The following is a 57,190-nucleotide window of genomic DNA, read 5'->3' as shown; positions in this document are numbered from 1 at the left end:
ATGGGACGATGACCGACACTCCCCTCACCATCCCCAGCGGATTCCAGGTCAAACGGGCGTATGAAGCGCCGGAACCGGCGGACGGTTACCGAGTGCTGGTCGACCGGCTGTGGCCCCGCGGCGTGACCAAATCCGCGGCCCGCATCGACGAATGGGCCAAGGACATCACACCGTCCAGCGAGTTGCGCCACTGGTTCCACGAGGACCCGCCGGGCCGGCGCGACGAATTCGCCGACCGGCTCCGGGAAGAACTGTTCGCTCCGGCCGCCCACGAAATCCTGGTGCGGCTGCGCGGGCTTGCCCGGACCAACCCACCGGTCACTCTGGTCACGGCGGTCAAAGACCCGGGCAGCAGCCACGTTCCCGTCATTCTGGACATTCTGGGCGAATAGCCCGCGCCGAACCCCGGCGCGCAGGACCGGGCGAGGCGAACACGCAGCGAACACCACCGCCGGAAGCCCCGTTCCGGCGGTTCGCGCCGATACTCGACCGATATCGATCGAGACCCGGTAATACCCATGTTGACCTGCGGAAACATCCCGAAACCGGGGCACGTTCACAGTGAATTCATCAAACCCTCCCGCATTTCTGCGAGCGCACAGGGCCTGGTACGGGGTAGCTTCGGAGTGGCGGGTCGCGCGTTGCGGCTCGTTCGGGAGGTCCTGACCGTGACTGAGAAACTCAGTACGAGGGGGCCGGCACCCGGCCCTCGTGGCCGCTGACATACCCCGTCAGCCGCCATCCGGACCGACCGGCCCAGCGAGACTGTCTGTGTGGGTGCCGCGCAGACCTAGGAGCCTACCGTGACTGATAATCGCTCCGTATCCGCCCCCTCGGCGAATTCTCGCTTCATCAAGAAAGGTTTGAAGACCTTCGTCATCGACACCTCGGTACTGCTGTCCGATCCCTGGGCAGTGACCCGGTTCGGCGAGCATCAGGTGGTGTTACCGCTGGTCGTGATCAGCGAACTCGAAGGTAAACGACACCATCACGAACTCGGCTGGTTCGCTCGTGAAGGCCTGCGCATGCTCGACGATCTGCGCCTGACCCACGGCCGGCTGGACGAACCACTGCCGATCGGTACCGAAGGCGGCACGTTGCAGGTGGAACTGAACCACACCGATCCCACGGTGCTACCGGTCGGTTTCCGCACCGAGAGCAACGATTCCCGCATTCTGGCCTGCGCGCTGAACCTCGCCGCGGACGGCCGCCAGGTGGTGCTGGTATCCAAGGACATCCCGATGCGGGTCAAGGCCAGCGCGGTAGGTCTCCACGCAGAGGGGTATCACGCACAGGACGTGGTGACCTCCGGCTGGTCGGGCATGGTCGAAATCGACACGGCCTCCGAAATCGTCGATCAGCTCTACGCCGAACAGATCGTCGACCTCGACGAGGCCCGGGAACTGCCCTGCCACACCGGGATCCGGCTGCTGGGCAGCAGCTCCAGCGCCCTCGGCCGGGTCACCGCGGACAAACGCGTGCAGCTGGTCCGCGAACGTGAGGCGTTCGGGCTGCACGGCCGCTCCGCGGAACAGCGGGTCGCCCTGGATCTGCTGCTGGACGAAAGTGTGGGCATCGTGTCGCTCGGCGGCCGTGCGGGCACCGGTAAATCGGCGCTGGCACTCACCGCCGGACTGGAAGCGGTGCTGGAGAAACGCACCCAGCGCAAGGTCGTGGTGTTCCGGCCCCTCTACGCGGTGGGCGGGCAGGAACTCGGTTACCTACCGGGCACCGAGAACGAGAAAATGGGCCCCTGGGCACAGGCCGTTTTCGACACCCTGGACGGGCTGGCCAGTCGCGAGGTGATGGAGGAGGTCCTCAGCCGCGATATGCTCGAAGTCCTTCCGCTGACCCATATTCGAGGCCGGTCGCTGCACGATTCGTTCGTGATCGTGGACGAAGCCCAATCGCTGGAACGCAATGTGCTGCTCACCGTCCTGAGCCGGCTGGGCAGCGGTTCCCGGGTGGTGCTCACCCATGATGTGGCGCAACGCGACAACCTGCGGGTCGGCCGGCACGACGGCGTCGCCGCGGTGATCGAGAAACTCAAGGGCCACCCCTTGTTCGCGCATATCACCCTCACCCGCAGCGAACGATCGCCGATCGCGGCGCTGGTCACCGAGATGCTGGAGGAATACGGGCCCAACGCCTGACAGAACAGTGTGTTGGAGCACTCTCGGACCAACCAGCGCCCGGGGGTGCTCCAACAACACATCCGATCAGAATTACCGACCGAAGATCGCCTTCACGACTCCCACCGCGGCACCCCGGACGAAGTTCTCCCAACTGAAGTGGTCGTGCCACAGAATGATCCGGCCGTCCACCAATTCGAAGGTGCCCATCACCCAGAACTCGATACTCACCGGTCCGAACCGCAGGAAATCGGTCCGGTCGGTGAGGACGATCGCACCGTCGGCCGCGATATGGTGCATCCGCGCGGAGAACCCGAACCGCTCATTGTCCAGACCACGCAGCAGCTTGCCGACTCGGCGCGCCCCGCGCACGTCCGGCAGCGAGGTGTTCTTCCAGACGATATCCGGGTGCACCAACTCCAGCGCCTCGTCGATCGCGCCGACTTCCATCGCATTGAAGAACTCGCGGACCGTGGTGACCGCGTCCTGGTTCAACTCGGTGTCCATCACCCGAGCCTAGAGCAGGGCCGTGCGCCGCGCTGTGTCGCCGACGGGATCCGAGCGACAGTAGCCGATTAGCCCGGTCGAGACCGCGCGATCACGTCAGGGCGGCCCGTTCTCCGTAATACCGCCGACCGGACACCGGCCGTCCCGCGCTACGCCGGGGACCGGTCGCGCTCCGGTCGCTTTCAGCCCAGGAGGTTCCAGTCCTCCAGGTCCTGGTACAGCGGGAAGTCCTGGGCCAGCTTCTGCACCCGGGCCCGCAGCGCGTCCAGGTCGGCGCCGCCGGCCAGCGCGGTGCCGATGATATCGGCGACCTCGGTGAACTCGGTATCGCCGAAACCGCGGGTGGCGAGGGCGGCGGTGCCGATCCGCAGGCCGGAGGTCACCATCGGGGGGCGCGGGTCGAACGGGACGGCGTTGCGGTTAACAGTGATGCCGACTTCGTGCAGCAGGTCCTCGCCCTGCTGGCCGTCGATATCGGAGTTGCGCAGGTCGACCAGGACCAGATGCACATCGGTGCCGCCGGTGAGCACGCTGACCCCGTTACCCGCGACATCGGCGCCGGTGAGACGTTCGGCGAGGATCTTCGCACCCGAGATCGTGCGCTGCTGCCGCTCGGCGAACTCCGGCGTACCCGCGATCTTGAAAGCGACCGCTTTGGCCGCGATGACGTGCATGAGCGGGCCGCCCTGCTGGCCCGGGAACACCGAGCTGTTCAGCTTCTTGGCGTAATCCTGCTTGGCCAGGATCAGACCCGACCGCGGTCCGCCGAGGGTCTTGTGCACGGTGGAGGAGACGACATCGGCGTAGGGCACCGGCGAGGGGTGCAGCCCGGCCGCGACCAGCCCGGCGAAATGCGCCATATCCACCCACAGGTAGGCGCCGACCTCGTCGGCGATCTCCCGGAATGCCGCGAAATCCTGATGCCGCGGATACGCCGACCAGCCGGCCACGATCACCTTCGGCCGCGACTCCCGGGCGATGGCCCGGACGTTGTCCATATCCACCCGGTGGTCTTCTTTGGACACCCCGTAGGAGTGGACCTCGTACAGCTTGCCGGAGAAGTTCAGCCGCATCCCGTGGGTGAGATGACCGCCGTGCGCCAGATCGAGACCGAGCAGCCGGTCACCGGGATCCATCAGCGACATCAGCACCGCGGCGTTGGCCTGCGCGCCCGAATGCGGCTGCACATTCGCGAAATCGGCCCCGAACAGTGCCTTGGCCCGCTCACGGGCCAGGTTCTCCACCACATCGACATGCTCACACCCGCCGTAATAGCGGCGGCCGGGGTAACCCTCGGCGTATTTGTTGGTGAGCACGCTGCCCTGCGCCTGCAGCACCGCGCGCGGCACGAAATTCTCCGACGCGATCATCTCCAGGGTGTCGCGCTCGCGGGCGAGTTCACCCGCCATCGCGGCAGCGAGCTCCGGATCGAGCTCACCGAGAGACTGGGTATTGACAGAGGCGGTCGTCTGCGTCACCCGGCCAGTCTATGTATCGGGCCGCGCGTTCGATGCCGCGGGTGCTCTGTTTATTTGCGCCGCCTCCGGCGGCGCGGGTTCGGGGCCCCCTCGTGTCTCGATTCTTCACTCCGCCGCTCCTCCGCTTCGCTCCCCCGCTCTGTCGCTCCAGAATCGAGACGGGCCCCGAACCACCGGATGACGACCCACCGCATGCACAGAAACGGGGGGTGGAGTCGTAGGTGGACAGACCCGGCGACGGGCGCGTCCGCTGGTGCCGGGTCAGCGGAGAGCGGACGGGATGAGGGGCTCATCCAGTAGCCGGCGGAAGCGGTCGGACCGGTCATCGGCGTCCGTGGCCTGGTCCAGCCAGCCGCCGAGTAGTTTGTAGCCCTCCACATAGGTACTGACGTAGGCCCGCCACAGCGGGGACGACAGGAAACGCAGCGACTGACGGGCACGGTCGGGGGTGGTCAGCGACCAGCGTTCCAGGAAGCCGGCCACCTCGTCGGCGTCCTTGCCCTGGTCGTGCAGCATGAGCGCGGCGTCCTGACGGACACCGAGCAATTGTGCCGAGGCCTCGGACAGCCGTTCGGCGCGCTCGCCGTCGAACCGCAGGCCCAGGTCCGCGTAGATCTCCTGGGCCCATTTCCCCCAGCCGGGTCCGATGATCGACCGCAACGCCAGATCGGCCAGCCCTTCGGCCATCAGGCACTGCGGCGTGTTCACCAGGAAGATGGTCTGTTCACCGTGCCCGGCGGCGACCAGATTGGCTTCCTTCCGGCAGTGTTCGGTGTGGTGCCCGGGGTAGGACTCGTGGGCGATGAGCCGGGGCAGCATCGCCATATGCTGGCGAAGGTCCGAGTTGATCGCGACTGTCGAGCGGTAGTTGCCCAGGTAGTAGTTGAACCCGGACCACGGTTTGTCGCCCACTACCTCGTAGGTGACATGTTCGTGGTCGGGCAGCGGGTACCGCGCGCGCACCAGTTCGCGGAGCGCGCCGGAGAACGCCTCGACGCAGGCCTCCAGACGCTCCGGCGGGATCTCGTCGGCTTTGCGGTGCGCCGCCATCCGCTCGGCGAGCGGGCCCGTGCCGCCCAGCACCTCGTCGATCTTCTGGTGGGCCTCGTGGTAGTCGGCCGGGTCGCCGGGCGCGATATCCACGTCGAAGTACCGGCTGACCTCGTCCACGAAGCCGATCTCCTCGCCCGCGAATTTGCGGGCGGAACATTCCAGCGCCCGCAGGTGCGCGTCGAGGAAGGCAGTTCGCCGCGGACCCAGCCCGGCAGCCAGAAGTTCGGCCCGCAGCCGCGTGGCGGTAAGGGCCAGCTCCCGGGGTTCGGGCGGGGGCGCGTTCTCGACATCGCGCCGCAGCTGCGGATCGGCGGTGTAGGCATCGACGAAACCCTCTTCGAGCCGGTCGAATGACAGACCGAGCCGCAGGTATTCGGTCACCAGAGGATGGGCTTGCATGATTTCGACGATAGCCGCGGATGCTGTGTCACGGACCCCCCTCTGCGGACCGCGCGTACCCGAGGCGCAGAATTCAGCCATGAGGGCACAGCCAATGCGCCGGACCGGCCGGGGTCGCGCCGGCCGTGATCACGACATCGCACAGTTGCGGCACCGCGAGCACGAGTGTCCGGCAGAGTGGAGCGCTGAGTAGATGGCCAAGGCGAGCGAGCCCAGCCCTTATGTGGAATTCGACCGGAAACGGTGGCGGGAACTGCGTAAGTCCACTCCGCTGGTACTCACCGAAGAAGAACTGATCGGGCTGCGGGGCCTGGGCGAGCAGATCGACCTGGAAGAGGTCGCGGAGGTCTACCTGCCGCTCGCGCGACTCATCCACCTGCAGGTCGCGGCCAGACAGCGGTTGTTCGCGGCCACCGCCACCTTCCTCGGCGAATCGCACCCGGACAAGCAGGTGCCGTTCGTGATCGGGGTCGCCGGCAGTGTCGCGGTGGGGAAATCCACCACGGCTCGCGTGCTGCAGGCACTGCTGGCCCGCTGGGATCACCATCCGCGCGTCGACCTGGTGACGACCGACGGATTCCTGTATCCCACAGCCGAACTCACCCGCCGCGGCATCATGCACCGCAAGGGTTTCCCGGAAAGCTATGACCGGCGCAAACTGTTGCGTTTCGTGACAGAGGTGAAATCGGGCGCCGAAGAAGTATGCGCGCCGGTGTATTCACATATTTCCTACGATATCGTTCCCGGCGAATTCCACTGCGTCCGCCAGCCCGATATTCTCATTGTCGAAGGCCTGAATGTCCTGCAGACGGGCCCGCGGCTCATGGTTTCGGATCTGTTCGATTTCTCGATCTACGTGGACGCCCGGATCGAGGATATCGAGAGCTGGTACGTCCGCCGGTTCCTGAGCCTGCGGGCCACCGGCTTCGCCGACCCGAAGGCCCATTTCCACCACTACGCGAAGTTCACCGATTCGGAAGCGACCGCGGCGGCCAAGGACATCTGGAACTCCACCAACCGCCCCAACCTGGTGGACAACATCCTCCCCACCCGCCCCCGCGCAACCCTGGTCCTGCGCAAAGACTCCGACCACAGCATCAACCGCCTGCGGCTCCGCAAGCTGTAGCGCGCTCAGGTTCCGTAGCGGCGGTGCCGGGCGGCGTAGTCGCGGAGAGCGCGCAGGAAATCCACGCGGCGGAATTCCGGCCAGTACACCTCGGTGAACCAGATTTCCGAGTAGGCGCTCTGCCAGAGCAGGAAGCCCGAGAGGCGTTGTTCGCCGGAGGTGCGGATCACCAGGTCCGGGTCGGGTTGGCCCGAGGTGTAGAGGTGCGCGCCGATGGCGTTGACCGTGATCGACTGGACCAGGTCTTCGCCCGTTTCGCCGGCGGCCATCTCCTGGCGGACCAGTTGGCGGACCGCGTCCGCGATTTCCTGGCGGCCGCCGTAACCGATGGCGACGTTCACATGGGTGCCGGTGCGTTCGCGGGTGCGTTCGGTGGCGGTGCGCATCCGCTTGGCGACCAGGTCCGGTAGGCCGTCGAGCGAGCCGACTATGCGGACCCGCCAGTTCTGCTCGGGTGCGGCCAGTTCCTCGACCACATCGGTGATGACCTCGAACAGCGTTTCGAGTTCTTCCTGCCCGCGGCTCAGATTCTCGGTGGAGAGCAGGTAGACGGTGACCAGTTCGATGCCCTCGGCCTCACACCAGCTGACCAGCTCGGCGACTTTGAGAGCGCCGACCCGGTGGCCGTGCGTGATATCGGTGAACCCGTTCTCCCGGGCCCACCGGCGGTTGCCGTCACACACCACCGCAACGTGGCGTGGATGCTGTTTACCCGCAAGCTGCTTGGCCAGACGACCCTCGTAGATGCGATAGGGAAAGCCCCGCAGCCGACTCGGAAATTCCACGACGACCAACAGTACGCCTTTTCCGGCATTCATCCGCACTTGCCGCCGAACGTGTGCGCGGCCACAGCTTCCCGCATTCGCGCAGGAACCGGTACAGTGACAACCGACGCAACCTACGCTGCCGTAGGTTACCCGCCAGTCAATTGCTCCGCGGTCCCGAACCGCGAGACGATAGCCGGTGCCGATGGCAGCGTCGCTGTGCCCAGCCGACCCAGGAGGTTCCGTGTCCGACTCGGCCCCCACCGATCCGTACTCCGACGACAACGAGCCGCACGGGTCCGTGATCGAGCACTCCGTGCGGGCCGGCGCCGATAACGACGATCCGGTGCCCAACCCCGCCGAATCGCTGGTCGCACTGGTCAAACCCCGGATGCGGGGCTGGATCCACACCTGGGCGGCCGCTGTCTCGGCCGTCGCCGTGCTCGCGCTGATCGGCGCCGCCACCACCGTGTCGGCGACGGCGGTCGTCGCGACCACGGTCTACGGGCTCACCATCTGCGCCCTGTTCGGGATCAGCGCCACCTACCACCGGATCACCTGGACCACGGTCCGGGCCCGGACCCGGATGAAACGCGCCGACCATTCGATGATCTTCGTCTTCATCGCCGGCACCTACACACCGTTCGCACTGCTCGCCCTCCCCGACCCGACCGGCCCGATCCTGCTCGCGGTGGTGTGGGCAGGGGCACTGGCCGGTGTCGCACTGAAGGTGCTGTGGCCACATGCACCGCGCTGGGTGGGAGTGCCGCTCTACCTGCTGCTCGGCTGGGCGGTGGTCCCGGTGGGCGGGGAACTGTACCGATCGGCGGGCCTCCCGGCCGTACTGCTGCTGGTGGCCGGTGGGCTCGCCTACAGCGTCGGCGCGGTTCTCTACGCCACCAAATGGCCGAATCCCTGGCCCAGCACCTTCGGCCATCACGAGTTCTTCCACGCCGCCACCGTGCTCGCTGCCCTCTGCCATTACATAGCGGTGTGGCTGGTGCTGCCGGCCTGAGCCGGACTCCGCGGGGCCGATAGTCCGCTGGCGGCCGGTTGTGTCGATTAGGCTGCTGACTCGTGTCCTTCGATACCGGCCGGCGGCACCACCCCGGCCACCGCGGATAGCTCACGATGAGCGATGCGAAGGCGGCCCGGCTGCGGCCGGGGGCGATCACCCGGCTGATGCTGTGGAGTCTCCGTGCCCGGTGGGGGCTGGCCACGGTGGTGATCGCCGCGCATCTGAGTGGTCTCGCCGTCATCGTCACCGAACTCTTGCTGATCGGATTCCCGGGGCGTCTCGACGCCGACCAGCTGAACGGACTGCTCGTAGTCGCCATCTACCCCACCCTCGCGTTCCTGATCGGCATCGGGCTGGCGATCCGCGATCGCGACGGCTATTTCGCCTGGCTGGACCGGTCCGGTAAACCGACGCCCGGGGAAGCGCGCCGCCTGCTCCACCTCCCCATCGCGGTCACTTTCCGGTCGCTGGCGATGTGGGCGCCCGGCGTCCTCCTCTCGGCAATAGTGCTGGCCCGCCTCACCACCGAGGACGATTTCACCGTGCTGCTGGCCATGTTCACCATCGGCGGGCTGGAATCGGCCGGCCTGACCTATTTGATCGTGGACCGGTTGATCCGCCCCGTGGTGCCGATCGTCGCCGGGGTGCTGGGCGCGACCATGCACTGGAGTTCCTCGGTATCGGTCCGGGTCGCGCTCGCGTGGGCGGTATCGGGGGCGATGCCACTGAGCGCCTTGATCGTGGTGCTCGCCGATCCGGCCACCAGCTATGAACACCGCATCCGCACCGGCATCTACCTCGCCGCCATCAGTCTCGCGGTCGGCGTCCTGGCCACGTGGGCACTGTCGCGCGCGGTGGCGGCCCCGTTGCGGGCATTACGGATCGCGGTCGACCGGATAACCCAGGGCGATCTGGATGTCCGGGTCTCGGTCCGCAGCGCCAGTGAGATCGGGCGGCTCGAGCATTCGGTCAACGAGATGTCGGCGAACCTGCGGGAACGGCTGCGGATGCGCGATGTCTTCGGCCGGCACGTCGGCGAGGAGGTCGCCGAACGGGCACTGGCGGGCGGGATAGATCTCACCGGCGATGTCCGGGAGGTCACGGCGCTGTTCGTGGACGTCACAGGGTCGGTGGCGATCTCCACCGGACTGCCGCCGCAGGAGTTCGTCGCCAAACTCAACCGGCTGATGGCGACCGTGGTCGCGGCGACGGAGGACAACGACGGCCTGGTCAACAAGTTCGAGGGCGATGCGGCGCTGTGCATTTTCGGCGCACCGATCGCGCTGGCGGATAACGCGACTCCCGCACTACGGGCGGCGCGGCGGATCCGGGACGAGATCGCGGCGGCCGGTGAACTCGATATCGGGATCGGCGTGGCCCGGGGCCGGGTGTTCGCCGGGGATCTCGGTACCGACACCCGGCGCGAATACACCGTGATCGGCGACGCGGTGAACGCCGCCGCCCGGCTCACCACCCGCGCCAAGGAGGTACCGCGGCGCATCCTGGTCTCGCAGAGCGTTATCGAAGCCGCCGCGGACCACGAGCGGGAGAAATGGGTGAAGTACGGGGCGGTTGCGCTGCGCGGGATCACTGAGCCCACCTCGTCGTGGACAGACCGGGATCCCGGCGTGAGCACCTAGCGGCGGGGCGACGATCTCGCCACCGGAGTACCGGCCTGAGCGGAAGACTGAATATCGCATCCGGAGAGGCGGACAGCACGCCCGGCGAGAGTCCAGCTCCGCCCAGGCTGCGCTACTGCGGAACGTGTCCGGCCGAGCGCGATGACGCGGCCCGACGGAGCGTCCGTGGCGACGCTCGACTGCGCCGTCTCCGACGCAGGCCCGAGATCAGCGCGGTCGGCCCCTGCGAAGCCGGCTACGGCGCACCTGATGGCAGCGCCGGATGCCGGCTACTCGGCGGTATCCCCGGTCAACCGCGCTCGCAGTTGCTCCGGCGTGGTCACCGGCAGATCGCAGACCGTACCGCGGCACACATAGGCCGCGGCGGCGCCGTCGATCGCGGGCCGGTCGGCGAGTAATGGGACCGTGTTCTCGGTCGCTCGCAGGATGATCGTTCCGCCGGGCGCACAGTCCCGGGCGACCTCCAGCAGTTCCACATCACCCACCGGCACATAACCGGTGGTGGATATCGCGATCTGCAGCGGACCGTGCAGCGCGGCTTCGGCGACCGTGAGCCATTGCCCCGCCGAACGCGGCGCCTTGGCCAGCACCACCGCGCCCCGTGCCAGCGTGTGATCGGCCAGTTCCCGATAGCGGGCGGCATGCTCGGGTTCGACCACCGCGGACGCCGTGAGCAGCGCCTCGGCGAGCACGGAGGCACCGGCCGGGGTGGCGCCGTCGATGGGGTCGCGGGGGCGGGCGATCAGGGTTTCGGCGTCGTCTGCGGTATCGAACCAGCTACCGGGCTCGTCCGGGTCGGCGAAATGGGTGATCGCCGAATCCAGGATCCGGTGGATATCGGGCAGCCAGCCGGCCGACCCGGAGTACTGGTGCAGCGCCAGCAGCGCGGTGGCCAGCCAGGCGTAATCCTCGAGCACCCCCGGCGCGGTCCCGGCCACCCCGCCGAGCGAGGCCCGCAGCACCCGGTCGCCGACCACATGAACGCCGAGGATCACCCGGGACAGCTCGTAGGCCGCGTCGAACCAGTCCCGCCGGTCGAGTGCGCGGGCGGCCTCGCAGAGGGCGGTGATCGCCATACAGTTCCAGGCGGTAACCATTTTGTCGTCCCGCTCGGGTTGCGGACGCCGGTCGCGGGCGTCGCGCAGTGCGGTGCGGACGCGCTCGAACCGCTCGGCGTCCTCCGGGTCGCCGAGCCGGGTGAGGACGGAACTGCCCTGTTCGAAGTTCCCGCCGGCGGTGACACCGAAGACCTCCGCCGCCCAGGCCCCGTCGACCGGGCCGAGTTCCGCGACCAGTTCGGCGGGGTTCCAGACGTAGGTGGCGCCCTCCACTCCGGGCGACCCGGGTTCCACGTGGGTGTCGGCGTCGAGAGCGGAGGCGAAACCGTTCGCGGTGGCCAGATCGTCCAGCAGGAACGCGACCAGTTCCTCGGTGATCCGCCGGGGCAGCGGATCCTGCGGCGTGCGCCGGGCCAGATGGGCGTAGAAGCGCAGCAGCTGGGCGTTGTCGTACAGCATTTTCTCGAAGTGCGGGACCACCCACCCGGCGTCCACCGAATAGCGGGCGAAACCGCCGCGCAACTGGTCGTAGATACCGCCCCGGGCCATCGCCTCGGCGGTGCGGTCCACCACCGTCCGCACGCCGGGATCGCCGGTGCGCTCCCAGCTGCGCAACAACCCCTCCAGCAGCGCGGCCGGCGGGAACTTCGGGGCACCGCCGAACCCGCCGTGGGTTTCGTCGAAATCGCGGACCACCGCGGCGACGGCGTGATCCAGCAGGTCCGGGGTTATCTCGAGTTCGGTCTGCGGCAGCCCGCTCGCCTGCGCACGGAGTGCCTCCGACACCTGGTCGGCGGCGGTGTCCACATCGGCGCGCCGGTTACGCCAGGTGTCGGTGATCGCGGTGAGCAGCTGGGTGAAGGACGGCATCCCACCCCGCGGCATCTTCGGGTAATAGGTCCCGCAGTAGAACGGCTCACCCGCCGGCGTCAGGAAACAGGTCATGGGCCACCCGCCCTGACCGGTCATCGCGACGGTGGCGTTCATGTACACGGCGTCGAGGTCGGGCCGTTCCTCCCGGTCCACCTTGATGCAGACGAATTCGTCGTTCATCTGCGCCGCGGTCCGCTCATCCTCGAACGATTCATGCGCCATCACATGACACCAATGGCAACTCGCGTATCCCACCGACAGCAGAATCGGCACATCCCGCGCGGCAGCCTCGGCGAGCGCGTCAGCGTCCCATTCCCGCCAGTGCACGGGATTGTCGGCGTGCTGGCGTAGATACGGCGAGGTTGCAGTACCGAGACGGTTCACGATTCCAGCCTAGGGCAGTGCGAGCTCGCGGCACCCCCGCACACAACCAGGGTCTACGCCGGCCGCTGATCCGGTGGCACGGGCAGCGGCACATTACGATGTACATTTGCTGTCCACGGTGTGGAAGCGACCACCGGGGAGGGGAATTGATGCTTGCGGTGATCGGTACAGGCGGTGCAGCCGAGGTGGCGCAGGTATCGATTCCGCGCCGGCCGGAGCGCTGGCTGCGACTGCGAGTGTTGCTCGCCGCGCTCTGCCGGACCGATGTGCAGGCCGCAACCGGACAGCTGGCCATCGGTCGGCGGCGGATTCTCGGCCACGAGATGGTCGGGGAGGTGATCGAGTCCGATCCCGGGTGCCGGTATGGTCCCGGCGCGCGGGTCGCGGTGGCACTGCCGCTCGTGGCGTGCGCCGCGTGTACAGCCTGCGCCACCGGGGCGCGCTGCCCCGAGACGTTCATGCTCGGCGTCGATGTGGACGGAGCATTCGCCGAACAGGTCGTGGTACCGGAGACAGCGGTGTGCCCGGTACCGGAGTCGCTGCCGCTGCGCCGGGCTGCGTGTGTCGAGCCGCTGGCGGCGACCTCGGCCGTGCTCCGGGCGCCGATCCAGCCGGAGGAGCGCGGGGCCGTGCTGGGCGCGGGTCGGATCGCCGAGATGACCACGCGGGTATTGCGCGCCCACGGGTTCGCCACGGTGGACACCGGACCGGATCTCGCGGGTGGCTACGACTTCGTCGTGGAGGCCGCCGGGACCGCCACCGATCTCGATCGCGCACTGCGGCTGGTGCGCCCGGGCGGCGTGGTCGTTCTGAAAAGCCGGCCGGCGAAAACCCTGACGGTCGATGTCACCCGGGCGGTGCGCAACGACATCACCCTCGCCGCGGTGTCCTACGGCTCGTTCGACGAGGCGGTCCGCCTGGCCGGGGAGCTGCCGATCGACGATCTACTGGGACCCATCCGCCCGCTGGCGGAATTCTCCGACGCACTGGCGGCCGCCCAACGGGACCCGCAGGGGCCCAAACTCTTCCTCGAGCCGGTACCGGCGGGCTGAATGTGCGGGATCGTGGCGGTCCTGTGCACTGCCGAAACAGCCGGGGACATCGATGAGTCGACGCTCGCGCCGGCATTGCGGGCGCTCGCGCACCGCGGCCCCGACGACACCGGTCGCTGGATCGCCCCCGATCGGCGGATCGGGCTGGGACACAACAGACTCGCGGTGCGCGACGTCGCGGGTGGTGCGCAGCCGGTCAGCAGCGCCGACGGGCGAATCGTCGCCGTGGTGAACGGCGAACTGTACGACACCGCGGCCTTGGAGAAGGACCTGCGCGGATACGGGCATCGATTCCGGACCCGCTGCGACAGCGAGCTCGTCGTGCACGCGTGGGCACAGTGGGGTCCGGCGATGCTCGAGCGGCTACACGGCGAATTCGCCTTCGTACTCCGGGACGAGCGCACGCAGGTGCTCTTCGCCGCACGCGACCGATTCGGGGTCAAACCACTGGTCTGGGCGCGGCATGCGGGCCGGCTGCTGCTGGCCTCGCGGGTGCGCGGGCTGCTCGCGCTGGGGCTGTCCCCTGCCTGGGACCACGCAACGCTGCTCCGGAGTGCCGCGCTGCAGTATCCGTCACCTGCCGCGACCCTGTTCGCCGGTGCGCACGCATTACCCGCCGGGCACTGGATGATGGTTCGGGACAACCGGATTCGCATCGAAGAATACTGGGATCTCGACTATCCCCGCACGCCCCGGCCGTACACCGACCCGGCGGAGGCGGTCGAGGAGTTCACCCACCGGTTCGATGCGGCCGTCACCGCGCGACTGGCCGCGGATGTGCCGGTGGCCTATCAGCTGTCGGGCGGATTGGATTCGAGTGCGGTCCTGGCCACCGCGGCCCGGAGCAGCGCACAGGTGGAGGCGTTCACACTGTCGTTCGCCGACGGTGACGCCTATGACGAGGGTCCGCTCGCCGCCGCCACGGCCGCGTATGTGGGCGCGCGGCTGCACACCGTATCGGTCACCGACCGCGACCTGGCAGCCGCGTTCCCCGACGCGGTGGTACACGCGGAGTCGGCCTGCATCAACACCCATGCGGCCGCGAAACTACGGCTCCATGCCGCGGTCCGGGCAGCCGGATACCGGGTGGCGCTCACCGGCGAAGGCGCGGACGAAATACTGTTCGGCTATCCGCACCTGCGTGCCGATCTGCGCGGCACGGTCGGACAGCTGGCGGAATCCAACGGCGCCTCGGCGGGGTTGATGCTGCCCGACGGTTCCGGGATCCCGCTCACCCAGGTGCGGCGCACCCTCGGTTTCGTACCGACCTGGCTGGCCGCCAAAGCGTCCTTCGGATATCGGGTACGCCGGCTGCTGTCTCCGGAGTGGCGGCACGATTTCGATCACCGCGACCCTGGAGCGACCCTGCTGACGGATTTCGATCCGGCCCGCTTCGAGGGCCTCGGCCGGGTCGAACAATCCGCCTATCTGTGGACCAAGCTCGCGCTCGAAGGCTACATTCTGCGGGCACTGGGCGACGGGCTGGAGATGGCGAACGGCGTGGAGGGCCGGCTGCCGTTCCTGGACGGCGCGCTCGTCGACCATGCGCGGCGCCTGCCGACCGCGGCGAAAATCCACGACGGTGTCGAGAAATGGATATTGCGCGAGGCAATGCGCGATCGATTGCCCACCGCCGTGATCGAACGCGAGAAGCATCCCTTCCTCGGGCCGCCGATGGGGCCGCAGATGGTGGCGCTGGTCCGGGACATACTCGGCGACCCCTCTCTGCGCGGTCTCGGCGTTTTCGATTCCGCCCGGCTGGCCGTGCTGGTGGACCGGCTGGCGACCATGGACCCGGCGGAACGCAAAGCATTCGATCCGGTGCTGCTGTTCGTGGCATCGATAGGGATCCTGCACACGAGGATGGGAATGGCTATATGAGCTGGTGGGCCGAATTGTACGACGAGCTGCTCGCCGACCAGCTGCTCGTCCGGGACGAAGGCCAGGTCGAACCGGCACTGCGGTTCCTGATCGACCGGCTGGAACTCACCGGCCGGGCCCGCGTGCTCGATCAGTGCTGCGGTATCGGCAGCCTGACCGTTCCGCTCGCGCGGCAGGGGTTCCGAATGACCGCGGTCGATCAGGCGGCCGGATATATCGAACGCGCCCGCCGTGAAGCCGGCTCTGCCGGGGTCACAGTGGAATTCACTGCCGCCGACGCCTGCGTCTTCCTACCCGCACATCCGGTGGATGCGGTGTTCAACTGGTGGACCAGCTTCGGCTACGGCGACGACGACGAGAACCGCAGGATGCTCGAACGTGCCTTCGACGCGCTGCGCCCCGGCGGGCGATTCGCCCTGGACACCATGAACGTGCCCGGCGTACTGCGTGGATTCCGGCCCGATTCGATCCTGCACCGCACCACCGGGCGCGGACAGGTGACCTTGCTCCGCGAAACCTCGATCGACTTCGCCGCCGGCCGAATGCTGAAGGAGTGGACGTATTTCGTCGACGGCCAATTCGCGACCCGTCACCACAGCTCGGTGCGGTTGTATCTACCCGACGCCATCGTCACGATGCTGCGCGCGGTCGGGTTCGCCGATATCGAACTGGTCGGCGACCTCACCGGCGCACCGCTGACCCTGGACAGTCCCCGTTTGATCGTGCTGGCGAGGAGGCCGCGATGACCAGCCCGGATGATGCCGGATTCCCGGACCGCACCCGTTCCGGCGACGACGCCGAGTTGCGCCGGAAACTGTACGGAGGCACCGTCTTCCTCCTTCCGGCCACCACGGCGTCACGACTTCTGGTCGATTACGCGCGCGACTGTCTCGACGAGGAGGTCGGCCCCGACCCGCGGACCTGCCACGAACGGTACGGCGATGAGGAACTGTTCGAACGGGTCGGCCGGGTCCGGCGTCGGATCTACACCGAACCCACCGGCCAACGACTACTGCGCGAAACCGCGGCAAGTGCCGGTTTCCCCGCCGCGGAAACCGCATTCGATCCCGCCCGGCTGCGCGCCATCATCCACGGGGCAGCGGACAATCCGCGCGCCGCGCCCGTCTACTACCCGCACCGGGATACCTGGTACGGGCATCCCGGCGCGGTCGTGACGATCTGGACGGCCCTGGACGACCTGGATCCGGCCGAGACCTTCGTGTTCTATCCGGAGCGATTCGACCGCCCGGTGGCCAATGATTCGGAGATCTTCGACTACGACGACTGGGTGTCGCGCGGCTGGAGCCTGAAGATCGGCTGGCAGGATCGTAATGCGTCGTTGACCGCGCGCTATCCCCAGGTGGTCGGCCGCGAGGACTACGGTCCCGCAGCCGGATTCTCCTGCCGCGCGGGCGAGATCCTGCTGTTCTCCGGTAGTCATTTCCATCGGACGCTCCGTCAGGATCGCGGTCTGTCGCGGTTCAGTCTCGATGCGCGCATGGTGCATCTCGGCGATTACGCCGCGGGTGCCGGAGCCCCCGATAGCGACAATCGTTCCCGTGGCAGCGCAGTCCCGGACTATATCCAGCCGGGGACGGACATTTAGCCGTGTGCCACGGACCCGAATTCCTGAAGCTGTTCGACGACATCGTCCGGGAACACCATGACCGGGTAGCGGTCGACGCACACGATGGGATGTGGACCTTCGCCGCGCTCGCCGAGCATTCCCGGCTGTGGGCACGCGAGCTGCGCGCCGCCGGGGTCCGGCCCGGCGATGTCGTCGCGCTGCGCACCGGGCACAGCGCATGGCATATCGCGTCCGTGCTCGCCCTCTGGCGGCTGCACGCTGCCTTCCTGCCCATCGATCCGGCCGCACCGGACTCCCGGGGGCGCGACATCCTGATCGAGTCACGGGCTCGCGCCGTCATTTTCACCGATGACGCGGGTCCGCGCGCCGAACGACTACCCGGCGACCACCCGCCCTTGTCCGCCCCGGCCGACGATCTCGCCTACGTGATCTACACCTCCGGTTCCACCGGCCGGCCGAAGGGTGTCCGCATCGCTCATTCCGGCCTGGTGCCGATGCTCGCCGCGCAGATCTCGATGTTCGACCTGGGTCCGGGCGCACGGGCACTGCTCACCCTCTCCACGGCCTTCGACGGGTCGATCTCCGATATCGGCACCGCACTGCTGTCCGGGGCCACCCTGGTGATCCCGCGGCACCCCGCGAGCGCCGGCACCCTGCCGGAACTGCTCCGCACGCGGGCCATCACCCACGCGGACCTGCCGCCCTCACTACTCACCCGCATCGATCCGGCGTCGGCACCCGCCTGTCTGCGGGTCGTGGTGATCGGCGGGGAGGTCTGTGCGCCGGATACGGTGCGGGCGTGGGCCGCGCGCGTGCGCCTGGTCAATGTCTACGGCCCCACCGAGGCGACCGTCTGCACCAGCATGCAGGTATGCGATCCGCAGACGTGGGCGCGGCCGTTACTGGGCACGCCACTGCCGCATATCGAGTACGACCTGGTGGACGGTGAGCTGCTGATCTCGGGTTCCGGTCTCGCACTGGGCTACATCGATCGCCCCGACGCCGAGCGCGCGCGTTTCCTCGAACGCGCGGGCCGGCGCTGGTACCGCACCGGCGATCTCGTCCGGGCCCACGCGAGCGGGGAGTGGGAATTTCTCGGCCGCATCGATCGTCAGGTGAAGATCCACGGCCGATTGATCTGCCCGGAGGAGATCGAGGCGTGCCTGCGCGCGATCGACGGTGTTCGCGAGGCCGCCGTAGTCGCCCTGCCGGCCGTCGGCGGATACGGCGCGACCGACGCCGTCGCCACCCTGCGCGCCGATATTCCGGTGACACTCGTCGCCCATGTCGGTCTTCGCGATCCGGGACAGCTGTCGGCCGGCGAGATCCGGACGCAACTGGCGCGGTCGCTGCCTGCGTGGATGTTGCCCCGTATCGAGGTTGCCGGGGCGCTCGATCGCGGCGCTACCGGCAAGATCGATCATCGGGCGCTGGTCCGGCACACCGCTCGGCACCCGGTGGCCGAGGACGCAGCGGTCGATCACCGGACCGAGGTGATCGCCGAGTCCTTCGCGGCAGCGTTGGGGCTTGCGGAAATCGGCGCCGACGAGGACTTCGGACAGCTGGGGGGGAACTCGCTCAGTGCCCTGCGCGTGGTCGCGGAAGCCGGAGTGCGCGGGGTCGATATCGAACTCACCACGGTGCTCACCGCGCGGACACCCACCGCGATCGCCCGCGCGCCACGGCATACGCATCGCACGGTCGAGGCACTCGACCGGCTCGCCGGCCATGTCGCGGCGGAGGCCGGGGCGACGCGGCTACGTGCGGGCACCGGATCGGACTGGTTGATCACCGGAGCATCGGGTTTCCTCGGCGGCCGGCTGCCGGCGGAGTTGCTCTCCCGTACCGGGGCACGGGTGCACTGCCTGGTCCGGGGCACGGATACGGCGGATGCCGCGGCACGGTTGGGCGCTATCGCGGACCACCCACGGATTCGGGTTCATGCCGGCGATATCGCGGCACCGTTCCTGGGCCTGCCACGGGATACCTGGTCGGTGCTGTGCGAGCGGGTCGGCGTAGTGGTCCACGCGGCTGCGGCGCCGAGCCTGACCCTGCCCTTCAGCGATCTGGCGGCCGTCACGGTGCGGGGTGCCGCGGAGATCGCCCGGTTCGCCCGCTCGTCGGGCGCGAAGGTCCACCACATCTCGTCGCTGGCGGTGCTGGCTTCCAGCGATCTGGATGCGGATGTTCTCGACGAACATATCGATCCGGAGCCCGGCACCCGTGTCCACGGCGCCTACCCGCAGACGAAATGGGCCGCCGAGTCCGTATTGACCCGGCGCGTTCCGAACCTGTGTGTGATCCGGCCCGGGCTGCTGACCGCGGACTCACACAGCGGAGCAGGCGCGGCCCGGTGTCCGCTGACCGCATTCCTGCGCGCGGTGGCCGTCCTCCGCTGTCTGCCCGATACCGACGACGATCGATGGCGGGTGAATATCACCCCCGTCGACCATGCCGTCACCGCGATCGCCACGATCCTGACCGGCGACCGGCATCCGCCCCGGGTGCATGTGGCCGGTGAACACGGTGTTTCCCTACGCCGACTGCGCACGGCCTTGTCCTGCTTCGTTCCGGTGGAAACGGTGACCGCGGCCGAATTCCTCCGCCGTGCCCGCGAGCACCTCGCGCCGGACGACGCCTTGGCCCTCGTCGTGTCGTCCTATCGGCTGACCGGCACCGACGCGCACCGGGACGCGGATCTGTTCCTGCAGACCGGACGCCGGTTCCCGGCCGAGGTATTACGCGCGACGACCGGAGCCGCGCTCCCACCCATCGATCACGACCTCCTGTGCCGCTATGCCGAATTCGCGGTCCGATCCCTCGCCCGGGCACAGTGATACGTATGACGACCGGGATGGTTCTGGGCAAATTTCTGCCGCCGCACGCGGGACATGTGTATCTGTGCGAATTCGCGCGCAATTGGGTCGACAACCTCAGCATCGTGGTCGGGACCCTGGCGGCCGAACCCATTCCGGGCAGTCTGCGCCACCGGTGGATGCGCGAACTGTTCCCGTTCGACGAGGTCATCCACCTCACCGACGAACTGCCCCAGGACCCCTCGGAGCATCCGGACTTCTGGAACCTCTGGCAGGAGAGCCTGCGCCGGGTGCTGCCGTATCCGCCGGATATCGTCTTCGCCTCCGAGCCCTACGGGCAGCCGCTGGCCGAGATCCTCGGCGCGCGATTCGTCCCGGTGGATCTTCCGCGCGCCACCGTGCCGGTCAGCGGCACCGCCATCCGGGCCGATCCGATGGGCCACTGGGATTACCTGCCCCGGTGCGTCCGCCCGCATTACGTGAAGCGGGTAAGTATCTTCGGCCCCGAATCGACCGGCAAAACCACGCTGGCCCGCACCCTGGCCGATACCTTCGAAACCGTCTGGGCCCCCGAATGGGCCCGCACCGTCCTGGAGCGACGGGCAGGCTCTCTCGACGGAGTCGATTGGACCGAGTTCGTGCACGGTCAGATCGCGACAGAAGAAGCCCTGGCCCGCACTGCGAATCGCCTCATGTTCTGTGATACCGATCCACTGCTGACCACGGTGTGGGCCGACGAACTGCTCGGCGAATGCCCCCCGGAACTGTTCTCCGCCATCGGCACCCGGACCTACGACCTCACCCTGCTCACCGAGCCGGACGTGCCCTGGGTCGCGAACCCCGTCCGCTATCTCCCCGAGGGTGGCGCGCGTTTCGCAGCGCGCTGCCGCGCGGCCGTCACCGCAGCGGGTCGATCCACGGTAGTCCTGAGCGGAGACTGGGACACCCGCCTCACCACGGCTGTCGAAGCCGTGGAACAGCTACTCGAACAGTAGGGCAACCGGCACAATGGCCGGTCCAGCACTCAGGCCGCCGCGCCGAGGACTGAATGGCCCCTGACGACGCGACCGGAACCGCACATTCCCGGGTCATGGATTGCGTTGCCATGTTGCTTGATCGAGCGTTCGACGAGAACGCGGGCCGTCCCCGCCAGGGGCGCCGAGTGGCAGGCCGGTCTCCAGTCGATCGAGTCTGGTTCGGATAAGACCGATAACCTGGTCGCTGGGCCACCCGACCAGCAGATCCGGACCCAGTGCGCCTATCGCGGTGCGCAATGAGCTGCCGAGCTCGTCCAGGGCTGCAACCGCCTCCGCTTCGGGCAACCCCATAGCCCTGGCCTCGTCGATCAGAGCCGTGCGGTCAACCTTTGCCAAGGTCACCTGCGTACCGACCGGGGTCGCCATATGACCACTCAGTTCGGGATAGATCAACGTGCACAGGCAGTCGTACAGCGGTGCGAGCGTGACACTTCCGTCATTCAGCAGCAGCGAGTAGTTCTTCCCGTGACCGTCCTCGTCGCCGACGATCGCGCGGAAAGCCAGCTGACGGAACAGCCGTACGAGTTCTGCGCCGGGTGCATCGGTGAACTGCCTGAGTAGCTTGGCCATTCGTTTGCTCGGCCGGCTGATGTGGTACTTGTCCACCGGCCGCAGCCCCACCGCCTGGCACATATCCTCCTGGTGGAGCCGATCGATCGTGCCGTCGGCTCGTATTCTGCGGTCGTACCGCTCGGCCACGAGCACCCCGACGCCTCGTACGTCCTCGACCCACACCGGGCATTCGGTCAGCCCGATCTCGCGAGCCAGCGTCATGACAAGTGCCTCGTTCCGTGCGCTGTGCGGCCAGGCGCCAGTGGGCTTGAGGATATGGGTCGACGGTGCTCCGTCCACGGGTTCGCACCAGCGGTCGCCGACCCGGGCCAGCAGCAACTTGGGCTGCGCTCCGGCCAGCGACGTCCGAATGTCACGACTGAGATCAGCGCCGAGCGGATGCTCCGGCAGTGCCGTCACGAGCCCCGCCAAACCGGTCTCGTCGATCTCCTCGTACCGGCCTCGCGAGGGCTCCACCGAACCCGCGGGCATGGCCACGACAGCGCCGGCGCATTCGCGGCCGTAGGCAGCCAGCAACAACACGGTGTCACTCGCGGCGTCGGGAGCACCGTTGCGCAGTTGTACACCACGCACCTGGGCCGCCGCGGCCTCCAACGCCCGCCCTTCCGGAAGTAACCCTTCCAAGAAGGCGCGAGCCATTGCCGGAGCACTGGGGCCCGGCGTGGGCAGCGAGCAGGACAACAGCGGAACTTCACTGCCGACCTCGGCCGCGATCCGGTCCTCGTAGACAATCCGGACCTTGGCTCCACGATCGCGGCTGATCGTCCGCGCCACCAATCGGCCGCCGAGCCACAGATCCAGTTCCATGGGTCAAGCCTGCCCGCGTGGCCGGATCGCCAGCTCGAGCCCCAGCGCCGCCAGCGCATCGAAAATCAGCTCCACAGCCCGGGTCTCGTTCCCGGCTTCCAGCGTGTGGATGGCGTATCGGTTGGCTCTCGTCCGCTCGGCCAGCTCGGCTTGCGTCAGCCCGGCCTCCACGCGAGCAGCGCGAACTGCCCGCCCCAAGGCCTCCGGGGAGCGGATAGGTGTCGATCTACCATCCAACGATGTGGGCATTTTCCAACATTATGTCGCCCTGATCCCGATGTCAAAGAATTCTCACATTGGTTCGTTCGGGCCGCGATGTTGGAAAATGACCACATTCAGACGACTGGATCCAGCACCGCCGCTCCGAACCCCACAGCCCAGCTGACCCGCCCGAGCCGGATGCACCTGGTCAGCGGCATTCGTCGGGGGCGGGTTCCCCGCGCAGCCGCGCGTCGAGCCAGGCGAAGGAACCGGGGAATCCGGTGCCGAGCCCGCTCACGTGCTCGCCGGGTTCGCTGCGGAAGACCGCGCTGACACCGCGTGCGCACTGCTGCCGGTAGAGCTCCTGAGCTCCTTCGATGGGGATCCAGAGATCGTGTGCGGCGTGGTAGATGTACAGCGGCGCCCCGGAGGTGTGCTCGCTGAGGTCCGTACGCGCGAAGACCTGTTCGGCAACGTCGCTGTGGAGCGGATCGGCGATATTCGCGGCGACATCGATCGGGATACCGACCACGCCCATCGGGCCGGCGACTTCCCCGCAGGCGTTCTTGATGGGAGAGGTCGCCGCCCACTGCGCAAGGTTGTTCAGGTGCCCGAGTATTTCGGGGTGCTCACGCGCCATCGCGAGCACGACGACCAGGAGGACTCCGGAGGCGAAATTACCGTTGAACCGGTCGGCGATATCGCGGTTGTCGGTGACGAGTCCGCCGGTGCTCACACCGACAACGATGTCGGACAGGTCCGGGGCGTATTCATCGAGCAGCATGGCCGTCGCATAGGAGGCGATACCGCCACCGGAGTAGCCGCCGACGGCGAAACGGCTGTCGCCGAATTCGGCGCCGGGCAGCGACCGCGCGGCCCGGATACCGTCGAGAATGACCTGCCCGGCGACATTGGGTTCCGCATAGGCCATCCAAGGGCCCTCGTGATCAGGGATCAGGACCGCGTAACCCCGGCTCAGGGCCGAGGCGGCGGTCGGCGGGAACGCATCGGTGGCGCTGCTACCGCTGACATTGCTGCCGAGCCCATGTGCCAGCGTGTAACCAGGTGTACAACGCTTGCCCAGGGAGTTGATCGGCCGGGCGTCGACCAGTACGGGCCGGGTACCGGGCCCCGGCCATGCGGTGGGTGGGGTGACCAGTGTCGCCGTGCCGTAGGAAGGTCCGCCGTTCGCGGAGGTCGAGCGATATTTCAGCAGCCGTGCGCTGCCCACGGGCGTCGCCAGGACCTCGGCTGCTGTGGCGGTCACATCGCGTTGTTCGAGGATATCGCCGGGTTCCGAATCGCCCAGCTGCTCCGGCCAGGTATCGAAGATCGGATCCCCGGTCGGCGAGGATTGCACCGCACTCCACAGTGCCGCCAGCTCGGGGGACATATCCGCGTGTGGCGGTGCGGCTGCCGGCGGTATGGGCGGTGCGGGTATCACGTCATCGATCTGTTCCTGCAGCTCGGACGGCGCCGCCGGCTCGGCGTGTACCTCGGCCGCAAAATGCTGTCCGGTCAGCAGCAGGCAACTGATCGTGCTGGTGATCAGCAGCATGCGTAGCGACCACCCGCGAGACAGCCGCGCATGTCGATCGTTCATTCGGGTTCCTTCAGCGATCGGTGAACAGGTCCGTGGCAACAGGCTGGGTGAGGAGCCTCGTCGTTCGATGCCGTCTCATCGCCGAACGCTATGACGCACTGTACGTTTCGAGCAGCGCCGCTATTCTACTGATCTTGAACAAAGCGCACCGTGGCGAAAACCACAGTGCGCAACGACGATCCGCTGTGAGATCCCACCGATCTCGTGTTTCGACTTGCGGACCGCGGACAGTGGCTGCCGATACTCGGGGGCAAACATGGTGAATAGAGAGTGTGGATACGCGTGAAGCCGCTCGGGGCGATCATGGTTACTTTGCTTGTCGGTTGTGCGGCGGCGGTCGGGCAGCTGCCCCGCGCCTACGCGGAGCCATCGGCAGGCCCGGACGTGTCGAATCCGTCACCCCTCCAGGAGTGGATCGACAACACGATCCCGGCGCCACCACAATTCGCGGGTAGCGCACCCGACGAGGCGCTGTGGCGCGGGGTATTGCCCTCGGCGGTCGACGACCCGATCTTCGATTCGTGGCCCGCCGACCTCGCGACGTTCACCCCGGGCCAGATCGTCGAAACACGAGACATCACAGCGACCGCCGCCATGCGGATGCCCACCCCCATCGCGCGCGCGACCTTGCTGAAATTCCGGTCCACCTCCGCCACCGGTGCTCCGGCCTTCGGAACCGCGACACTGATCGTCCCGGCGGCCGAATGGACCGGCCCCGGGCCCCGGCCGGTGGAGGTGAACGCGATGCCGATCAATTCACTCGGAGCGCACTGCACCCCCGGCTTCCAGTTGTCGCACGACCTCTTGGACCGGCCCAACGGCGATTTCCCGGTTTTCCTGCCGTCGGTCTGGTTGGCACTGAGCAAGGGATACGCGGTCCTCATGCCGGACCACGAGGGTCCGCTGATGGCATACGCCGAGCCCAATATCGCCGGCCACGTCATGCTCGATTCGATTCGCGCCGTGCGCGGCTTCGCACCGGCCGAATTCGGTGACAGCCGATATGTGGCCGTCGGTTATTCCGGTGGCGCGATCGCCGCCTACGCGACGGCCATGCTGCTCGACGAGTACGCGCCGGAGCTGTCGGGTTCGCTGGTGGGCGCGGCGGCAGGTGGGCTGGTGACCGACAATGCGAACGTGGCTCACCAGTTCAACGGCAATATCTCCTCCGGGATCCTGTTGACGGTGGCGCTGGCGGTGTCGCGCGAACGTCCCGAGATCTTGCAGTACATGAATCATCTCGGGCAATGGGTGGCATCCTCGCCGCTGCGCGATATCTGCGGCGACGCCTCGGGCCCGCTCGGTGTGGTCGGTATTCCGATCGATGTCGCGGCGAATACCGCGAACGCACTCGACACCCCGTTCGCCGCGAAAACCTTCGAGCAGCTGGACCTGAACGACCGGACCTCGGCCGTGCCGCTGTTCATCTACCACGGCTTGCACGATCCGTGGATTCCGCTCGGCGACGCCGAGCGGATGTATCGGGGACAGTGCGATCGCGGCGTTCCCGGCGTCTTCCGCGTCGTGGGCGGCGAGCACTTGATCGGTTACGTCAGCGGCTATCCCGAACTCAGCGGCTGGATCGACGCGCGGCTGCGCGGCGAAGCAGCGCCGAACGAATGCTGAGCGACCGGCCGGGCAGCGGTCTCCTATCGTGGACCCGTGATCAGAACCGCTGCCCTGGCCCATATTCGTGACCGCCGGCTGATCCAGACCCGGTCGACCGGAAAGACCGTGTTCTATATGGCGGGCGGCAAGATCGATTCCGGGGAAACGGCACTGCAGGCACTGCACCGGGAGATCCGGGAGGAGCTCGGGGTCGAGGTCACCGAGGTTACCGAGCTGGGTGTTTTCCGGGCCGAGGCGTACGGGCACGCGGCCGGTACGCAGCTGCATATGACATGTTTCCGGGCCGAGTTGACCACGGAACCCGCACCGACGGGCGAAATCGCCGAGTTCCGGTATTTCACCGGCGCCGAGTACGCCGGGATGCCGGAGGTCGCCCCGGGGTCGCTACTGGTCTTCGAACACCTGCACCGGCTCGGCTTGATCGACTGGTGATCCGGCTGCGTCAGGCCGACGATCCAGCGGACCTTCTTGGATACGACGGCAGCCGCCACGCCTTGATCGTGACGGCTGCTGTACACATTCGCTAAGAGGGGCTTTCGGAATCGTCCTTCGCACTGTGCGACGGCTCTTCCGCCCTGCGGACCATCCCGGGCTCGGTCCCCTCGTCGGCTTCCTGATCCGGTTCCGGATGTTCCGGTTCGAAGGTTTCCGGCAGGTTCTTCAGATGTTTGTTCATCGATCGGACCAGCAGGAATGTCCCGGCGAGCAGGATCAGGACAACGGCCAGGCCGATCGGGGAGGCCTTACCGAACTCCGGGCCGGTCGGTGTGCCCGGGGTCTGTGCCAGGAACCCGGAGGCGAGAACGGAGAGCTGCGTCACGGTCATCAGCGGTGCTCATCGGTGATGCCGGCGAACAGGTCGGTTTCCGGGATATCGGTGCGCACCCGGGTGCGGGCCAGTTCGAACTCCTCGGTCGGCCAGAGCCGCTGCTGCATTTCCAGCGGAATGGCGAAGAAGGCACCGTTGGGGTCGACCTGAGTGGCGTGCGCCCGCAAGGCGTCGTCGCGGCGGGGGAAGTACTTACCGCATTCGACCTGGGTGGTGACCCGGGCCATGATGTCGCCGCGTTCGACGGCGTACTTGCGGGAGCGGTCGAGCCATTCCTGCAGCGGGAACGGTTCGCCCATCTTGGTGAATTCCTCGGCGAACACTTCCATCCGCCGGATCGTGAACCCGTGGTCGTAGTACAGCTTGAGCGGGGTCCACGGATCGCCGGCGTCCGGGAACTTCTCGGGGTCGCCCGCTGCCTCGAACGCCGCGACCGACACCTCATGGCACCGGATATGGTCGGGATGCGGATAGCCACCCATCTCGTCGTAGGTGGTGATCACATGCGGCTTGAATTCGCGCACCACCCGGACCAGCGCCTCGGTGGATTCCTCCAGCGGAACCAGCGCGAACGAACCCTCGGGCAGCGGCGGCAGCGGGTCACCCTCGGGTAGTCCGGAGTCGACGAAACCCAGCCAGGTCTGCCGGACACCCAGCGCGGCGGCTGCGGCCGCCATCTCCTCCCGCCGGATCTCGTCCATCCGCTCCAGCACCCCGGGGGTGTCCATGGCCGGATTGAGAATGCTGCCGCGTTCCCCGCCGGTCAGCGTGACAACCAGGACCTCATGGCCCTCGTCGGCATATCGGGCGGTGGTGGCACCGCCCTTGCTGGATTCGTCGTCAGGGTGGGCATGCACCGCCATGAGGCGAAGGCCACTCACTTCTCGTTCACCGTCGCTCTCGGTCGCGGGTGTTCGGACTTCATTACCTATAGTTCCATCTGGACCGATTCTGTTCCGACCTACCCCCCGGGAGCACCAAATCATGACCGAGCCCACGCCGGAACCCGGGCGCACCGCCGCGGCGGGCACCGCCGCCTCCTCCGGGGCGGCCGGGGCGAACTCCGGTCACGACCGTTACGCCGACCGCTACGGCCGCACCCCGGGCCCGAAGCGATGGCGTCGGCTGGGGGCGCTGCTCACCGGTGTGGTGGTACTGGCCGGTATCGGCGTCGCGTATGTGGGCTGGAAGAATTTCGGTCCGAAGGACATCGAATCCGAACAGCTCGGCTATACGGTGCTCGACGAATCCTCGGTCGAACTCCGGATCCGGCTCACCCGCTCGGATCCCACGGTCCCGGTGGTCTGCGTGGTGCGCGCCATGTCCCGTGACCTCACCGAAGTCGGCCGGCGCGAGGTGCTGGTCCAGCCGTCGGCCGGCGAGGAAACGGTCCAGGTGAGCACAGTGATCGAAACCAGCGAAAACCCGGCCTCGGCCGCAATCTACACATGCACCGACAGTGTGCCCGGGTACCTGCGGACCGAATAGTTGTGGCGCCGACGTAGCCTTTCGTCCCAGCGTCCGAATAGTGCATATCCACGGCCGGAGGCGGCGCCGAAGATAGGGCAAACCTTCTCCGACCTGCATTTTTGTGATTCATGCTAAAATGGCTTCACACACGGTTCCGGGGCACGGAGCCGTGTTTGCTGCATTGGCGGCCGACGCGGTCGATGCCGGGAAGGCGAAAGGGTCCGGCATCAGACTGTCGGGGTACTCGAACTTCCCGCAGATCGCGATAGCCGTCGGCTGAAGCATGCCTGCCTGCGGTGGGCCGTGCTGCAGTGCTCAGGGAATCCCGGCCTGCCGGGGACAACTACTAGGGAGTGATCGAGATGACTGAGACCCAAGTGACCTGGCTGACCCCGGAGTCGCACGACAGGCTCAAGAGCGAACTCGACGCGCTCATCGCCAATCGTCCGGTCATCGCCGCCGAGATCAATGAGCGCCGCGAAGAAGGCGACCTCAAGGAGAACGGCGGCTACCACGCGGCGCGGGAAGAGCAGGGCCAGCAGGAGGCCCGCATCCGGCAGCTGCAGGAACTGCTGAACAATGCCAAGGTCGGCGTGGCGCCCACCAAGTCCGGGGTCGCTCTGCCGGGGTCTGTCGTGAAGGTCTACTACGACGGTGACGAAGACGATACCGAGACCTTCCTCATCGCGACCCGCGAGGAAGGCCTGGGCAATCCCGATCTGGAAACCTACTCCCCGAGCTCTCCGCTCGGCGGGGCGTTGATCGACGCGAAGGTCGGCGAGACCCGCGAATACACCCTGCCCAACGGCAACACCATGAAGGTGACGCTGGTCAGCGCGGAGCCCTACCACAGCTGACGGCACCGTCGCGGCGGCCGCCGCGGCCGGTGCTGCGAACGAGACGAGCGGCCACATCCGAATTCCCGGATGTGGCCGCTCGTTCATGTTCTGCGCTTCTCCCCGATGCCGTCGGTGCCGGATGGGCCGGTTCAGTTCAGTGCCTGCTCCAGATCGGACAGCAGATCACTGATGTCCTCGATACCCACCGAGAGCCGCACCAGATCGGCCGGCACCTCCAGTTCCGATCCTTCCGTGGAGGCGTGGGTCATCGCCGCCGGATGTTCGATCAGCGATTCCACGCCGCCGAGCGATTCGGCGAGGGTGAACACCTTCGTCCGCGAGCACAGGTCGCGGGCCGCGTCGGGGCCGCCCGCCAGCCGGACCGAGATCATCCCGCCGAACCGCCGCATCTGCTTGTCGGCGACGGCGTGACCGGGATGTTCCGGCAGGCCGGGATAGATGACGTGACTGATGGCCGGGTTCCGGGACAAGAATTCGGCCAGGGTTTCGGCATTGTCGCAGTGGCGGTCCATCCGCAGCGACAGCGTTTTCGTGCCGCGCAGGGTGAGGAAGGCGTCGAACGGGCCCGGCACCGCACCGGCGCCGTTCTGCAGGAACGCAAAGGCGGTATCGAGTGCGGCGTCGTCGGTGATCAGCGCGCCGCCGATGACATCGGAATGGCCACCCAGGTATTTGGTGGTCGAATGCACCACCACATCGGCGCCGAGCAGCAGTGGCTGCTGCAGGTACGGGGTGGCGAAGGTGTTGTCGACGACCAGTTTGGCGCCGGAGGTGTGCGCGATATCGGCCAGGGCCGGGATATCACCGATATTGAGCAGCGGATTCGTGGGCGTCTCCACCCAGATCAGCTTGGTTTCGGGCCGGATGGCGGCCCGCATCGCGTCGATATCGGTGACCGGGGCCGGCGAATGGCTGATGCCCCATTGGGTGAAAACCTTGTCGATCAACCGGAAGGTACCGCCGTAGGCGTCGTCCGGGATGACGATATGGTCGCCGGGCCGCAGCATTGCCCGCAGCGCACAGTCGCTTGCGGCCATCCCGGAGGCGAAGGCCCGGCCGTACCGGCCGGACTCGAGGGCGGCCAGGTTGGCTTCCAGCACCGTGCGGGTGGGGTTGCCGGTGCGGGCGTACTCGTACCCGTCGCGCAGTCCGCCGACTCCGTCCTGGGCGAAGGTGGAACTGGCGTAGATGGGTACATTCACCGCGCCGGTCCGCGGTTCGGGATCGTAACCGGCGTGGACAGCCCTGGTGGTGAATCCCAGTTCGCTCATAGGCCCACCATAAACGTCGGACTCCGGGGGTCGTACGCCGGGATTACGCTGGCCCCATGCTGACCGTGGCCGAACTGTTCGCGACAGACACCCTCATCACCGCCGAGGAACGGGAGATCCGCGATACCGTCGCGGCGTTCACCGACCGCCGGATCCGGCCGTATATCGCGGAATGGTTCGAGACCGGCAGTTTCCCGGTCCGCGAGATCGCCCCCGAACTCGGGAAAATGGGTGTCCTGGGGATGCATCTGGAGGGTTACGGCTGCGCCGGTCTCCCGGCGACCGCCTATGGGCTGGCCTGCCAGGAACTGGAGGCGGCGGATTCCGGGCTGCGCTCCCTGGTGTCGGTGCAGGGGTCCCTCGCGATGACCGCCATCCACAAGTACGGCTCCGAGGAGCAGAAGAACCATTGGCTGCCGGATATGGCGGCGGGCCGGACGCTGGGCTGTTTCGGACTCACCGAACCGGATTTCGGGTCCGATCCGGGCGGTATGCGCACCCGGGCGCGGCGCGACGGTGACGACTGGGTGCTCAACGGGTCCAAAATGTGGATCACCAACGGCTCGATCGCGGATATCGCGGTGGTGTGGGCCAAGGTGGACGTGAACGGGAAGGACCTCGTCCGCGGGTTCCTGGTCCCGGCCGGAACGCCGGGATTCACCACCCGGGAGATGACCCGGAAGCTGTCATTGCGTGCCTCGATCACGGCCGAACTGACGCTGGCCGACGTCCGGCTGCCCGCGTCGGCGGTGTTACCCGGAGCCGAAGGGCTCTCCGGCCCGCTGTCCTGTCTGAGCGAAGCCCGGTTCGGCATCATTTTCGGGGCACTGGGCGCGGCCCGCGACTGTCTGCGCGCGACGATCGAATATTCGCGCACCCGGGAGGTTTTCGACAAACCCTTGGCCGCATATCAGCTGACGCAGGCGAAATTGGCGGATATGGCCTTGGAATTGGGTAAGGGACAACTGCTCGCGCTGCACCTCAGCCGATTGAAGGATCGCGGCGAACTCACTCCGGAACAGGTGAGCGCCGGGAAACTGAACAGCACCCGGGAAGCGATCGCCATCGCCCGGGAATGCCGCACGATATTGGGCGCCAACGGAATAACCCTCGACTATCCGGTACTGCGGCATGCGAACAATCTCGAATCGGTGCTCACCTACGAGGGCACGGCCGAGGTGCATCAACTGGTTCTGGGCAAGGCGCTCACCGGCGCTTCCGCATTTCGCTGAGCGAGCCGGAGCCACTTGCCATTTCACACCGGTCCACTCGCGGTTATCGACGAATACACTGCCTCACAACGTGTCCCGCGCGAGCGGAGGACATTGTTACCAACCGTCATCCTCGAGCCATCTTCGTGTCACCCATGAGCCGGGCAGAGGGCGCACTCTGATATCGCACCCAGGGGCGGGTCGGGAAACGTCCCGGGTGAAGTACACGGAGGTGCGTTATGAACTCGCAGTCGCCCGGACCCGGTAATCGACGGCCGGCCACCTCGGCCAGGGCCGTCCCCAGTTCCAGAGTCGTGCGGAATTCGCGCGACCGCCTCCCCGCCCTACGATTACCCGATCAGCGTGAGCTCGTCGCCGCGTTCACCGCGACCGAACATCCGCAGACCGGCCAGCCATTACTGACCTGGGCGAATACCCTGGCGCACCTGCATCGCCGTCGGCACGGCGATCCGCTGTCGACGGCCGGAATCGATTGCCGTCGCGCCGAGGTGGTCGAATTGATCGACCGCTGGGTCAGCGCTCGGGTCACCGAGGTGCGCACCCGCCGGTTGCGCGCCGATTCGCTGGGGATGACGATCGATCTGATGGCGGCCGCGCATGTGCACGCGAACCACTTGCTGCACCACTGTGAACGCGTTTCCGATGATCGGGTACACGCGGCGTGGTACCGGCTGGCGCTGCTGGCCGACGAATGGACCGATCTGGTGACCGGGGCCGAGCCGATGCGGCGCAAAATATGACCTCATACCCCCTACTACCTGCGGAATTGCGCTGAATATCACAATTCGATATATGGCGGCGCGTTGTTACCATTGGGTCATGTTCGCCCTGGGTCCCCGTATGTTCGAAATCTCCGCCCGCCGTTTCCTGGAGGGTATCCACCGAACTCACGGGGCTCCGGCGCTCGCCGCGGCCGCGGCGCTCCCGGGCCTGTCGGCGGTACTGGATCAGCACGCCGCCGCGGTACGCGACATCCTCGACCTCGGCATCGACTCGGCCGACCGGATCCCCGCAACCGTCCTGCTGGCCGGATATATCCGCGGGCTGCTGGACGAGCTGACCACGCCGATTACCGAGCCCGCCGATTGGGCCACCGCCGAGTGGCTGCATCTGCGCGTGGCCGGTGCCTGCCTGCTGTGTTGATTTGCGCCGCCTCCGGCGTCGCCGGTTCGGGGCCCCCTTGGTCTCGATTCTTCACTCCGCCGCTCCTCCGCTTCGCTCCCCCGCTCTGTCGCTCCAGAATCGAGACGGGCCCCGAACCACCGGGGTGAACCCCCTACATCCGGCGTTACCGCAGGTGACGCGGCTCTCCACCACCGCCGTAGGGCGGCCGGCCGCCGTACGGGTTCCCGTATTGCTGGCGGTAATCACTACCCGGCATCTGCTGCCCGAATTCACCGGGTTCGCCCCGGTAACCGCCCTGTGCGGGCTGAGGATGGTCCCACTGCTCCGGATCCCGCGGCCCGGGTCCCTGCCCCTGAACCGGTTGCTGACCTCCCGCGCGCTGCCGGGACGCATCCTCCCGGCCCCGCTGATAGGCCTCGGCATGACCACGCACCGCGGGCATCTCCTCTTCGAGCCCGTTGAGCCAGGACTCCCAGCGCTGCTGCATCGGCCGCACCAGACCACCACCGACACCGACCACCAGAATCCCGCCCAGCGTGGCCAGTACCGCGATCAGGATCGGCGTGGTGACCGCGGTGGCCACCCCGATCTGGTTCAGCGCGGCGATGATGCCGATACCCCAGATGAACACCGACGCGATCCGGCCGATCATCGGGCCGTAGCTCAGGCCACCGAGCGCGTTGGTCACCAGATCGCTGACCGCGTGCGCGATCGCGCCCGCAATACACACGATCAGGATCGCTACCGCCAGCCTGGGCAGCCAGCCGACGATGCCGTCGATCACCTCGCTCACCGGGTTCGGCCCGAAAACGCCGAAGCCGAGTTGCAGGGCGATCAGCAGAATCGCGTAGTACGCCAGTTTCGCCAGCAGATCCGAGGCATCGTATTTGCTGCGCGAGAGCATCCGCTCGATCCCGCCCCGCTCGACCAGCCGATCGAAACCAACCCGCTCCAGAACCTTGTCGACGATCGTCGCAACCACTTTGGCGATGATCCAGCCGATCAGCAGGATGACCAGGAAGCCGGCGAGCTTGGGTACGAATGTCGCGACCGAACTCCACGCGTCAGAGAATCCCTGCTGGAAATCGATTGCCAAACTCGAGGTTCGCACAAGCCTTTCCCTTCGCTCTCCGAACGAACATGGCATTTGCCACGCACGGTGTACGACTCGTTATACCTCGGATGAGCTGGATAAACCTGTGATTGCCGAATAATTGCTAATTGGCCGCCCGGCCGGTGCTGAGAAAGCCCAGCAGATCGTGGCGGGTGATCACACCGACCGGTTTGCCGTCCTCGACGACCATGAGTGCGTCGGTATCCGACAGCGCCTTGGTCGCCGCGGAAATCGGCTCCCCGGACCCGATCAGCGGGAACGACGAGCTCATATGCTGGGCCACCGAATCGGTGAGCTGCGCGCGACCGGAGAACACCGCGGACAGCAGATCCCGCTCGGAAACACTCCCGGCCACCTCACCGGCCATGACCGGCGGTTCGGCACCGACGACCGGCATCTGCGACACCCCGTACTCGCGCAGGATCTCGATAGCGTCGCGCAAGGTTTCCGAGGGATGGGTGTGCACCAGATCCGGCAGTTCCCCGGACTTACCGCGCAGCACATCGCCCACCAGGGTTTCGGCCGTGGATCCGTCGAGCGGCGTCCGCAGGAATCCGTAGGAACTCATCCACCGGTCGTTGAAGATCTTCGACAGATAACCGCGGCCACCGTCGGGCAGGAGCACCACGACCACGGCATCCGGATCCCGCCGGGCGATCTCGAGCGCCGCCACCACGGCCATCCCGCACGAACCGCCGACCAGCAGGCCCTCCTCGCGGGCCAGGCGGCGGGTCATATCGAAGGAGTCGGCGTCGGAGACGGCGATGATCTCGTCCGGGATCGCCGGATCGTAGGCCGACGGCCAGAAATCCTCGCCGACACCCTCCACCAGGTACGGCCGCCCGGTGCCGCCGGAGTACACAGAGCCCTCCGGATCGGCACCGATGACCTGGACCTTCCCGCCGGACATCTCTTTGAGATAGCGCCCGGCACCGGTGATGGTGCCGCCGGTGCCCACACCGGCGACGAAATGGGTCACCGTGCCCTCGGTATCGCGCCAGATCTCCGGGCCGGTGGTCTCGTAATGGCTGTCCGGGCCGTTCGGGTTGGAATACTGGTCGGGTTTCCAGGCGCCGTCGATCTCCTGGACCAGCCGGTCCGAAACGCTGTAGTAGCTGTCCGGGTGCTCCGGGGGCACAGCGGTCGGGCACACCACCACTTCGGCACCGTAGGCGCGGAGCACGCTGCGCTTGTCCTCGCTCACCTTGTCCGGGCAGACGAAGACGCAGTGGTAGCCGCGCTGCTGCGCCACCAGGGCCAGCCCGATACCGGTATTACCCGAGGTGGGTTCGACAATGGTCCCGCCGGGCCGCAGTTCCCCGGACTTCTCGGCCGCGTCGATCATCTTGACCGCGATCCGGTCCTTCGAGCTACCGCCCGGGTTCAGATACTCGATCTTGGCCGCCACCAGACCGGCACCCGAGGGAACCACCGAGTTCAATCGGACCAGTGGGGTGTTGCCGATGAGGTCCACGACATGATCCGCGATGCGCATACCCCCATCGTTGCAGAGACGTTGCCGGCGGCCTCGGCGTGGTCCGGCACGACGCCGCGACCACCGCCGGTAAATCCGACGGCACCGCGCCCGACCATTTAGGATCTCGGAGCTATGAGCCTGCCGAAGTTCGCGCGCACCACCGTGATCCTGGCCGGATCGGTGTTCGCGCTGATCGCCGCCCCCGGGGCAACCGCCGGCGCCGCGACCCATTCGTTCCCCGACGTCCCCTCCCTGGCCTACGGCGGGCTGTGCGGTACCAGCATCCGGACCTGGGCGGACACCAGCCCGGAATGGCCCGGCCGGGCGGTCCTGAATGTCCGCGCCGACCCGGTGGCCGGCGTCGGATCCGGCTCCCATCCGTTCGCCCCGCTCTGCGAGGTACTGACCACGGTGTCCTGGCGCAACCTCGACACCGGAGCCACCGGCAGCTACGTCAACAACGTGGTCACCGGCATATACGGCAGCATCCAGTACTCCCTGTTCCAGGACACCGGGCCCGGCCGGGTGGAGGTCACCGTAACCACCAATCACGCGAGCATCCCGGCTCACGGCAGTTTCGTCGTCCCCGCGTAAACCCGCGCGGGGCAAGGCCGGTTCTCTGAGGGGAGCAGGGCGCCTTCTACGTCACATTCTCACTTTCTTGCGTTCTTTATCGCTCCCTTGCCCAAGGGAGCGATAAAGAACGACTGGTGCCGAAATGTGCACCGCTGTGAACCAGCGGGCCTGTACCGCACGCGCCCACTCGCACGAGCCCCGGCGCCCTCGTAAAATCGCTGCACATGGGCGAGACTCGGATCGGATGGCGGACGGCCGCGGTGGCCGGCGCCGCCACGGTGGCGTTCGGTTCCGGGGCGGGAACCGCGTCATGGGCGGCCTATCGGCTGCTCATGACCCAGGCCGGTGCCGCACGCGGCATGATCGGCCGCGATACCTCCAAGCCACCGGAAGCCGACGGCATCTATTCACCGGACGGATACGAACCCTGGCGGACCGGCAAGTACGCCGATCTGCATCTGATGATCTTCGGCGACTCGACTGCGGCCGGGTTGGGCTGCCGGACCGCCGCCGAAGTTCCCGGAGTACGGATAGCGCACGGTCTCGCCGACGCCACCGGGCAGCGGATCCGGTTGAGTACCAAGGCGATATCCGGCGCCACTTCCAAAGGTCTGGCGGGACAGGTGGACGCGATGTTCGTGGCGGGCCCACCGCCGGACGCCGCGGTGATCCTGGTCGGCGCCAACGATGTCACCAAGAAACACTCCATCGGCCGCTCCGCGCAGCGGCTCGGCGCGGCGGTCAGCCGGCTGCACGGCGCGGGCAGCATCGTGGTGGTCGGCACCTGTCCGGACCTGGGCAGTGTCACCGCCATCCCGGAACCGCTGCGCACCGTGGTGCATCGGTGGAGCCTGCAGCTGGCCCGGGCGCAGGCGGCGGCCACCCGGGCGGCCGGCGGGCGTACCGTGGCAATGGGCGATCTGCTGAGCGAGGATTTCCGGGCCGCCCCCGAGCAGTTGTTCTCGGCCGACGGCTTCCATCCTTCGGCTGCAGGCTACGCACTGGCCGCAACGCACCTGCTGCCGGAACTGCTGGCCACGCTCGGTGACCGGGATATGGCCACGGCGGATATTTCCCCGCAGGCCGCCGGGACGTAGATTCGAAGTGATCGTACCCGCGAGTAGTGTTCGATCCGGCCGCGTCCGGACCGCGCACGCTCCTCGACAAAGGAGTCCTCATGCCAGAGGCCGTCATCGTTTCCGTTGCTCGCTCCCCCATCGGACGCGCCAACAAGGGGTCGCTGGTGAGCATGCGGCCCGACGACCTCGCCGCGCAGATGGTGCGCGCCGCGCTGGACAAGGTCCCCGCCCTGTCTCCCGCCGATATCGACGACCTGATCCTCGGCTGCGGCCAGCCGGCCGGTGAAGCCGGATTCAACCTGGCCAAGGTCGTCGCCACCCAGCTGGGCCACGACTACATGCCCGGCACCACGGTGAACCGCTACTGTTCCTCCTCGCTACAGACGACCCGGATGGCGTTCCACGCGATCAAGGCCGGAGAGGGTGACGCGTTCATTTCCGCCGGTGTGGAAACCGTCTCCCGGTTCCCGAAGGGCACCGCCGACGGCTGGCCCGATACCCACAACCCGCTGTACGCCACCGCCGAGGAGCGCACCGCCACCCGAGCGCAGGGCGGCACCGGCTGGCACGACCCGCGCGAGAACGGCGACATCCCCGATATCTACATCGCCATGGGCCAGACCGCGGAGAACGTCGCGTCCTTCACCGGCATCTCCCGCGAAGACCAGGATCACTGGGGCGTGCGGTCGCAGAACCGCGCCGAGGAAGCCATCAAATCCGGGTTCTTCGAGCGCGAGATCACCCCGGTGACCCTGCCCGACGGCACCGTCGTCTCCACCGACGACGGCCCCCGCCCCGGCACCACCTACGAGAAGATCTCCCAGCTCAAGCCGGTGTTCCGCCCCGACGGCACGGTCACCGCCGGGAACGCCTGCCCGCTCAACGACGGCGCCGCCGCGCTGGTGGTCATGAGCGATACCAAGGCCAAGGAACTCGGCCTGACCCCGCTGGCCCGCATCGTCTCCACCGGCGTCTCGGGCCTCTCCCCCGAGATCATGGGCCTGGGCCCCATCGAAGCGGTGCGCAAGGCGCTGAAGCTGGCCGGTAAGACCATCGGCGATATCGACCTCTACGAGATCAACGAGGCCTTCGCCGTCCAGGTTCTGGGCTCGGCCCGCGAACTGGGCATGGACCTGGACAAACTGAACGTCTCCGGCGGCGCGATCGCCCTCGGCCACCCGTTCGGTATGACCGGCGCCCGCATCACCGCCACGCTCCTCAACAACCTGCAGACCCACGACAAGCAGTTCGGCCTCGAGACGATGTGCGTCGGCGGCGGCCAGGGCATGGCGATGATCATCGAACGCCTCAGCTGATCGACCCGCGCCGGTTGGGCCGGTAGGTAGATCCACAGCCGGGCCCCTGCACGGACCCACATCCGTGCAGGGGTCTCACCTCTGCGTTCCCCGCCGATCCGGCACCGCGACCGAGAGCTCAGCGGAGGGCGGCCCGGTAGAGGTCGCGCAGTAGCGCGATCTCCGCACCGTGGTGCAGTAGCTCCCGCTGCGTATGCAGCACTATTCCCGCGGTCGACCAGTCGGCAAGCATGCTGCCGGGCGGCCCTGCAGGCCCGGCCGGCCCGGCCACCCCCAGACCGGCGACACCGTCGATCCACGCCCCGTAGGCGGCGTCGAGCTGTCGGAGCGCCGCATCGGCCGTCCCGGCATAGCGGAACGAGGCGAAATCGACGGGCGGACCACCGAATCGCTCCGAACCGGCCTCCAGCAAGACGATCACATGCCCCAGCCGCCATCCGATAGTCGTCACCGGAGCCGGGTCGGGGGCGGGTATCGCGAAGTCACAGATGAATCCACCATCGGCGGGGCGCACCGTCCACATACCCGACACCGGTTCCCAGAAGTACTCCTCGTCGGTGAGCCCGTCCAGCCGGGGGCGCAGCTGCCTCGACCAGTGAGTTTCGAGCTGGGCCCGTATTTCGGCGTTCCAGTCCAGATCCATGGCGTAGACCCTGTCCGCCTCGTACAACATCGGCAATCGTTTTTCGCCGCCGTCTCTGAGCGCTCCTGACCTCACGACGCAGGTGCGCTTCACGATCCGCACTCGAAGTCACCGCGCGCCGTCACCAGATCCGCGATCCAGGTGATCGCCTGCCACGCCCGCGTTTCCCGGACCTTCCGCGCGTTCAGATGCGAGATCCGGACCACCTCGGCAGCGAGTCGAGTTACGCCGATAGGGAGAAGCTATCCGTTCGGCGCGCCGGGAGAATCCCCCATCGGGAATGCGCACCGAGATCACCGACCTGTGCGAGCGGGCCGGGCTTCTCCCGGCGACGTAAAGTCCGCCGGATTGCGCGGCGTCAGAGCTTCGCGAGGCGATCCTGTTCCTTCTGGTACGTACGCCATGCCTGCTGGGTCGGGGTCGGCTTCGTGGTGAGGGCCGCCCAGTCGGTCGAGCGGACGAAGTTCACCACCATCACCACCGGCAGGATGAACGCCTGGAAGAAGATGAGGTAGCTGCCGCCCTCGAAGGCGAACGCCAGATATCCCGCGTAACCGAGGAACCCGGCGCCGAAGACAGCGTTGAGCCATTGGGACGCCTCGCTCTGCCCACCCTTCACGACAGCCATCACGATCATGACGATGCCACTGAGCGCGAGCATTCCGACGTACCACTCGAACATGGTGTCCCTTCCGACGCACTGTGCGACCCACTGGCAGCACCTGATGCCCGAAAGGAAATCGCGGTCCTCTTGTCGAACTCTTACCGAGCTCTTGCGATGACGGAGGTCGTCATCGCCTTCGTCCCGGTCCCATACCGATGCCGGACGGCTACAGGCCGGCCGAGCCCAAGGCCTGGGCAACGCCGCCGAGGAACTGGGTAATAGCGATATATCCCGCAGCGAGTGCCACCAAAATGAATTCCATACCGGATATGTCCTCGGAGCACGGCGCCGTGTTATCACCTGATTCGCCCGTTGACGCGAAGACGGCCCCCGCCGAAGCGGGGGCCGTCTTCAGACGGTTGCGGCTACCGACTAGTCGCTCTGGAAGTAGCTCAGCAGGCGCAGGATCTCGACGTAGAGCCAGACCAGGGTGACCGTGAGGCCGAGCGCCACACCCCAGGCGGCTTTGGGCGGGGCCTGGGCGCGGATCAGCTGGTCGGCGGCATCGAAGTCCAGCAGGAAGCTGAATGCGGCGATGGCGATGACCACCAGGCTGAAGATGATCGCGATCGGGCCGCCGTCGCGCAGGCCGAAACCGCCGTCGGTGAAGAAGCTCGCGATCAGGTTGCCGACGACCAGGACCAGGATGCCGATCATGGCGCCGATGAGCATGCGGGTGAACCGCGGGGTGACCCGGATGGCGCCGGTCTTGTAGACGACGAGCATGCCGGCGAACACACCGAACGTGCCGAGCACCGCCTGACCGATCATGCCGGGGCCGCCCACCCCGCCGAAGGTCGCATCGGAGAGCACGGCCGAGAAGGCACCGACGAAAAGGCCCTCGGCCACCGCGTAGGAGAGCACGATCGCGGGGTTGTCGGCCTTGTTCCCGAAGGTCGCGACCAGTACCAGGACCAGGCCGACGATGGCACCGCCGATGAGGAAGACCGGGGCGAGGCCGGGGTTGGAGATGGACAGCAGGTAGGTGACCAGCGCGGAGACCGCGAGCACACCCAGCGTGATCCCGGTTTTGGTGACCACATCGTCGATGGTCAGCGACCGGGTGGGCGCCTGCGGGTAGGGCTGCTGCTGATACTGCTGGGGGTACTGCTGGTTGCCGTACTGGTAACCCAGCTGACCCGCGCCGGCCGCAGTCGAGCCGAAGCCCGCGTAGCCGGTTTCCTGCTTCGGCAGATTTTTGAATACCGGATTGCTTGTGGCGCGCACCGCAAATCCCTTTCTCGGAGTTCGTTGGCCATACCGGAGCACGGCCGTCGGCTCGAGCTGTTACTCGATATCCAACTGTCCATCCAACGATCACAGCCCCGGTGAAGTTCCCCGGACGAGACAGCAAGACAGACAAACCGGACCTTACCGCCGGTTGGGCCCGGATGGGTTACGGACCGGCGTACCGGGCCGATCCCATAACTCCGCACGACCTCGCCGAATACCGGTAACACCTGTTCGCAGGGTGTCGGATCCAATTACGCAAGAGCCTTGCCTATAATCGGGTCGCCGCAAGGGCGGCGGACACAGCAGAGCAACCGGCGACCGCCGGCAGACCACGGAAGACGAGGCACCATGCCCCCAGGGACACTCCTGTACCGCCGCGGCACGCGGGTCCTCGCCGCGGCGGTGGCGGCTGGTTGCGCCGCGGCGTTTCCCGCTATGACGACCCCGGCCCCCGCCGCGGCCGCGCCGCCGGAGATCACCTGCGGATGGAGCCCTCGAATCGGGGCGGGCACATTCAACGTCGCCTATCCGGACACCTTCGCCAACTACTGGATGACATTCGTTCCCGCCGCCCCGGGTACGAGCGTGACCCTGCACGGCGAATTCCCGCACGCGCGGTACATGTCGTTCGTCTCGTACTCCGCACTCGGGGAAGCCACGGAAGTCCTGACCGATACCGCGATCACACCGGACGCCGGTTCGGCGAACCCCTTCCCCGCGGGCGCCGACCGGCAGGGCGATAACCGTTCCTACACCGTTCGGGTGATCGCCGGGGACCGCCCGGAGAACCCCGAACCCAATACGCTCTACGCCGAGGCCACGGGCGGCGTGATCCCGGTGATCTACCGCGTCTACCGCCCGGACGTCGGGCATGACGCGATGGGCGGTGCCGGACTACCGCGAACCACCGTGCACACCCCCGGTGGCGGCGCCTACCAACTCGCCGACTGCGGGGCGAACACCAGCGATTTCGACCCGCACGGCGTGTTCCCCGAGGGGCGCAGCCGGCTGGGCGGGCGGGCCGTGCCGCCGCCGCACGCACCGCAATGGGCCGGCCGCGAAGGCGGCGGGCTGTTCCCCAACCCCGACAACAAGTACCTGGCGACCCTGCTGGACACCGGCCGGACCGCGGTGGTCCGCGGCCGGCTCCCCGAAACCCCCGATACGTTCCCCGGCACGGCGCGGATGGATACGGCCCAGCTGCGGTATTGGTCGATCTGCAGCGGCGACGGTCCGTCGACGAGCACGCTCGGCTGCCTGGTCGATGATGAGATCCCGGTGGACGAGAACGGCGAGTACACGATCGTGGTATCCGCGCCGGAGCACCGGCCGGACCCGGGCTGCGGTATCACCTGGCTGCCCGCGAACTCCGGCGAGACACTGCTGATCATGCGGAACATGCTGCCCGCCGAGGACTTTCCGAGTTCGGTCCAGAGCGCCGATCCCGAGCAACCGGAACCGGTGATGGGCGCCTACTACCCGGATATCATCTACCCGACCGATTCCGGCGACCCGGCCGGGCTCTGCTGACCATCCGGCCAATGCCCGCACCGGCGGCGTATCGAGGGCGCGCGGAGCTCGGCGAGAATCGGTCACCATGACCGAATCCACCGCCGCGTCGTCGACGGCCGTGCTGCTCTACCGGCTGACCCGCGCCACCAGCGTCCGCCTGGCCACGGCGTTCACCGCGGCCGGTATGCCCGACCTGCACCCTCGGCATGCTCTGCAGCTCTTCCCGCCGCTACTCGCGGGCGGGCAGCGGATCTCGGAGCTGGCGCCGCGGATCGGGGTGACCCGGCAGGCCACCGCGCAGGTGGTCGGCACGCTGGAACGGGCGGGTTACCTCGTCCGCGAGGCCGACCCCACCGACCGACGAGCCAGACTGGTCTGCCTGACCGACCGCGGGCGGGCGGCCTTCGGGGTATTGCGCGACAGCATGATCGCGGTGGAACAGGATTGGGCGCGCGTTCTGGGCGCCGGGCACGCGGCCGAATTCCGGGAGATGCTCGCGCTGCTACTGGACGAGTCCGGCAGCGGCGAGCCACTACCGGACTGAGCGCCCGCGGCGGCTACATCAGCACCATGAGGATCACGATGATGATGACCAGCCCGATCAGCAGGCCGATGGTGACGGCGACGGTGGGGCTGAGCTGGGTGGAGCCGGGCTGCGCGGCCGGGGCCAGGGCGGCTACGGGGTGCACCGGCTGCTGTGGGGCGCGGCGGGGCAGCGGGCCGGAGCGGGGGCTGCGCAGACCGGCCGCGGAGTTACGGGCCGCCCAAGCGGGGATGGTGCCGTCTTCGGTGCGCACCGGTGCGCCGAGAATATTGCCGGCGGCACCGGGCCCGAAAGCGGCGGCGAGGATTTCGTCCCGCGCCTGCGCCATACTGGGGCGCCGCTGCGGAGCCGGTTCCATCATGTGCAGCAGGGCGCGGGTGAGAACCCCGCTGCGGGTCGGCGGGTCGATCTGCGCCATGGCGGCGCGCTCCACGATGGCGTCGCTGTTGTCGTCCATACCGAACGGCGGTTGGCCTTCGATGGCGGTGTAGAGGGTGGCTCCGAGGGAGAACACATCGCTGGCCGCGGTGGGCTGGGCGCCGCGGGCCACCTCCGGCGGCAGGTAGGCGGGAGTCCCGGTGATCATGCCGTCGGGTTCGTCGGAGGCCTCGGTGATATTGCGGGAGATACCGAAATCGCTCAGCTTCGCCATCCCGACCACCGGGCCACGGTCGGCGACGAGGATATTGCCCGGTTTGATATCGCGGTGCACGATTCCGACGGTGTGCGCGGCGGCCAGCGCGTCGGCGACCTGCGCGCCGATCTGCGCCACCTCGATCACCGGGAGCGTGTTCACCAGGCCGAGCGCCCGGGCGATACTGCGCGAGGGTAGATGCTCCATCACCAGCCAGGGCTCGCCGGCCTCGAGTACGACGTCGTATACGGCGATGGCGTGCTCATGGGAGAGTTTGGCCGCGACCCGCCCCTCGTGCACGATCCGGTCCCGGATCTGCCGGGCCTCCGCCTCGTCCAGGCCGGCCGTGGACAGCACCTGCTTGATGGCGACATCACGGTCCATCAGCCGATCGTGCGCCAGCCAGACCGCCCCCATACCGCCCCCGCCCAGTTTCGACTGCAGACGGTACCGGCCGGCCACCAGATAATCGGGGCCGACGATGGGACGGGGGCGATCGATCATGCTGTGAGACTAGTCGAATTCGGTGGTAGCTGGCCGGTTTCGGAACCGGCGGCGGACAACAGGTGACCGCGCTCACGACAGCCCGTCGTAGCTGCTCCGGGCAGGCTTCCAGGTCCAGACTTCCAGCGCTAGGATATCGAATGTATGTTCGATACAGTCGCGGCGAGTTCACCCCGTTGGTTCGGGGCCCGTCTCGGTTCCGGACTGACGGAGCGAGGGAGCGAAGGAGGGAAGAACCGAGACCGAGGGGGCCCCGAACCCGCGACGCCGGAGGCGGCGCAAATAAACACAGGCGCAGATAAACACAGCGGAGGAGCGGAGGAGTGGAGAACCTGGACCGAGGGGGCCCCGAACCCGCGACCCCGCATAACACGGCACGGCTACCGAAGGCCAGCGGCGCACGCCTGCGTGAGCTGGCCGAGCTGCGCCGGGCACGGGCTGCCGGCGGCGGATGCGCCCGGGGCGCCGCCCCCCGTAACACGGCCGGAACCCTCGCGCCGGTCACGCCCGCGTCGGCGGTCCGGCGGGAAGTACTGCCGGTACCTCCCGCCCTCGCCCCCCTGCTACCCGACCGCGGTCTCGTCAAAGGGTCGGTGGTGAACTACACCGGCACCGGATCGCTGCTGGCCGGATTGCTCGCCGCGGTCACCGGAGCGGGCGGGCACGCGGCCGCGATCGGCCTGCCCCGGCTCGGGCTGCTCGCCGCCGCGGAGATGGGCGCCCGGCTGGACCGGATCGCGGTGATCGCCGACGCCGGCCACGATCCGGTGGAGGTGGCGGCGGTATTGCTCGACGGGATGGAGTTGGTGGTACTCGGCCTCGGCGATACCGCGATCACCCCCGCCCGCGCCCGGGTGCTCACCGCGAAAGCCCGCGGAAAAGAGTCCACACTGCTCGTCACGAACGGTTCCTGGCCCGCCCCGGACCTGAGCCTGGAAAGCCGCGTCGCCGGCTACACCGGTCTCGGTACCGGCAGCGGGCGGATCCGCTCCATCAGCCTCGATATCGAAGTCCGCACCAGAGCCGGGACCCCGACCCGGGGCCGATTGGCCGCGCGCCCGCTCGGCGGCCGGGTGGAATGGATCGCCCTCGACAACCTCGCCGCGGCACCCGAATCGGCTCAGCCGGAAACGGAAGGTCAGGGGAGCCCCGTTGCTTCCTGACCGGATCGCTCCCCTTATCCCCCACCGGCCCCGCGACCCGCACCCGGGCGGAAATACTCCGCCGGTCGCCGGCACTTCTACCCGGGCTCACCGGCCGAACGGGGATGCCCCCGAGCCACGACCCGCGCCCGGCGGAAATTTCCCCTCGGCCGGAGATCTGCCCGCACGGACGCCCCGGTCGGGCAGAGCCACCGCGCGCCCGTGTCCTCCCGACAACCGCTGCCGGACCTCAACCCCCATCCGGGGCGGCAAGTTCGTACAGATCCGCCGCCGTCAGCGGACCGGGCGCGGTCGCTTCGATCCGCGCGGATCGGCCGGCCGATGAGTCCGCGTCCGGCTCCCCGGGTGCTGGCCGTCTGGTGCCCCGACTGGCCCGCGGTCGCGGCGGCGGCCGGGGCCGGACTGTCACCGGATCAGCCGGTGGCGGTACTGCACGCGAACCGGGTCGTCACCTGCTCGGTCACCGCTCGCGAGGCAGGAGTACGGCGTGGCATGCGCAAACGCGAAGCACAGAGCCGCTGTCCGGAACTGCATGTCGCACAACCGGACCCGGACCGCGACGCCCGGCTGTTCGAACCGGTCGCCGCCGCCGTCGACAGGCTCACCCCCGGGCTGGAGGTACTGCGCCCCGGCCTGCTCGTCCTGTCCGCGCGCGGGGTGATCCGGTATTCCGGGTCGGCCGAGGCAGCGGTCCGGCAGTTACTCGCCGCGCTGGCGACGGCCGGGGCGGAAGCCCGGATCGGTATCGCCGACGAACTCCCGGCCGCGATCATCGCCGCCCGGCACAGCACTCTCGTGCCGCCGGGCGGGGACGCGCAGTTCCTGGCCCCGTTGCCGATCACCGAACTGGCGGCCGAACCCGGCCCCGCGGAACGGGAACGCGCCGCGCTACTGGACCTGCTGCACCGGCTGGGCCTACGCCGGATCGGTGATTTCGCCGCTCTGACCGCCGCTCAGGTCACCTCACGTTTCGGCGCCGACGCGGTCCTGGCGCACCGCCTCGCCCGCGCACTACCGGAAAGGCCCCCCGCGCCCCGGCGCCATCCACCGGAGGTGGAGATCCGGCTACCCTGCGACCCGCCGATCGACCGGATCGACGCCGCGGCCTTCGCCGGACGGCTGCTCGCCACCCGGCTGACCGCGGCGCTGTCGGCCGCTTCCCTGGCCTGCACCCGGCTGGAGATCCGCGCGGAAACCGCGGCCGGTGAACATCTGTCCAGGGTCTGGCGCTGCGCCGAACCGCTGACCGCCGACGGCGTCGCCGACCGGGTGCGCTGGCAATTGGACGGCTGGCTCACCCGGCCGCACACCGGCAGACCTACGGCACCGATCACGCAGCTGCACCTGATCCCGGTGGAAGTGGTGCCGGCCGCCGCCCTGCAACTCGGCCTGTGGGGTGATACCGGGTCCGGGGACGAACGGGCCCTGCGCGCCCTGGTCCGCGTCCAGGGACTGCTCGGCGGGGACGCGGTGCGGGTCGGTGTCCTCAGCGGCGGTCGCGGACCCGCCGAACGGGTCACCATGGTGACATTCGGCGACGAAGCGGCACCCGATACCGATCCGGCGCCCCCCTGGCCGGGCCGGATCCCGGAACCCGCCCCCGCGGTGATCATGCTGAACCGTCCGCACGTCACCCTCGAATCGGCCGATGGCGCGCCCGTCCGGATCACCCCGCGCGGCCGGTTCAGCGGCCCGCCCGCCCGGTTGCGTTGGGGAAAGTCCAGTTGGCGGCTCACCGCGTGGGCCGGGCCCTGGTTACTCGACGAACTCTGGTGGGCGCCCGGCGCGGCGCCGGTGGCCCGGGCCCAAGTGGAATTACCGGGACCGCACAGCCTGCTCCTGCTCGCCCGAGACGATCAATGGTGCGTCGAGGGCCTCTACGAATGAACCGGGTACCGGCTCAGTACGGTTCGCAGGCGTCGAAAGCCGCGTCCTTGTCCGCGTTGAACGAATCGATCTGCCCGTTGACCTCGTCCACCGAGGCGTTGCGCTCCAGCAGGTCGGCGAGGGAATTCAAGTTGTAGCGGTAGGTGCGCAGCGGGGTCGAGACCTCGTTGGGAACATCAGGGTTGAGTTCCTCGTCGATCTTGCCGGCGGTATCGCGCAGCGCGGTGATCGCGGCACCCTTCTTGGCCTCGACATCCGGCGCTTTGCTGTCGCTGGCGTCGATATAGGCATTGAACGCGTCGACCGCGGGATTGTTGTGGTCACGCAGCGTCTCGCATACATCGGTCGCGGCGGCCGCGGCGGCGGCCGCGCGGGAGGACGATGCCGCGGCCGAGGAGGATCTGATCTCCGATGTGTACAGCTGCAGCTCGCTCTGGTTCACCTCGGCGGTACCGGTCACCGTATTGGAGCAGGCGGCGATGAACCCGCCCGCGACCAGGACGGTCGCTGCGGCGGCGAGACTGGCTCGTTCGAGTCGTCGCATCGGTCTGGAAACTCCCCTCGGATGCCCACGACCCCGTATTTTCGCCCCGGTGCGCCGGACATCTGAGCCACCGGTGCTGTCAACCGTACTGTGTCGTGTCGATTTTCGACTGCCCAGGCTCCCATTGTTGATCAACCGATACGGTGCGTGGCCGGGACTAACCCGTAGCGATATCGATGATCAGCCGGTTCGGCATGGTGGCCGCGGCCACCGTGAAACCCGGTTCGTCGGCATCGACTCCGATGAACGACTGCGTGATCCCCTCGAACACCGTCGTGCGATAGACCCCGGCAATCCCCGGAACTGCCGGGTCGGTGGCCGGATCCGGTCCGGCATACGGTGCCACTCCGCTGTCGAACGGATAGGCCGAGCCCGTGATCCGGACCTCGAGAACGGACCGCCCCGCCACATCCAGCTCCCGGCCGCTGCCGTCCTGGACCGCCCGCCCCGTGTACCACACACTCCATCCCGGAACGCCGGGTCCGCCCAGGTAGTACTCGACCCGATCGAACCCCGCGTGACGGCTCAGCCGGATATCGGTCACGGTGAGCATGGCGTCCGGCGACGCTTCCGCCTGCTTCGGCACCGTATCGTCCGGCGCGGGCACCGGCTCCCCGGGCAACGGCACCGGCGGCAAGGGCAACCCCGGGATATCGGCTCGGGAACTGGGCAGCCCCGGGCCCGCCGTGGAGCTAACCGGCGGTGTCGACCCCGAATCGGAGCACCCCACGAGACACGCCAACAGTGCCACCACCAGAACACGCCCGGTACGCATGCGCCCGATGCTAACCGGAGGGGGCACTGTACTGCGGGAACGTGCACTCGCACGGTGTGCCACCCACCGGGGCGCCGGGTGTGCGCGGCACCGGAAACACCACCCGGCGAAGCCCATCCACCGGGGCGGGCGGCAGCGTCCGGCAACGATCTAGCACACTTGTCCCGTGCGAGACGTGGAGGACCTACTAGGACGGTTGCGCCGCTACCCGGATGTGGAGGCCGCGAACCTGTACGCCGTCGACGCCGCGGACCGTCTCATCCTCGACGTCGCCGCGGAAACACTCGCCACCGCCGAGCCCGGAACGGTCGTGGTGATCGGCGACAATTACGGCGCCCTGACCCTCGGCGCGGCAGCCGCCCACGACCTGCACCGGGTCCGGGTCCATCAGGACCTGCTGACCGGCGAACTCGCGCTGGCGGCCAACGCCCGCACCCTCGGCCTCGCCGACCGCTATACCGCGCACGCCCTCGGCGAAAGCCTGCTGCGCGACGCCACCGTGATCCTGCTGCGGCTCCCGCGGGTACTGGCCGGGCTCGCCGAAATCGCCGACGCCATCGCCCGCTACGCTCACCCCGGCGTCCAGGTCTTCGCCGGCGGCCGGGACAAGTACCTGACCAAAGCGATGAACGATGTGCTCGCCGAATCCTTCGCCGACGTCCGGGCCAGCCGCGGCCGGCAGAAATCCCGCACCCTGCTGGTGCGTGGACCGAAACCGGTGGGCGAACCACGGTTTCCGCTGCGCGAGCACATCGGCGAATTCGATATCGACGTGGTCGCCCACGGTGCCGCCTTCTCCGGGCCGCGCCTGGATATCGGCACCCGCTTCCTGCTCGAACATCTCCGCGCCATGAAACCCGACGCCCGCGACGCCGTCGACCTGGGCTGCGGAACGGGCATCCTGGCCGTCGCACTCGCCAGATCCCGCCCGGGAATCGCGGTGGTGGGCACCGACCAATCCGCCGCCGCGGTGGCCTCGGCGACCGCCACGGCCGCGGCGAACCAGGTCGCCGCCCAGGTCACCGTGGTCCGCGACGACGCCATGTCGGCGGCCGCCGACAACAGCGCCGACCTCGTGGTGTGCAACCCGCCGTTCCATGTGGGCGCCGCCGTGCACACCGGTTCGGCCATCAAGATGTTCACCCAGACCGGCCGCGTACTGCGGCCGGGCGGCGAGCTGTGGACGGTCTACAACAACCATCTGAACCACCGCACCGTCGTGGAGCGCATGGTCGGCCGCACCGAGGTGGTCGGCCGCAACCGGAAGTTCACCGTCACCAGGTCGGTGCGGGGCCTGCACGGTGATTTCGACACCGCCTGCGGCCGTGCGGATTAATCGATCCGGCGGCGGTGGGCCCAGCGGGTGAGCGCGTTGCGGTTGGACTGCTGGGTTTTCCGCAGCACGTTCGACGCGTGGGTTTCCACTGTCTTCACCGAGATGAACAGTTTCTCGGCGATCTCGCGGTAGGTGTAACCACGCGCCAGCAGCCGCAACACCTCCAGTTCGCGGGGTGTCAGGGAATCGAGCTCCGGGTCCAGCGGCGGCTCCGGGACCGGAGACTTCCCGGTGAACGAATCCAGCACGAACCCGGCCAGCCGCGGACTGAACACCGCATCCCCTCCGGCCACCCGCCGGATCCCGTCGGCCAGTTCGGCACCGGAAATCGTCTTCGTGACATACCCACGAGCGCCCGCGCGGATCACCGCGATCACATCCTCGGCGGCATCGGACACACTCAATGCCAGGCACACCGGCCCACTGTCGATACCGTGCAACACGGCCACCCCGCCCCCATCGGGCATATGCACATCGAGCAGCACCACATCGGGTTTCGCGGCATTGATACCGGCCACCGCCTCCGACACACCCCCGGCCTCCCCCACCACCTCCATATCGGTTTCCCGACTCAACTCGGCCCGCACCCCCGACCGGAACACCGCATGATCATCGACGAGAAAAACCCGCAAGGCTATGCCCTTCTGTGTGTGGCGCGGCTCCGGCCCGTGGGCTTCAGCCCTCCGCATCACGGAGCGACGGCCTACTACGTGACCATTCAACCGCGTGCTCGACGATAGGTCACCCAGCTGTAGCCGTCCCATCGGATCCTTTCGGTCTCCGTCCACCGAGCCGGGTCGATTCTCGGAAAGACCGCGTCGCCATCGAGTTCGGCTTCGATTTCGGTGATCTCCAAACAGTCCGCCGAGTCGAGGAGCTGGTCGTAGATCTCACCGCCACCGAAACCGATGACCTCACCGTCCCCCGCGGCCGCGAGAGCTTCGGAGATCGAACCGGCGATCACTACACCCGCCGGCGCCCAGTCGGTCCGGCGTGTGACAACTACCGTCCGCCGACCGGGAAGAGGTTTGCCGATGGAGTCGAACGTGCGTCGCCCCATGACCAGAGTTCGCCCGAGAGTCAGACGTTTCACGCGTTGGAGATCGTCTCGGTCTCGCCAGGCGAGATCCCCATCGCGACCGATGACGCCGTTCCGGGCAACCGAGGCAATGAGTGTCACGTGCACCCGACCATCATGCCCAAATCGGCCCGGTGTGGGCGTCAGCGAGGTATCGGGTGGGGACGCCGTGGAGGCTCGGGTACAGGGGCGGGGTCCGCGGTATGCGTTTCGTCGCGATCGCCCGGCCCCGATTCGGGTTCCGCACCGGAGTCGCTGCGGGGCATGATGACGCGCACCTCGGTGCCGCGGCCCGGTGCCGAGACGATCTCGACCGTTCCGCCGCGCCGCTCGACCCGGGCGCGGATGGAGCGGGTGAGACCGTGCCGGTCCTCCGGGATCGAATCGGGGTCGAAACCGACGCCGCGATCACGGACGAACACGCTGACCTGATCGGGTTCCGCCTCGGCGAACAGGTCGATATCGGCGACGCCCGCGTGTTTGGCGGCGTTCACCAGCGCCTCGCGGGTCGCGCCCAGGACCGCGGTGAAATGTTCTCTCGGCAGGCCGGATCCGCGGTCCGCGCCGTCCATGGCCACATCGCCCACGGTCACCGGGGTGACCTTCACCCCGTGCTGATCCTCCACCTCACCGGCGATGGTGCGCAGGGCGGCGGCCAGACTGGATTCGGCGGGGCCGGAATCGGCGAACAGCCAGCGGCGCAATTCCCGTTCCTGGCTCCGGGCCAGCCGCAGCACCTCCTGCTGGTCGCCGGCCTGACGCTGGATCAGCGCCAAGGTCTGCAATACCGAATCGTGCAGATGGGAGGCGATTTCCTCGCGTTCCTCGTTGCGGATGCGGGCCGCCCGTTCGGCATTGAGCGTATGCATCATCCGCAGGCCGAGCGGAACGGTCAGCAGACCGACACCGATCAGGGTCGCCGCCACCGCCAGCAGCGCCGACCCCAGCGAACCCCAATCGACCTGCGACAGCACCACCACGGCCAGCCCGGCAACGACCAGGGTGACCCCGGCGATGATCCGCGACCAGGTGACGACCGACGGTTTGGCCGGTATCCCGACCAGCGAGCGCGGGCCGTCGGCGTCGTACTCCCGCCACACCAGCGCCGCACCCACCGCGATCACCAGCAGCGGTGCGATCACCCGGGCCGCGGTACCGCTGAACGCCCACGACACCGCCACCGACAGCCCCAGACCGAGCAGCGCCAGGCCGATCGCCTGCCGGCGTTCGGTTCCGGAGGGCCGGGCGTCGTCCGCACCACCCGGAGTGAAGATCCACAGCAGGCCATAAGCGACTATCCCCGCGCCGGCCAGGGCGGACAGCAGCACGAAAACCATCCGGACCTTGAGCACGTCGACCCCGAGATGGTCGGCGACACCACCGGCCACACCGCCGACGATCCGGCCGCCGGAGCGGCGCACCAACCGTTCGCCACCCGTCCCCGGTTCGGCCACGGGGCGGGTGGCGCCCCGAGCGTAGAAGGCAGGTCCGAACGGGCACATACCCTCGATACTGGCACGCCGGCGCCCAGGGCAGCCATGGGGAAACACCCTGAGATATCCAGGTCGACGGTGGTCGGGGAGTTTTTCCGGAGCAACTTCAGGGTTCACCCGGATGTGTGGGAGGCCACGGCGAGCGGACCATGAGTTCATGACGAGAACCAGCTTCGGTGAGCAGGTCCAGCAGTTGTGGCAGACCAGGCCGGCCCGCCTGCCCCGGCAGGGGCCGATCGCCGGAGTCGCGGCCGGGTTCGGGCACCGCTACGGCATCGATCCGGTCCTGGTACGGATCGCGTTCGTGGTGTCCACCATTTTCGGCGGGGCCGGGGTCGTCCTGTACCTGGTCGGGTGGCTGCTGTTCCCCGAACCCGGGGAGGACACGTCCATGGCGGAATCGCTCACCCGCAAACGCCGGGATTCGCAGAGCCAGACCAAGACGATCGTGCTGATCGTGGCGCTCGCGATCGCGGTGAGCACCATGGGGCCGGTCGGTGTGGGACTCGGCGGGTCGGGAGTGATCGCACTGGCACTGATGCTGGCCGGCTGGTGGATGCTGTATCTGCGTTCCCCGCTGCCACCGCCGCTGCCGCCGGGCGCTGTCGCGCCGGAGTCGCTCGCGGGGCCGGGGACGACCGGGTATCCCGGCACCGCTTTCCCGCAAACCGGCGCCGATCCCTACACCTCGCAGTTCACCGGCGTCTACACGCCCTACACGAAACTGCCGGACCGGTACGTTCCGGACACCCCCGCCGCGTCCGGTCCGCAGAGCGGCGAAGCCGACTCCGGCAGGGTTCCTCCGGAAGCGGCGTCCGGCTCGACCGGTGGCCCACAGCTCGCCAAGAGCACCGGAGCATCGGCAGAACCGGCGACGGGTTCGACGACGGCCGCGCCCGACGCTGCCCAGAGCACCGCGCGACCCACGACAGCCACCGGCCCGGCAGCAGGGTCCACAACACCGGACAGCGATCCGGCCGGCAGTGCGAGCAGTTCGTCGGCGACCGCCGATCCGGCGACCGCATCTCCCGGCCGTCCGCCGGAGGCCCCCGGAGTCCGATCGTCGGCGCTCCGGCAGGACGAGCCGACGGCAGCGCAGAATCCAGAGAAAGGCACGACCTCGGAAACGAACCCCGGCCACGACCCCGGCACAAACCGACCAGGTGGCCCACGCGGCACCGTCGAGATGCGTAAACCGACCGGCCACGGGCTCACCGACCGCACGCCCCCTTCCTGGGACCCGCTGGGTGTCGCACCCCTGGCCTGGGATCTGCCCGAACCCGCGCCGGAACGCTCCCTGGCGGTGACCACGGAAAAACGCCCCCGTTCCCGATTCACCGCTGTCGTTCTCGGCCTGGCCATCCTCGCGGCGGCCGGAGCCGGAGCGGCCGCGGTGGCGGGAGCCGAGTGGATGACTCCGGGACGGATCGCCGCGGTGGCGCTCGCCGTGATCGCGCTGGGCCTGATGCTCGGCGCCTTCCGGCGGCGGGGTCACGGATTGTTGCTCGTCACCGCCCCGCTGGCGGCGTTCGTCATCCTGGCCGCGGCGATCGGGCCGGTCGACTTCCAGAGTTCGACCATGGGCGAGCGCACCTGGGCCCCCGCTTCGGCGGCCGAGGTGCGACCGGATTACGCGGTCACCATGGGTTCCGGGACGCTGGATCTGCGCGGTATCGAACTGACCGCGGACAAGACAGTAGATCTTTCCGTCCAGATGGGCGAGGCGGTGGTTCTGGTGCCCGAGAACATGAATGTGCGCACCGAATGCACCGTCCGGATGGGAGATGCGAACTGCCCCGACGGTCTGACCGGACCGGGCGGGGATTCGCCGGTGCTGAATTTGAACGTGCAGGTGCGGATGGGTGAGGCGGAGGTGCGTCGTGGCTGACCAGCAAACGAACCCGCAAACAGAAGGCGGATGCGGACCCGACGGCCGCGATCACCGGCCGGGCCGGTTCTCCCCCGGCCTGTTCCTGACCGGCTTGCTGGCACTTCTGGTGAGTATCTGGGCGCTGACCGGGCCGGCCCACTGGGAGTTCGCGGCGATGATCCCGATCGGCTGGATCGTGGTCGCCGCCGCCATTGTGGTGGGCGTGGTGCTGGTGATCTCACCGCGGAAACGCCGGTAGCCCCGGGCGGCCACCGTTCTCGTCGGACACGGCCGAAGCCGGGAGCGCCCGGACTCTCCTCCGAGGGTCCGGGCGCTCCGCTGTCGGCTCATTCCCACTCGATGGTGCCCGGGGGCTTGCTCGTCACATCGAGCACCACGCGGTTGACCTCGCTCACCTCGTTGGTGATCCGGGTCGAGATCCGCTCCAGGACCTCATAGGGCAGCCGGGTCCAGTCCGCGGTCATCGCGTCCTCACTGGACACCGGCCGCAAGACGATCGGATGCCCGTACGTGCGGCCGTCGCCCTGTACGCCGACGCTGCGCACATCGGCGAGCAACACCACCGGGCACTGCCAGATCTGAGCGTCCAGTCCGGCGGCGGTGAGTTCTTCGCGGGCGATGGCGTCGGCCTGCCGCAGCGTCCGTAGCCGGTCCTCGGTGACCTCGCCGATGATCCGGATGGCCAGACCGGGCCCCGGGAAGGGCTGCCGGGCCACGATCTCCTCCGGCAGACCCAGCTCGCGACCCACCGCCCGGACCTCGTCCTTGAACAGCAGCCGCAGCGGTTCGACCAGCTCGAACTCCAGATCGTCGGGCAGTCCGCCCACATTGTGATGCGATTTGATGTTCGCGGTACCGCTACCGCCGCCGGACTCCACCACATCCGGGTACAGCGTGCCCTGTACCAGATATTCGACCGCCGGCGCAGCCTGCCCCGCCGACTGCTCACCGACGACCTCGCCCACCGCATCCTCGAAGGACCGGATGAACTCACGTCCGATGATCTTGCGCTTCTCCTCGGGGTCGGTGACCCCCTTCAGTTCGCCCAGGAATTTATCCACAGCGTCCACGGTGACCAGCCGGGCCCCGGTGGCGGCCACGAAATCCCGCTGCACCTGTTCCCGTTCGCCCTCGCGCAACAGCCCGTGATCGACGAAAACACAGGTCAGTTTGTCGCCGATCGCGCGCTGGACAAGAGCGCCCGCCACCGCGCTGTCCACCCCGCCGGACAGACCGCAGATCGCATGCGAGTCGCCGATCTGCTGCCGCACCCGCTCGATCATCGCCTCGGCGATATTGGCGGGCGTCCACTCCGGCGCGATACCCGCCATCTCGTGCAGGAACCGGCTCAGCACCTGCTGACCGTGCGGCGAATGCAGCACCTCGGGATGGTATTGGACACCCGCCAGCCGGCGGTCACGGTTCTCGAAAGCCGCGACCGGAGCCCCCACCGTGGTCCCGGTGACCTCGAACCCCGCCGGCGCGTCGGTGACCGCGTCCCCGTGGCTCATCCACACCGGCTGCAACCGCGGCAGCCCGGCATGCAGCACGCCGCCGTCGATATCCAGTTCGGTACGGCCGTATTCACGAGTGCCCGTATTGGTCACGGTGCCGCCCAGCGCCTGCGCCATGGCCTGGAATCCGTAACAGATACCGAAAACCGGCACATCCAGATCGAAGAGCCGCGGATCGAGGGCCGGCGCCCCCTCCGCGTACACGCTCGCCGGACCTCCGGAGAGGATCACCGCCAGCGGCTGCTTCTCCGCGATCTCCGCCACCGTCGCGGTATGCGGAACCACCTCCGAGTAGACACTCGCCTCCCGGACCCGGCGGGCTATCAGCTGCGCATACTGCGCACCGAAGTCGACGACAAGGACGGGTCTCTGGGAACGTGTCACCTGCAAGAGTCTATTTCCCTGCCGGCGTCTCCGGCGCCGCGGGGTTGAGGCTCCTCGGCGGCGTGCTCAGGCCCGGACGCTCAGGCCCACCTTCTGGAATTCCTTGAGGTCGGAGTACCCGGCTTTGGCCATCGAACGGCGGAGGCCGCCGACGAGGTTCAGCGACCCGAACGGGTCGTCCGACGGGCCCGTCAGCAGCTGTTCCAGACTGGGGCGCACGGGCACCGGACGTGCCTGACCGAGCAGGAGTTCGTCGGCCAGATCCCACGGCTCGTCCAGCGACAGCAGTGAGCCCCGCGGCACCGACGGGTGGGCGGCGGCCGACGGCCAGTACCAGCCACGGCCCGGAGCCTCGGCCGCGAGCGCGAGCGGCGCCCCGAGCATTGCCGCGTCGGCGCCGCAGGCGATGGCCTTCGCCAGGTGCCCCGAGGTGTTGATATCGCCGTCGGCGATCACGTGCACGTACCGGCCGCCGGTCTCGTCGAGGTAATCGCGGCGAGCCGCCGCGGCGTCGGCGATGGCGGTGGCCATCGGCACACCGATACCCAGCACCTCGCCGGTGGTGGTCGCTCCCGGCTGCGAGCCGTAGCCGACGATCACTCCCGCGGCACCGGTCCGCATCAGATGCAGCGCGGTCCGATGGTCGCTGACCCCGCCGGCGACAACCGGGACATCGAGTTCGGCGATGAAGGTTTTCAGGTTCAGCGGTTCGCCCGCACCCACGTGCTCGGCCGAGATGATGGTCCCCTGGACGACCAGCAGGTCGATTCCGGCCTGCAACAGGCCGGGGGTGAGCGCCTGGGCGTTCTGCGGGCTCACCCGAACCGCGACGGTGACCCCGCCGGCCCGCACCTGTGCGACCGCGGCGGCCAGCAGGTCGGGCTGCATGGGCGCCGCGTGCAGTTCCTGCAGAAAGGCCACGGCCCGCTGATAGCTGCCCTTATCGGCCAGCTCGAGCAGCTGGTCGATCTTGGCCGCCACATCCGAATGCCGGGCCCACAGCCCTTCCCCGTTGATGACGCCCAAACCGCCGCGCTGCCCGATCTCGATGGCGAACTCCGGGGAGACCAGCGCATCGGTCGGGTGGGTCAGGAAGGGGATATCGAACCGGTAGGCATCCAGCTGCCAAGCCAGCGAAACCTGGCTCGCGGACCGGGTCCGGCGCGAGGGAACGATATCGACATCGTCCAGCTCGTAGGTCCGGCGAGCCGTCCTACCCATACCGATCTCGACCATATCGCGCACGAAAACTCCTGTATTTTTGGCGCGCTGGCGCGCGCGGGGCTTCGGCCCCCCTTGGCGTGGGGGGGGGGGGGGGGGGGGGGGCGGCGCGGGCGCCCCCCCCCCCCCGGGGGGGGGGGGGGGCGGCCCCCCCCGGGGGGGGGGGGGGGGGGGGGGTGGGGGGGGGGGGGGGGCGGGGCGG

The 57,190-nt window shown here is 68.1% G+C and carries 52 protein-coding genes; 28 read left to right on the top strand and 24 right to left on the bottom strand.

The genetic code is table 11. The annotated features are described in order from the left end of the window. Window positions 1-8 precede the first annotated feature (8 nt). Entirely contained in the window at window positions 9-392 is a 384-nt protein-coding gene (locus ACIA75_RS28840; RefSeq protein WP_397109508.1) for a DUF488 domain-containing protein, read from the top strand. Window positions 393-803: 411 nt separating this feature from the next. Beyond that, window positions 804-2,153, top strand: a complete 1,350-nt coding sequence (locus ACIA75_RS28835; RefSeq protein ID WP_397109506.1) for a PhoH family protein — start codon at window positions 804-806, stop codon at window positions 2,151-2,153. Window positions 2,154-2,225: 72 nt separating this feature from the next. Here the strand turns inward: ACIA75_RS28835 and ACIA75_RS28830 are convergent, their stop codons facing one another. The 3 genes from ACIA75_RS28830 to ACIA75_RS28820 form a co-directional block, all read right to left on the bottom strand. After that, entirely contained in the window at window positions 2,226-2,639 is a 414-nt protein-coding gene (locus tag ACIA75_RS28830) for a limonene-1,2-epoxide hydrolase family protein (RefSeq protein ID WP_397109504.1), read from the bottom strand. 182 nt (window positions 2,640-2,821) lie between these two features. Beyond that, complete coding sequence (gene glyA, locus ACIA75_RS28825; protein ID WP_397109502.1) at window positions 2,822-4,117, bottom strand: serine hydroxymethyltransferase; 1,296 nt, start codon at window positions 4,115-4,117, stop codon at window positions 2,822-2,824. Between the two features lie 261 nt (window positions 4,118-4,378). Then, the gene (locus ACIA75_RS28820; protein ID WP_397109500.1) at window positions 4,379-5,569 is read right to left on the bottom strand and encodes a DUF885 domain-containing protein; all 1,191 of its coding nucleotides are present in this window, start codon (window positions 5,567-5,569) and stop codon (window positions 4,379-4,381) included. Between the two features lie 193 nt (window positions 5,570-5,762). On the opposite strand from ACIA75_RS28820, the gene coaA reads away from it, so the two are divergent. After that, window positions 5,763-6,695: a type I pantothenate kinase gene (gene coaA / locus ACIA75_RS28815; RefSeq protein WP_397109498.1), complete on the top strand. Its 933-nt coding sequence runs from the start codon at window positions 5,763-5,765 to the stop codon at window positions 6,693-6,695. Window positions 6,696-6,700: 5 nt separating this feature from the next. On the opposite strand, the gene ACIA75_RS28810 is transcribed toward coaA, so the two are convergent. Beyond that, window positions 6,701-7,513 (bottom strand): isoprenyl transferase, encoded by an 813-nt coding sequence (locus ACIA75_RS28810; protein ID WP_397109496.1) that lies wholly within the window; start codon window positions 7,511-7,513, stop codon window positions 6,701-6,703. A 292-nt stretch (window positions 7,514-7,805) separates the two neighbouring features. Between ACIA75_RS28810 and ACIA75_RS28805 the strand changes: the two genes are divergently transcribed. Together ACIA75_RS28805 and ACIA75_RS28800 are read left to right on the top strand one after the other, a co-directional pair. Then, on the top strand, window positions 7,806-8,474 hold the full coding sequence (locus tag ACIA75_RS28805; RefSeq protein ID WP_397110315.1) for a hemolysin III family protein: 669 nt from the start codon (window positions 7,806-7,808) through the stop codon (window positions 8,472-8,474). Between the two features lie 116 nt (window positions 8,475-8,590). After that, window positions 8,591-10,117, top strand: coding sequence for an adenylate/guanylate cyclase domain-containing protein (locus tag ACIA75_RS28800; RefSeq protein ID WP_397109494.1), 1,527 nt, complete (start codon window positions 8,591-8,593; stop codon window positions 10,115-10,117). Between the two features lie 269 nt (window positions 10,118-10,386). On the opposite strand, the gene ACIA75_RS28795 is transcribed toward ACIA75_RS28800, so the two are convergent. Beyond that, the gene (locus ACIA75_RS28795; RefSeq protein WP_397109492.1) at window positions 10,387-12,432 is read right to left on the bottom strand and encodes a thioredoxin domain-containing protein; all 2,046 of its coding nucleotides are present in this window, start codon (window positions 12,430-12,432) and stop codon (window positions 10,387-10,389) included. A gap of 149 nt (window positions 12,433-12,581) precedes the next feature. Between ACIA75_RS28795 and ACIA75_RS28790 the strand changes: the two genes are divergently transcribed. The 6 genes from ACIA75_RS28790 to ACIA75_RS28765 are packed head-to-tail and all read left to right on the top strand — an operon-like array spanning window position 12,582 to window position 20,764. After that, window positions 12,582-13,484, top strand: a complete 903-nt coding sequence (locus ACIA75_RS28790; protein WP_397109490.1) for an alcohol dehydrogenase catalytic domain-containing protein — start codon at window positions 12,582-12,584, stop codon at window positions 13,482-13,484. Beyond that, entirely contained in the window at window positions 13,485-15,365 is a 1,881-nt protein-coding gene (gene asnB, locus ACIA75_RS28785; RefSeq protein WP_397109488.1) for an asparagine synthase (glutamine-hydrolyzing), read from the top strand. Continuing rightward, the gene (locus ACIA75_RS28780) at window positions 15,362-16,111 is read left to right on the top strand and encodes a class I SAM-dependent methyltransferase (RefSeq protein ID WP_397109486.1); all 750 of its coding nucleotides are present in this window, start codon (window positions 15,362-15,364) and stop codon (window positions 16,109-16,111) included. The genes asnB and ACIA75_RS28780 overlap by 4 nt, the downstream gene beginning before the upstream one ends. Next, a complete protein-coding gene (locus tag ACIA75_RS28775) occupies window positions 16,108-16,971 on the top strand; it encodes a phytanoyl-CoA dioxygenase family protein (RefSeq protein ID WP_397109484.1) in 864 nt (287 codons plus the stop codon). Before ACIA75_RS28780 ends, ACIA75_RS28775 begins: the two co-directional genes overlap by 4 nt. A 2-nt stretch (window positions 16,972-16,973) precedes the next feature. Continuing rightward, window positions 16,974-19,790: an AMP-binding protein gene (locus ACIA75_RS28770; protein ID WP_397109482.1), complete on the top strand. Its 2,817-nt coding sequence runs from the start codon at window positions 16,974-16,976 to the stop codon at window positions 19,788-19,790. A gap of 5 nt (window positions 19,791-19,795) precedes the next feature. Then, window positions 19,796-20,764, top strand: coding sequence for an AAA family ATPase (locus ACIA75_RS28765; protein WP_397109480.1), 969 nt, complete (start codon window positions 19,796-19,798; stop codon window positions 20,762-20,764). 93 nt (window positions 20,765-20,857) lie between these two features. Here the strand turns inward: ACIA75_RS28765 and ACIA75_RS28760 are convergent, their stop codons facing one another. From ACIA75_RS28760 to ACIA75_RS28750, 3 genes are all read right to left on the bottom strand, one after another. Then, on the bottom strand, window positions 20,858-22,186 hold the full coding sequence (locus ACIA75_RS28760) for a HipA domain-containing protein (protein WP_397109478.1): 1,329 nt from the start codon (window positions 22,184-22,186) through the stop codon (window positions 20,858-20,860). Window positions 22,187-22,189: 3 nt separating this feature from the next. Beyond that, window positions 22,190-22,435: a helix-turn-helix domain-containing protein gene (locus ACIA75_RS28755; protein ID WP_397109476.1), complete on the bottom strand. Its 246-nt coding sequence runs from the start codon at window positions 22,433-22,435 to the stop codon at window positions 22,190-22,192. A 160-nt stretch (window positions 22,436-22,595) separates the two neighbouring features. Beyond that, window positions 22,596-23,990, bottom strand: a complete 1,395-nt coding sequence (locus ACIA75_RS28750; protein ID WP_397109474.1) for a lipase family protein — start codon at window positions 23,988-23,990, stop codon at window positions 22,596-22,598. Window positions 23,991-24,272: 282 nt separating this feature from the next. Here ACIA75_RS28750 and ACIA75_RS28745 point away from each other — a divergent pair, with 282 nt between their 5' ends. Further along, window positions 24,273-25,616 carry a lipase family protein gene (locus tag ACIA75_RS28745; RefSeq protein ID WP_397109472.1) on the top strand — a complete coding sequence of 448 codons (1,344 nt, stop codon included), beginning with the start codon at window positions 24,273-24,275 and terminating at the stop codon, window positions 25,614-25,616. Between the two features lie 36 nt (window positions 25,617-25,652). After that, window positions 25,653-26,051 carry an NUDIX domain-containing protein gene (locus ACIA75_RS28740; RefSeq protein ID WP_397109470.1) on the top strand — a complete coding sequence of 133 codons (399 nt, stop codon included), beginning with the start codon at window positions 25,653-25,655 and terminating at the stop codon, window positions 26,049-26,051. Between the two features lie 91 nt (window positions 26,052-26,142). On the opposite strand, the gene ACIA75_RS28735 is transcribed toward ACIA75_RS28740, so the two are convergent. Then, the gene (locus tag ACIA75_RS28735) at window positions 26,143-26,445 is read right to left on the bottom strand and encodes a hypothetical protein (protein WP_397109468.1); all 303 of its coding nucleotides are present in this window, start codon (window positions 26,443-26,445) and stop codon (window positions 26,143-26,145) included. Next, window positions 26,445-27,311: a mycothiol conjugate amidase Mca gene (gene mca, locus ACIA75_RS28730; RefSeq protein WP_397110313.1), complete on the bottom strand. Its 867-nt coding sequence runs from the start codon at window positions 27,309-27,311 to the stop codon at window positions 26,445-26,447. The genes ACIA75_RS28735 and mca overlap by 1 nt, the downstream gene beginning before the upstream one ends. A 121-nt stretch (window positions 27,312-27,432) precedes the next feature. On the opposite strand from mca, the gene ACIA75_RS28725 reads away from it, so the two are divergent. Together ACIA75_RS28725 and greA are read left to right on the top strand one after the other, a co-directional pair. Beyond that, window positions 27,433-27,936: a DUF4307 domain-containing protein gene (locus ACIA75_RS28725; protein WP_397109466.1), complete on the top strand. Its 504-nt coding sequence runs from the start codon at window positions 27,433-27,435 to the stop codon at window positions 27,934-27,936. 344 nt (window positions 27,937-28,280) lie between these two features. Continuing rightward, entirely contained in the window at window positions 28,281-28,775 is a 495-nt protein-coding gene (gene greA, locus ACIA75_RS28720; protein WP_280402730.1) for a transcription elongation factor GreA, read from the top strand. Window positions 28,776-28,906: 131 nt separating this feature from the next. Here greA and ACIA75_RS28715 read toward each other — a convergent pair whose 3' ends face one another. Next, complete coding sequence (locus ACIA75_RS28715) at window positions 28,907-30,049, bottom strand: cystathionine gamma-synthase (protein ID WP_397109464.1); 1,143 nt, start codon at window positions 30,047-30,049, stop codon at window positions 28,907-28,909. Between the two features lie 56 nt (window positions 30,050-30,105). Here ACIA75_RS28715 and ACIA75_RS28710 point away from each other — a divergent pair, with 56 nt between their 5' ends. The 3 genes from ACIA75_RS28710 (at window position 30,106) to ACIA75_RS28700 (ending at window position 32,424) form a co-directional block, all read left to right on the top strand. Then, window positions 30,106-31,281 carry an acyl-CoA dehydrogenase family protein gene (locus ACIA75_RS28710; RefSeq protein ID WP_397109462.1) on the top strand — a complete coding sequence of 392 codons (1,176 nt, stop codon included), beginning with the start codon at window positions 30,106-30,108 and terminating at the stop codon, window positions 31,279-31,281. A 218-nt stretch (window positions 31,282-31,499) separates the two neighbouring features. Further along, the gene (locus ACIA75_RS28705) at window positions 31,500-32,021 is read left to right on the top strand and encodes a DUF4254 domain-containing protein (protein ID WP_397109460.1); all 522 of its coding nucleotides are present in this window, start codon (window positions 31,500-31,502) and stop codon (window positions 32,019-32,021) included. Window positions 32,022-32,100: 79 nt separating this feature from the next. Next, the gene (locus ACIA75_RS28700) at window positions 32,101-32,424 is read left to right on the top strand and encodes a DUF6401 family natural product biosynthesis protein (RefSeq protein WP_397109458.1); all 324 of its coding nucleotides are present in this window, start codon (window positions 32,101-32,103) and stop codon (window positions 32,422-32,424) included. A gap of 145 nt (window positions 32,425-32,569) precedes the next feature. On the opposite strand, the gene ACIA75_RS28695 is transcribed toward ACIA75_RS28700, so the two are convergent. Together ACIA75_RS28695 and ACIA75_RS28690 are read right to left on the bottom strand one after the other, a co-directional pair. Beyond that, window positions 32,570-33,517, bottom strand: coding sequence for a hypothetical protein (locus ACIA75_RS28695; protein ID WP_397109456.1), 948 nt, complete (start codon window positions 33,515-33,517; stop codon window positions 32,570-32,572). Window positions 33,518-33,623: 106 nt separating this feature from the next. After that, window positions 33,624-35,015 carry a cystathionine beta-synthase gene (locus ACIA75_RS28690; RefSeq protein ID WP_397109454.1) on the bottom strand — a complete coding sequence of 464 codons (1,392 nt, stop codon included), beginning with the start codon at window positions 35,013-35,015 and terminating at the stop codon, window positions 33,624-33,626. A 114-nt stretch (window positions 35,016-35,129) separates the two neighbouring features. Between ACIA75_RS28690 and ACIA75_RS28685 the strand changes: the two genes are divergently transcribed. The 3 genes from ACIA75_RS28685 (at window position 35,130) to ACIA75_RS28675 (ending at window position 37,968) form a co-directional block, all read left to right on the top strand. Beyond that, window positions 35,130-35,591 carry a hypothetical protein gene (locus ACIA75_RS28685; protein WP_397109452.1) on the top strand — a complete coding sequence of 154 codons (462 nt, stop codon included), beginning with the start codon at window positions 35,130-35,132 and terminating at the stop codon, window positions 35,589-35,591. 206 nt (window positions 35,592-35,797) lie between these two features. Further along, on the top strand, window positions 35,798-36,670 hold the full coding sequence (locus tag ACIA75_RS28680; RefSeq protein ID WP_397109450.1) for an SGNH/GDSL hydrolase family protein: 873 nt from the start codon (window positions 35,798-35,800) through the stop codon (window positions 36,668-36,670). 80 nt (window positions 36,671-36,750) lie between these two features. After that, on the top strand, window positions 36,751-37,968 hold the full coding sequence (locus ACIA75_RS28675; RefSeq protein ID WP_397109448.1) for an acetyl-CoA C-acetyltransferase: 1,218 nt from the start codon (window positions 36,751-36,753) through the stop codon (window positions 37,966-37,968). Window positions 37,969-38,086: 118 nt separating this feature from the next. Here ACIA75_RS28675 and ACIA75_RS28670 read toward each other — a convergent pair whose 3' ends face one another. The 3 genes from ACIA75_RS28670 to ACIA75_RS28660 all read right to left on the bottom strand — a co-directional run bounded on the left by ACIA75_RS28670 (window position 38,087) and on the right by ACIA75_RS28660 (window position 40,502). Next, window positions 38,087-38,641: a DinB family protein gene (locus tag ACIA75_RS28670; protein ID WP_397109446.1), complete on the bottom strand. Its 555-nt coding sequence runs from the start codon at window positions 38,639-38,641 to the stop codon at window positions 38,087-38,089. 328 nt (window positions 38,642-38,969) lie between these two features. After that, entirely contained in the window at window positions 38,970-39,293 is a 324-nt protein-coding gene (locus ACIA75_RS28665) for a hypothetical protein (protein ID WP_397109444.1), read from the bottom strand. Window positions 39,294-39,647: 354 nt separating this feature from the next. Then, on the bottom strand, window positions 39,648-40,502 hold the full coding sequence (locus tag ACIA75_RS28660) for a Bax inhibitor-1/YccA family protein (protein WP_397109442.1): 855 nt from the start codon (window positions 40,500-40,502) through the stop codon (window positions 39,648-39,650). A gap of 354 nt (window positions 40,503-40,856) precedes the next feature. On the opposite strand from ACIA75_RS28660, the gene ACIA75_RS28655 reads away from it, so the two are divergent. Then, on the top strand, window positions 40,857-42,038 hold the full coding sequence (locus ACIA75_RS28655; protein WP_397109440.1) for a hypothetical protein: 1,182 nt from the start codon (window positions 40,857-40,859) through the stop codon (window positions 42,036-42,038). Window positions 42,039-42,105: 67 nt separating this feature from the next. Beyond that, the gene (locus tag ACIA75_RS28650; protein ID WP_397109438.1) at window positions 42,106-42,564 is read left to right on the top strand and encodes a MarR family winged helix-turn-helix transcriptional regulator; all 459 of its coding nucleotides are present in this window, start codon (window positions 42,106-42,108) and stop codon (window positions 42,562-42,564) included. Between the two features lie 13 nt (window positions 42,565-42,577). Here the strand turns inward: ACIA75_RS28650 and ACIA75_RS28645 are convergent, their stop codons facing one another. Continuing rightward, window positions 42,578-43,702, bottom strand: a complete 1,125-nt coding sequence (locus ACIA75_RS28645) for a serine/threonine-protein kinase (protein WP_397109436.1) — start codon at window positions 43,700-43,702, stop codon at window positions 42,578-42,580. Between the two features lie 323 nt (window positions 43,703-44,025). Here ACIA75_RS28645 and ACIA75_RS28640 point away from each other — a divergent pair, with 323 nt between their 5' ends. After that, window positions 44,026-44,865, top strand: a complete 840-nt coding sequence (locus tag ACIA75_RS28640) for a hypothetical protein (RefSeq protein ID WP_397109434.1) — start codon at window positions 44,026-44,028, stop codon at window positions 44,863-44,865. A 321-nt stretch (window positions 44,866-45,186) separates the two neighbouring features. After that, a complete protein-coding gene (locus ACIA75_RS28635; protein ID WP_397109432.1) occupies window positions 45,187-46,752 on the top strand; it encodes a DNA polymerase Y family protein in 1,566 nt (521 codons plus the stop codon). Between the two features lie 13 nt (window positions 46,753-46,765). Here the strand turns inward: ACIA75_RS28635 and ACIA75_RS28630 are convergent, their stop codons facing one another. Beyond that, window positions 46,766-47,296 (bottom strand): hypothetical protein, encoded by a 531-nt coding sequence (locus ACIA75_RS28630; protein WP_397109430.1) that lies wholly within the window; start codon window positions 47,294-47,296, stop codon window positions 46,766-46,768. 157 nt (window positions 47,297-47,453) lie between these two features. Continuing rightward, complete coding sequence (locus ACIA75_RS28625) at window positions 47,454-48,071, bottom strand: hypothetical protein (RefSeq protein ID WP_397109428.1); 618 nt, start codon at window positions 48,069-48,071, stop codon at window positions 47,454-47,456. A gap of 166 nt (window positions 48,072-48,237) precedes the next feature. Between ACIA75_RS28625 and ACIA75_RS28620 the strand changes: the two genes are divergently transcribed. Next, a complete protein-coding gene (locus ACIA75_RS28620) occupies window positions 48,238-49,407 on the top strand; it encodes a class I SAM-dependent methyltransferase (protein WP_397109426.1) in 1,170 nt (389 codons plus the stop codon). Here ACIA75_RS28620 and ACIA75_RS28615 read toward each other — a convergent pair. From ACIA75_RS28615 to ACIA75_RS28605, 3 genes are read right to left on the bottom strand one after another with little or no spacing between them, the layout of a single operon-like run. Beyond that, window positions 49,404-50,096 (bottom strand): response regulator, encoded by a 693-nt coding sequence (locus ACIA75_RS28615; protein WP_397110311.1) that lies wholly within the window; start codon window positions 50,094-50,096, stop codon window positions 49,404-49,406. The two genes, ACIA75_RS28620 and ACIA75_RS28615, sit on opposite strands and share 4 nt — an antisense overlap. Window positions 50,097-50,125: 29 nt before the next feature. Beyond that, window positions 50,126-50,587: a dihydrofolate reductase gene (locus ACIA75_RS28610; RefSeq protein ID WP_397110309.1), complete on the bottom strand. Its 462-nt coding sequence runs from the start codon at window positions 50,585-50,587 to the stop codon at window positions 50,126-50,128. A 41-nt stretch (window positions 50,588-50,628) separates the two neighbouring features. Next, window positions 50,629-51,987, bottom strand: coding sequence for a PspC domain-containing protein (locus tag ACIA75_RS28605; RefSeq protein WP_397109424.1), 1,359 nt, complete (start codon window positions 51,985-51,987; stop codon window positions 50,629-50,631). A 148-nt stretch (window positions 51,988-52,135) separates the two neighbouring features. On the opposite strand from ACIA75_RS28605, the gene ACIA75_RS28600 reads away from it, so the two are divergent. Both ACIA75_RS28600 and ACIA75_RS28595 read left to right on the top strand, forming a co-directional pair. After that, window positions 52,136-53,866, top strand: coding sequence for a PspC domain-containing protein (locus tag ACIA75_RS28600; RefSeq protein ID WP_397109422.1), 1,731 nt, complete (start codon window positions 52,136-52,138; stop codon window positions 53,864-53,866). Further along, window positions 53,859-54,107, top strand: coding sequence for a hypothetical protein (locus ACIA75_RS28595; protein ID WP_397109420.1), 249 nt, complete (start codon window positions 53,859-53,861; stop codon window positions 54,105-54,107). Before ACIA75_RS28600 ends, ACIA75_RS28595 begins: the two co-directional genes overlap by 8 nt. 88 nt (window positions 54,108-54,195) lie before the next feature. Here the strand turns inward: ACIA75_RS28595 and guaA are convergent, their stop codons facing one another. Together guaA and ACIA75_RS28585 are read right to left on the bottom strand one after the other, a co-directional pair. Next, the gene (guaA, locus tag ACIA75_RS28590) at window positions 54,196-55,767 is read right to left on the bottom strand and encodes a glutamine-hydrolyzing GMP synthase (protein WP_397109418.1); all 1,572 of its coding nucleotides are present in this window, start codon (window positions 55,765-55,767) and stop codon (window positions 54,196-54,198) included. Window positions 55,768-55,833: 66 nt separating this feature from the next. Then, the gene (locus tag ACIA75_RS28585; protein ID WP_397109416.1) at window positions 55,834-57,012 is read right to left on the bottom strand and encodes a GuaB3 family IMP dehydrogenase-related protein; all 1,179 of its coding nucleotides are present in this window, start codon (window positions 57,010-57,012) and stop codon (window positions 55,834-55,836) included. Window positions 57,013-57,190: the final 178 nt, after the last annotated feature.

This window comes from Nocardia sp. NPDC051750 (assembly GCF_044453135.1).
Classification (GTDB): Bacteria; Actinomycetota; Actinomycetes; order Mycobacteriales; family Mycobacteriaceae; genus Nocardia.
The sequence above is the reverse complement of the archived record's forward strand: the minus strand, read 5'-3'. Positions and strand labels throughout refer to the sequence as shown.

What these genes read in the sequence shown, in the direction of transcription:
- ACIA75_RS28710 (WP_397109462.1), top strand. Translation starts at nt 30,106, where the DNA reads ATGCTGACCGTGGCCGAACTGTTCGCGACAGACACCCTCATCACCGCC.
- coaA (WP_397109498.1), top strand. Translation starts at nt 5,763, where the DNA reads ATGGCCAAGGCGAGCGAGCCCAGCCCTTATGTGGAATTCGACCGGAAA.
- asnB (WP_397109488.1), top strand. Translation starts at nt 13,485, where the DNA reads ATGTGCGGGATCGTGGCGGTCCTGTGCACTGCCGAAACAGCCGGGGAC.
- ACIA75_RS28760 (WP_397109478.1), bottom strand. Translation starts at nt 22,186, where the DNA reads ATGGAACTGGATCTGTGGCTCGGCGGCCGATTGGTGGCGCGGACGATC.
- mca (WP_397110313.1), bottom strand. Translation starts at nt 27,311, where the DNA reads ATGGCGGTGCATGCCCACCCTGACGACGAATCCAGCAAGGGCGGTGCC.
- greA (WP_280402730.1), top strand. Translation starts at nt 28,281, where the DNA reads ATGACTGAGACCCAAGTGACCTGGCTGACCCCGGAGTCGCACGACAGG.
- ACIA75_RS28630 (WP_397109430.1), bottom strand. Translation starts at nt 47,296, where the DNA reads ATGCGACGACTCGAACGAGCCAGTCTCGCCGCCGCAGCGACCGTCCTG.
- ACIA75_RS28705 (WP_397109460.1), top strand. Translation starts at nt 31,500, where the DNA reads ATGAACTCGCAGTCGCCCGGACCCGGTAATCGACGGCCGGCCACCTCG.
- ACIA75_RS28750 (WP_397109474.1), bottom strand. Translation starts at nt 23,990, where the DNA reads ATGAACGATCGACATGCGCGGCTGTCTCGCGGGTGGTCGCTACGCATG.
- ACIA75_RS28775 (WP_397109484.1), top strand. Translation starts at nt 16,108, where the DNA reads ATGACCAGCCCGGATGATGCCGGATTCCCGGACCGCACCCGTTCCGGC.
- ACIA75_RS28650 (WP_397109438.1), top strand. Translation starts at nt 42,106, where the DNA reads ATGACCGAATCCACCGCCGCGTCGTCGACGGCCGTGCTGCTCTACCGG.
- ACIA75_RS28780 (WP_397109486.1), top strand. Translation starts at nt 15,362, where the DNA reads ATGAGCTGGTGGGCCGAATTGTACGACGAGCTGCTCGCCGACCAGCTG.
- ACIA75_RS28820 (WP_397109500.1), bottom strand. Translation starts at nt 5,569, where the DNA reads ATGCAAGCCCATCCTCTGGTGACCGAATACCTGCGGCTCGGTCTGTCA.
- ACIA75_RS28675 (WP_397109448.1), top strand. Translation starts at nt 36,751, where the DNA reads ATGCCAGAGGCCGTCATCGTTTCCGTTGCTCGCTCCCCCATCGGACGC.
- ACIA75_RS28800 (WP_397109494.1), top strand. Translation starts at nt 8,591, where the DNA reads ATGAGCGATGCGAAGGCGGCCCGGCTGCGGCCGGGGGCGATCACCCGG.
- ACIA75_RS28665 (WP_397109444.1), bottom strand. Translation starts at nt 39,293, where the DNA reads ATGTTCGAGTGGTACGTCGGAATGCTCGCGCTCAGTGGCATCGTCATG.
- ACIA75_RS28725 (WP_397109466.1), top strand. Translation starts at nt 27,433, where the DNA reads ATGACCGAGCCCACGCCGGAACCCGGGCGCACCGCCGCGGCGGGCACC.
- ACIA75_RS28700 (WP_397109458.1), top strand. Translation starts at nt 32,101, where the DNA reads ATGTTCGCCCTGGGTCCCCGTATGTTCGAAATCTCCGCCCGCCGTTTC.
- ACIA75_RS28645 (WP_397109436.1), bottom strand. Translation starts at nt 43,702, where the DNA reads ATGATCGATCGCCCCCGTCCCATCGTCGGCCCCGATTATCTGGTGGCC.
- ACIA75_RS28655 (WP_397109440.1), top strand. Translation starts at nt 40,857, where the DNA reads ATGCCCCCAGGGACACTCCTGTACCGCCGCGGCACGCGGGTCCTCGCC.
- ACIA75_RS28685 (WP_397109452.1), top strand. Translation starts at nt 35,130, where the DNA reads ATGAGCCTGCCGAAGTTCGCGCGCACCACCGTGATCCTGGCCGGATCG.
- ACIA75_RS28600 (WP_397109422.1), top strand. Translation starts at nt 52,136, where the DNA reads ATGACGAGAACCAGCTTCGGTGAGCAGGTCCAGCAGTTGTGGCAGACC.
- ACIA75_RS28625 (WP_397109428.1), bottom strand. Translation starts at nt 48,071, where the DNA reads ATGCGTACCGGGCGTGTTCTGGTGGTGGCACTGTTGGCGTGTCTCGTG.
- ACIA75_RS28715 (WP_397109464.1), bottom strand. Translation starts at nt 30,049, where the DNA reads ATGAGCGAACTGGGATTCACCACCAGGGCTGTCCACGCCGGTTACGAT.
- ACIA75_RS28810 (WP_397109496.1), bottom strand. Translation starts at nt 7,513, where the DNA reads ATGAATGCCGGAAAAGGCGTACTGTTGGTCGTCGTGGAATTTCCGAGT.
- ACIA75_RS28680 (WP_397109450.1), top strand. Translation starts at nt 35,798, where the DNA reads ATGGGCGAGACTCGGATCGGATGGCGGACGGCCGCGGTGGCCGGCGCC.
- ACIA75_RS28755 (WP_397109476.1), bottom strand. Translation starts at nt 22,435, where the DNA reads ATGCCCACATCGTTGGATGGTAGATCGACACCTATCCGCTCCCCGGAG.
- ACIA75_RS28840 (WP_397109508.1), top strand. Translation starts at nt 9, where the DNA reads ATGACCGACACTCCCCTCACCATCCCCAGCGGATTCCAGGTCAAACGG.
- ACIA75_RS28690 (WP_397109454.1), bottom strand. Translation starts at nt 35,015, where the DNA reads ATGCGCATCGCGGATCATGTCGTGGACCTCATCGGCAACACCCCACTG.
- ACIA75_RS28615 (WP_397110311.1), bottom strand. Translation starts at nt 50,096, where the DNA reads ATGCGGAGGGCTGAAGCCCACGGGCCGGAGCCGCGCCACACACAGAAG.
- ACIA75_RS28635 (WP_397109432.1), top strand. Translation starts at nt 45,187, where the DNA reads ATGAGTCCGCGTCCGGCTCCCCGGGTGCTGGCCGTCTGGTGCCCCGAC.
- ACIA75_RS28830 (WP_397109504.1), bottom strand. Translation starts at nt 2,639, where the DNA reads ATGGACACCGAGTTGAACCAGGACGCGGTCACCACGGTCCGCGAGTTC.
- ACIA75_RS28735 (WP_397109468.1), bottom strand. Translation starts at nt 26,445, where the DNA reads ATGACCGTGACGCAGCTCTCCGTTCTCGCCTCCGGGTTCCTGGCACAG.
- ACIA75_RS28765 (WP_397109480.1), top strand. Translation starts at nt 19,796, where the DNA reads ATGACGACCGGGATGGTTCTGGGCAAATTTCTGCCGCCGCACGCGGGA.
- ACIA75_RS28670 (WP_397109446.1), bottom strand. Translation starts at nt 38,641, where the DNA reads ATGTTGTACGAGGCGGACAGGGTCTACGCCATGGATCTGGACTGGAAC.
- ACIA75_RS28605 (WP_397109424.1), bottom strand. Translation starts at nt 51,987, where the DNA reads ATGTGCCCGTTCGGACCTGCCTTCTACGCTCGGGGCGCCACCCGCCCC.
- ACIA75_RS28790 (WP_397109490.1), top strand. Translation starts at nt 12,582, where the DNA reads ATGCTTGCGGTGATCGGTACAGGCGGTGCAGCCGAGGTGGCGCAGGTA.